This window comes from Sphingobacterium sp. 40-24 (assembly GCF_001899705.1).
Lineage (GTDB): Bacteria > Bacteroidota > Bacteroidia > Sphingobacteriales > Sphingobacteriaceae > Sphingobacterium > Sphingobacterium multivorum.
On sequence record NZ_MKWH01000014.1, the window covers coordinates 115,344 to 173,014 of the forward strand.

The 57,671-nt window shown below is 39.7% G+C and carries 45 protein-coding genes, 1 tRNA gene and 2 pseudogenes (2 of these 48 cut by a window edge); 31 read left to right on the top strand and 17 right to left on the bottom strand.

Annotation, left to right across the window (positions count from 1 at the left end):
- Both BGP15_RS05430 and BGP15_RS05435 read right to left on the bottom strand, forming a co-directional pair.
- Positions 1–779 carry the 5' end (the start) of a Tex family protein gene (locus tag BGP15_RS05430; protein WP_286768915.1) on the bottom strand. It extends 1,459 nt beyond the left edge of the window, so the window shows 779 of its 2,238 coding nt (coding positions 1–779); it begins with the start codon at positions 777–779; the stop codon falls past the left edge of the window.
- An 85-nt stretch (positions 780–864) separates the two neighbouring features.
- Positions 865–1,386 (bottom strand): Sec-independent protein translocase subunit TatA/TatB, encoded by a 522-nt coding sequence (locus tag BGP15_RS05435; RefSeq protein ID WP_286768916.1) that lies wholly within the window; start codon positions 1,384–1,386, stop codon positions 865–867.
- Between the two features lie 241 nt (positions 1,387–1,627).
- Between BGP15_RS05435 and BGP15_RS05440 the strand changes: the two genes are divergently transcribed.
- Positions 1,628–3,004: an MATE family efflux transporter gene (locus tag BGP15_RS05440; RefSeq protein WP_070564888.1), complete on the top strand. Its 1,377-nt coding sequence runs from the start codon at positions 1,628–1,630 to the stop codon at positions 3,002–3,004.
- A 63-nt stretch (positions 3,005–3,067) separates the two neighbouring features.
- Here BGP15_RS05440 and BGP15_RS05445 read toward each other — a convergent pair whose 3' ends face one another.
- The 3 genes from BGP15_RS05445 to BGP15_RS05455 all read right to left on the bottom strand — a co-directional run bounded on the left by BGP15_RS05445 (position 3,068) and on the right by BGP15_RS05455 (position 8,711).
- A complete protein-coding gene (locus tag BGP15_RS05445; RefSeq protein WP_286768917.1) occupies positions 3,068–4,429 on the bottom strand; it encodes a dihydrolipoamide acetyltransferase family protein in 1,362 nt (453 codons plus the stop codon).
- Between the two features lie 112 nt (positions 4,430–4,541).
- Entirely contained in the window at positions 4,542–5,801 is a 1,260-nt protein-coding gene (locus BGP15_RS05450; protein ID WP_286752433.1) for a competence/damage-inducible protein A, read from the bottom strand.
- Positions 5,802–6,077: 276 nt separating this feature from the next.
- Positions 6,078–8,711, bottom strand: a complete 2,634-nt coding sequence (locus BGP15_RS05455; RefSeq protein WP_286768918.1) for a putative LPS assembly protein LptD — start codon at positions 8,709–8,711, stop codon at positions 6,078–6,080.
- A 201-nt stretch (positions 8,712–8,912) separates the two neighbouring features.
- On the opposite strand from BGP15_RS05455, the gene BGP15_RS05460 reads away from it, so the two are divergent.
- Positions 8,913–9,713 (top strand): N-acetylmuramoyl-L-alanine amidase family protein, encoded by an 801-nt coding sequence (locus BGP15_RS05460; RefSeq protein ID WP_286768919.1) that lies wholly within the window; start codon positions 8,913–8,915, stop codon positions 9,711–9,713.
- 61 nt (positions 9,714–9,774) lie between these two features.
- On the top strand, positions 9,775–10,722 hold the full coding sequence (locus BGP15_RS05465; protein WP_046673953.1) for an MlaD family protein: 948 nt from the start codon (positions 9,775–9,777) through the stop codon (positions 10,720–10,722).
- Positions 10,723–10,890: 168 nt separating this feature from the next.
- Here BGP15_RS05465 and BGP15_RS05470 read toward each other — a convergent pair whose 3' ends face one another.
- The 5 genes from BGP15_RS05470 to BGP15_RS05490 form a co-directional block, all read right to left on the bottom strand.
- Positions 10,891–12,972 (bottom strand): S9 family peptidase, encoded by a 2,082-nt coding sequence (locus BGP15_RS05470; RefSeq protein ID WP_286768920.1) that lies wholly within the window; start codon positions 12,970–12,972, stop codon positions 10,891–10,893.
- A gap of 180 nt (positions 12,973–13,152) precedes the next feature.
- Positions 13,153–14,619, bottom strand: a complete 1,467-nt coding sequence (gene creD / locus BGP15_RS05475; protein WP_286768921.1) for a cell envelope integrity protein CreD — start codon at positions 14,617–14,619, stop codon at positions 13,153–13,155.
- Between the two features lie 4 nt (positions 14,620–14,623).
- Positions 14,624–15,115, bottom strand: a complete 492-nt coding sequence (locus BGP15_RS05480) for a hypothetical protein (RefSeq protein ID WP_286752437.1) — start codon at positions 15,113–15,115, stop codon at positions 14,624–14,626.
- 51 nt (positions 15,116–15,166) lie between these two features.
- The gene (locus tag BGP15_RS05485) at positions 15,167–15,469 is read right to left on the bottom strand and encodes a winged helix-turn-helix domain-containing protein (protein ID WP_046673956.1); all 303 of its coding nucleotides are present in this window, start codon (positions 15,467–15,469) and stop codon (positions 15,167–15,169) included.
- Complete coding sequence (locus BGP15_RS05490; RefSeq protein WP_286768922.1) at positions 15,466–16,077, bottom strand: hypothetical protein; 612 nt, start codon at positions 16,075–16,077, stop codon at positions 15,466–15,468. Before BGP15_RS05490 ends, BGP15_RS05485 begins: the two co-directional genes overlap by 4 nt.
- A gap of 149 nt (positions 16,078–16,226) precedes the next feature.
- Between BGP15_RS05490 and BGP15_RS05495 the strand changes: the two genes are divergently transcribed.
- From BGP15_RS05495 to BGP15_RS05505, 3 genes are all read left to right on the top strand, one after another.
- Positions 16,227–16,308: transfer RNA gene (locus BGP15_RS05495), tRNA-Leu, on the top strand.
- 68 nt (positions 16,309–16,376) lie between these two features.
- Positions 16,377–17,702, top strand: a complete 1,326-nt coding sequence (locus BGP15_RS05500; protein WP_286768923.1) for a trigger factor — start codon at positions 16,377–16,379, stop codon at positions 17,700–17,702.
- A 38-nt stretch (positions 17,703–17,740) separates the two neighbouring features.
- The gene (locus tag BGP15_RS05505; RefSeq protein WP_070564909.1) at positions 17,741–17,995 is read left to right on the top strand and encodes a hypothetical protein; all 255 of its coding nucleotides are present in this window, start codon (positions 17,741–17,743) and stop codon (positions 17,993–17,995) included.
- Here BGP15_RS05505 and BGP15_RS05510 read toward each other — a convergent pair.
- Positions 17,988–22,367 carry a translocation/assembly module TamB domain-containing protein gene (locus tag BGP15_RS05510; protein ID WP_286768924.1) on the bottom strand — a complete coding sequence of 1,460 codons (4,380 nt, stop codon included), beginning with the start codon at positions 22,365–22,367 and terminating at the stop codon, positions 17,988–17,990. The two genes, BGP15_RS05505 and BGP15_RS05510, sit on opposite strands and share 8 nt — an antisense overlap.
- Before the next feature lie 52 nt (positions 22,368–22,419).
- Between BGP15_RS05510 and tsaD the strand changes: the two genes are divergently transcribed.
- Positions 22,420–23,421, top strand: coding sequence for a tRNA (adenosine(37)-N6)-threonylcarbamoyltransferase complex transferase subunit TsaD (tsaD, locus tag BGP15_RS05515; RefSeq protein ID WP_046673959.1), 1,002 nt, complete (start codon positions 22,420–22,422; stop codon positions 23,419–23,421).
- Between the two features lie 67 nt (positions 23,422–23,488).
- Here tsaD and BGP15_RS05520 read toward each other — a convergent pair whose 3' ends face one another.
- Entirely contained in the window at positions 23,489–24,310 is an 822-nt protein-coding gene (locus BGP15_RS05520) for a hypothetical protein (protein WP_286752440.1), read from the bottom strand.
- 72 nt (positions 24,311–24,382) lie between these two features.
- Between BGP15_RS05520 and BGP15_RS05525 the strand changes: the two genes are divergently transcribed.
- Together BGP15_RS05525 and BGP15_RS05530 are read left to right on the top strand one after the other, a co-directional pair.
- A complete protein-coding gene (locus BGP15_RS05525) occupies positions 24,383–25,291 on the top strand; it encodes an energy transducer TonB (protein WP_286768925.1) in 909 nt (302 codons plus the stop codon).
- Positions 25,292–25,391: 100 nt separating this feature from the next.
- The gene (locus tag BGP15_RS05530; protein WP_286767028.1) at positions 25,392–25,928 is read left to right on the top strand and encodes a hypothetical protein; all 537 of its coding nucleotides are present in this window, start codon (positions 25,392–25,394) and stop codon (positions 25,926–25,928) included.
- Between the two features lie 83 nt (positions 25,929–26,011).
- Here the strand turns inward: BGP15_RS05530 and BGP15_RS05535 are convergent, their stop codons facing one another.
- Together BGP15_RS05535 and aspS are read right to left on the bottom strand one after the other, a co-directional pair.
- Positions 26,012–27,400: a LutB/LldF family L-lactate oxidation iron-sulfur protein gene (locus BGP15_RS05535; protein WP_286752444.1), complete on the bottom strand. Its 1,389-nt coding sequence runs from the start codon at positions 27,398–27,400 to the stop codon at positions 26,012–26,014.
- A gap of 97 nt (positions 27,401–27,497) precedes the next feature.
- On the bottom strand, positions 27,498–29,249 hold the full coding sequence (aspS, locus tag BGP15_RS05540) for an aspartate--tRNA ligase (RefSeq protein WP_286768926.1): 1,752 nt from the start codon (positions 29,247–29,249) through the stop codon (positions 27,498–27,500).
- A gap of 435 nt (positions 29,250–29,684) precedes the next feature.
- On the opposite strand from aspS, the gene mraZ reads away from it, so the two are divergent.
- From mraZ to BGP15_RS05610, 14 genes and pseudogenes are all read left to right on the top strand, one after another.
- Complete coding sequence (mraZ, locus tag BGP15_RS05545; RefSeq protein WP_070564930.1) at positions 29,685–30,146, top strand: division/cell wall cluster transcriptional repressor MraZ; 462 nt, start codon at positions 29,685–29,687, stop codon at positions 30,144–30,146.
- Between the two features lie 4 nt (positions 30,147–30,150).
- The gene (gene rsmH, locus BGP15_RS05550) at positions 30,151–31,065 is read left to right on the top strand and encodes a 16S rRNA (cytosine(1402)-N(4))-methyltransferase RsmH (protein ID WP_112374039.1); all 915 of its coding nucleotides are present in this window, start codon (positions 30,151–30,153) and stop codon (positions 31,063–31,065) included.
- A 15-nt stretch (positions 31,066–31,080) separates the two neighbouring features.
- Positions 31,081–31,494: an FtsL-like putative cell division protein gene (locus tag BGP15_RS05555; RefSeq protein WP_112373655.1), complete on the top strand. Its 414-nt coding sequence runs from the start codon at positions 31,081–31,083 to the stop codon at positions 31,492–31,494.
- Positions 31,495–31,502: 8 nt separating this feature from the next.
- Complete coding sequence (locus BGP15_RS05560; protein WP_112373654.1) at positions 31,503–33,620, top strand: PASTA domain-containing penicillin-binding protein; 2,118 nt, start codon at positions 31,503–31,505, stop codon at positions 33,618–33,620.
- Entirely contained in the window at positions 33,621–35,081 is a 1,461-nt protein-coding gene (locus tag BGP15_RS05565) for a UDP-N-acetylmuramoyl-L-alanyl-D-glutamate--2,6-diaminopimelate ligase (protein ID WP_286768927.1), read from the top strand.
- A gap of 4 nt (positions 35,082–35,085) precedes the next feature.
- Entirely contained in the window at positions 35,086–36,330 is a 1,245-nt protein-coding gene (gene mraY, locus BGP15_RS05570) for a phospho-N-acetylmuramoyl-pentapeptide-transferase (RefSeq protein WP_286768928.1), read from the top strand.
- A gap of 2 nt (positions 36,331–36,332) precedes the next feature.
- Positions 36,333–37,706 (top strand): UDP-N-acetylmuramoyl-L-alanine--D-glutamate ligase, encoded by a 1,374-nt coding sequence (murD, locus tag BGP15_RS05575; RefSeq protein WP_070564947.1) that lies wholly within the window; start codon positions 36,333–36,335, stop codon positions 37,704–37,706.
- A gap of 30 nt (positions 37,707–37,736) precedes the next feature.
- Positions 37,737–38,936: an FtsW/RodA/SpoVE family cell cycle protein gene (locus tag BGP15_RS05580; protein ID WP_046673971.1), complete on the top strand. Its 1,200-nt coding sequence runs from the start codon at positions 37,737–37,739 to the stop codon at positions 38,934–38,936.
- A 13-nt stretch (positions 38,937–38,949) separates the two neighbouring features.
- A pseudogene (murG, locus tag BGP15_RS27050) lies at positions 38,950–40,044 on the top strand (undecaprenyldiphospho-muramoylpentapeptide beta-N-acetylglucosaminyltransferase); the annotation flags it as partial.
- A 51-nt stretch (positions 40,045–40,095) separates the two neighbouring features.
- A pseudogene (murC, locus tag BGP15_RS27055) lies at positions 40,096–41,415 on the top strand (UDP-N-acetylmuramate--L-alanine ligase); the annotation flags it as partial.
- Positions 41,408–42,244 carry a cell division protein FtsQ/DivIB gene (locus BGP15_RS05595; protein ID WP_070564956.1) on the top strand — a complete coding sequence of 279 codons (837 nt, stop codon included), beginning with the start codon at positions 41,408–41,410 and terminating at the stop codon, positions 42,242–42,244. The pseudogene murC and the gene BGP15_RS05595, both read left to right, overlap by 8 nt.
- A gap of 25 nt (positions 42,245–42,269) precedes the next feature.
- Positions 42,270–43,646, top strand: a complete 1,377-nt coding sequence (ftsA, locus tag BGP15_RS05600) for a cell division protein FtsA (RefSeq protein WP_070564959.1) — start codon at positions 42,270–42,272, stop codon at positions 43,644–43,646.
- A gap of 140 nt (positions 43,647–43,786) precedes the next feature.
- Positions 43,787–45,484 carry a cell division protein FtsZ gene (ftsZ, locus tag BGP15_RS05605; protein WP_286727280.1) on the top strand — a complete coding sequence of 566 codons (1,698 nt, stop codon included), beginning with the start codon at positions 43,787–43,789 and terminating at the stop codon, positions 45,482–45,484.
- 88 nt (positions 45,485–45,572) lie between these two features.
- The gene (locus BGP15_RS05610; protein ID WP_070564965.1) at positions 45,573–46,715 is read left to right on the top strand and encodes a sugar phosphate isomerase/epimerase family protein; all 1,143 of its coding nucleotides are present in this window, start codon (positions 45,573–45,575) and stop codon (positions 46,713–46,715) included.
- Between the two features lie 29 nt (positions 46,716–46,744).
- Here the strand turns inward: BGP15_RS05610 and BGP15_RS05615 are convergent, their stop codons facing one another.
- Complete coding sequence (locus tag BGP15_RS05615; RefSeq protein ID WP_070564968.1) at positions 46,745–47,386, bottom strand: response regulator transcription factor; 642 nt, start codon at positions 47,384–47,386, stop codon at positions 46,745–46,747.
- A 278-nt stretch (positions 47,387–47,664) separates the two neighbouring features.
- On the opposite strand from BGP15_RS05615, the gene mscL reads away from it, so the two are divergent.
- The 5 genes from mscL to tsaB all read left to right on the top strand — a co-directional run bounded on the left by mscL (position 47,665) and on the right by tsaB (position 49,886).
- Complete coding sequence (mscL, locus tag BGP15_RS05620) at positions 47,665–48,072, top strand: large-conductance mechanosensitive channel protein MscL (protein WP_046673978.1); 408 nt, start codon at positions 47,665–47,667, stop codon at positions 48,070–48,072.
- Positions 48,073–48,311: 239 nt separating this feature from the next.
- Positions 48,312–48,470, top strand: a complete 159-nt coding sequence (gene rpmH, locus BGP15_RS05625; protein ID WP_075991291.1) for a 50S ribosomal protein L34 — start codon at positions 48,312–48,314, stop codon at positions 48,468–48,470.
- A gap of 60 nt (positions 48,471–48,530) precedes the next feature.
- Complete coding sequence (locus BGP15_RS05630) at positions 48,531–48,947, top strand: ribonuclease P protein component (RefSeq protein WP_070564971.1); 417 nt, start codon at positions 48,531–48,533, stop codon at positions 48,945–48,947.
- Positions 48,910–49,164: a membrane protein insertion efficiency factor YidD gene (yidD, locus tag BGP15_RS05635; RefSeq protein ID WP_083295891.1), complete on the top strand. Its 255-nt coding sequence runs from the start codon at positions 48,910–48,912 to the stop codon at positions 49,162–49,164. The genes BGP15_RS05630 and yidD overlap by 38 nt, the downstream gene beginning before the upstream one ends.
- A 14-nt stretch (positions 49,165–49,178) precedes the next feature.
- Positions 49,179–49,886 carry a tRNA (adenosine(37)-N6)-threonylcarbamoyltransferase complex dimerization subunit type 1 TsaB gene (gene tsaB / locus BGP15_RS05640; protein ID WP_286768929.1) on the top strand — a complete coding sequence of 236 codons (708 nt, stop codon included), beginning with the start codon at positions 49,179–49,181 and terminating at the stop codon, positions 49,884–49,886.
- Here tsaB and BGP15_RS05645 read toward each other — a convergent pair.
- A complete protein-coding gene (locus tag BGP15_RS05645; protein ID WP_046673980.1) occupies positions 49,881–50,786 on the bottom strand; it encodes a magnesium transporter CorA family protein in 906 nt (301 codons plus the stop codon). The genes tsaB and BGP15_RS05645 overlap by 6 nt on opposite strands.
- Positions 50,787–50,874: 88 nt before the next feature.
- The gene (locus BGP15_RS05650) at positions 50,875–51,492 is read right to left on the bottom strand and encodes an OmpH/Skp family outer membrane protein (RefSeq protein WP_286768930.1); all 618 of its coding nucleotides are present in this window, start codon (positions 51,490–51,492) and stop codon (positions 50,875–50,877) included.
- Between the two features lie 191 nt (positions 51,493–51,683).
- Between BGP15_RS05650 and gyrB the strand changes: the two genes are divergently transcribed.
- The 3 genes from gyrB to BGP15_RS05665 form a co-directional block, all read left to right on the top strand.
- The gene (gene gyrB, locus BGP15_RS05655) at positions 51,684–53,642 is read left to right on the top strand and encodes a DNA topoisomerase (ATP-hydrolyzing) subunit B (protein ID WP_286768931.1); all 1,959 of its coding nucleotides are present in this window, start codon (positions 51,684–51,686) and stop codon (positions 53,640–53,642) included.
- A 159-nt stretch (positions 53,643–53,801) separates the two neighbouring features.
- Positions 53,802–55,838, top strand: a complete 2,037-nt coding sequence (locus BGP15_RS05660) for a ComEA family DNA-binding protein (protein ID WP_286768932.1) — start codon at positions 53,802–53,804, stop codon at positions 55,836–55,838.
- Positions 55,835–57,671, top strand: partial view of a ComEC/Rec2 family competence protein gene (locus BGP15_RS05665; RefSeq protein ID WP_286768933.1) — the 5' portion only. The gene runs 248 nt beyond the window's last position; only the first 1,837 of its 2,085 coding nucleotides appear in the window; the start codon lies at positions 55,835–55,837; the stop codon falls past the right edge of the window. The genes BGP15_RS05660 and BGP15_RS05665 overlap by 4 nt, the downstream gene beginning before the upstream one ends.

Here is a 57,671-nt window from a genome sequence, read left to right on the forward strand (position 1 = left end):
TCGTTGGAACCCTTAATATAGATGGATTCGATACCTGGTAGAATTTCTTCTTCATTGATATCGATATCTAAATAGAGTAATTCCTCTTTTTCTCCGCGGCGCATGGCCAGCACACGATGTGAAGGTGCATTTTTCAACGGTTCAGACCATTCGTAATAATCTTTATACTTTAGTGCAGCTTCTTCCTTTCCAGGAACTACCCGTGAAACAAATGTGCTTTTTTCGAGGAATATCGCTCTCGCTTTGGCTCTCACTGTCGCATCTTCCGCAATGATCTCTGCGATGATATCGCGGGCACCTGCTAGTGCCTCCTCTGTATTCTTAACGCCTTTTTCTTCATCTATTAAACTGTCGGCAAGGGGGAGGAAATCTCCTATTTCTTGTGCTAAAATGAGATCCGCTAAAGGTTGCAGACCTTTTTCACGTGCCACACTGGCGCGAGTTTTACGCTTGGGTTTGTAAGGCAAATAGATATCTTCGAGACTGGCCATGGTTTCGGCACCCAAAAGCTGCTGCTCAAGCTCCGGTGTCAATTTTCCCTGATCGTTGATCGATTTAAGAACAGCTTCTTTACGTTTATCTAAATCACGCAGCTGCTGGAAACGATCTCTGATCGTGGTGATTTGAACTTCGTCCAAACTACCCGTCATTTCTTTACGGTAGCGTGAGATAAACGGAACGGTAGCACCTTCGTCTAATAGTGCTATAGTCGTGCGAACTTGTTTTTCGCTAATAGAAAGCTCATTAGCAATGGTAATTTCGTGTGTTGATAAGCTCATTGTCGGTTTAATCTTAAAAAGTAGAGCTGTTGAATGGTGATTCAACAGCTCTAAGTATATCTAATTATAAACTAAAGTAGTAAAATTAAGCAGGTTTACTGGTATTGTCCTGCTCAGGAACTTTTTTATCTTCTACCTCGTTGTTTTTCGTTTCAGCAAAATGATCGTTATACCCGTACGTGATGTGAGATGGCTCTTCGCCATAATCGGGTTGTTTATGTGGGTTATGTTCGACGACACCGGCAGGTGTTGTGAATTCATATTTTTTCTTTGGTTGATCTGTTTCTGAACCTTCTACGGCTTCCTGTGGCTTAGATCCTTCTTCGTGTGCTGCTTGAGCTTGCTCTTCAGCCAAACGAACATCATTAGGAACAGTTTCTTCTTTTACTTCTGTTTTAACGTCTATGTCTTTCTCGAAATTATTGATTTGATCTGAAATTTCACGTTTGATACCTTCTGATGCATCTTTGAACTCACGTATTCCTCTTCCTAAACCTCTCGCCAATTCAGGAAGTTTTTTACCTCCAAAAAGTAACAAGATTGCAAACACAATTAAGATCATCTCTTGTGTTCCGATGTTTAGAAATGCTATTACTGGATTGTACATACTCTTTTTCCTCTTCTTTTGATTACTAACTAGATGCTAAGGTACATTTATATTTCTATAGTTCTTAGACCCAAAAGTAAATTTAAGATAATTTTAAGGTATTTGAAACATAAAAATTACTTAACAAAGTGCGGTTATTTGATGGGTGTAAATTGTTATATTTTTGCTAAATATTTTTTAATATGACGATAGGGCGGAAATATCTTCGTATTTTTGTGGCTATTTTTTTGGGAAATCGATTATGTTGGGAAAATTTAAAACATTTAAACCGTATTACAAAAGTACGATGGTATTGGCGGGGCCAGTGGTGATCTCACAATTGGGACATACGCTGGTGCATACCGCAGATAGTGTGATTGTTGGACATTTTGCAGGAACCATTCCATTGGCGGCAGTTTCGTTGGTACATGCTGTTTTTATGGTTGTTATGGTCATTGGTTTGGGGATAGCGTATGGCATCACGCCGCTGATTGCGCAGGAGAATGGTCGTGATAATAAAAAAGAATGTGCCATTTTGTTGTCTAATAGCTTTTGGTTAAATATTATTGCGGGACTCTTGTTATTCGCATTGGTCTATTTTGGTTCAATGTTGGCGATCGATCACCTCAACCAAGATCCGGCTGTGGTGAAGGAGGCAAAGCCTTATTTGCTTATTCTGAGTTTATCGATGCTTCCATTAATGGTATTTAGCACCTTTAAGCAATTTGCTGAAGGCCTGGGGTTTACTAAGCAAGCGATGAATGTAACTATTTGGGGGAATGTACTGAACATTATTTTGGCGATCATCTTTGTCAAAGGGATGTTTGGCATCAGCCCAATGGGGGTCAAGGGAGTCGGATACAGTACATTGATCGATCGTGTGTTAATGATGTCTGTGATGATGACCTATGTCTTGCGATCGCAGAAATTTAAAGGATATATTCAATACTTTAAAGTGACATTGGTCGATCGGGAGCGATTGTTGAAGATCGTACGGATCGGGGCACCCGTGGCTATGCAATATGTCTTTGAAATTGGGGCTTTTGCAGGGGCATCCTTATTAGCGGGTACCATAAGTGCGACAGCGCAAGCTTCTCATCAAGTAGCCATACAGCTGGCCGCGATGACGTATATGATGGCGAGTGGTATTGCTGCTGCTGCAACAATCAAGGTGGGGAATAGTTATGGTAATCGAAATCTTTTTCGTCTCGAACGATTTGCCATCACGTCGTATCAATTGGTGTTGATTTTTATGGTGATTACAGCGTCTTTGTTCGCGCTATTGAATGATTATTTGCCTTATATCTTTACCTCAGATCATGCTGTGGTGATTATTGCTTCTCAGCTGTTGATTATTGCGGGCCTTTTCCAATTGTTTGATGGTACGCAAGTTGTCGGTCTGGGAGTGTTACGTGGGATGGGGGATGTGAATATACCAACCCTAATCACATTTATCGCTTATTGGATTATTGGGCTACCAAGCGGCTACCTCATGGGCGTCGTGTTTAACTGGGGTATCAAGGGGATTTGGTACGGGTTAACGCTGGGCCTGCTAAGCTCTTCGCTTTTACTGTACCTGCGGTTTCAATTGGTGATTAAGAAGAAAAAAATACAGTTCGAACAAAGTATGTTTAAGTAACAAAAAGTATATACTAAATAACAAAAAACGGCTCTGTTAAGAGCCGTTTTTTTATTCTGATTGCTAGATTACTCTATTGCTATCCCAGTTTTCCAGGTAGTCGGCCACACGTTTTAAGAAAGTACCTCCGAGGGCACCATCGATCGCACGGTGATCGTAAGAGAGTGACAGATACATCATATGTCTAATACCAATCATATCGCCATACTCTGTTTCTATGACCGCTGGTTTTTTCGTAATGGTACCGACAGCCAAGATTGCAGCTTGCGGTTGGTTAATGATAGGCGTTCCCATAATATTACCGAAAGCGCCGATATTGGTGAATGTAAATGTACCATCTTGGGTATCGTCAGGCTTCAATTTATTCGCCCGTGACCGTTGTGCGAGGTCGTTGACACTTTTACTCAACCCTACTAAGCTTAATTGATCAGCATTTTTGATGACCGGAACGATGAGATTGCCATTAGGCAATGCTGCAGCCATACCAATATTGATGTTTTTCTTCTTGATGATATTGTAACCGTCGATCGATATATTGACCAATGGAAAATCTTTGAGAGCCTTGCTAATAGCCTCGATAAACAAAGGGGTAAACGTGATGTTTTCTCCTTCGCGTTTTTTATAGGCATCTTTAACTTTATTGCGCCACAAAACTAAATTGGTGACATCTGCCTCAACAAAAGAACATACATGGGGAGAGGTCTGTACGCTTTTGACCATATGGTCTGCTATTAATCTCCGCATACGGTCCATTTCAATGATTTCATCACTGCCATTGGCAACGGTGTGAACATGCGACGGAGCGGCGGAGGTTATTTTTGGAGAATCCGTACCCATGCCCGTGCTAGTATTCGTGTGCTCTGCCGGAATGGCTTTTGTCGATTTTGAGGAGGAATCCCGATGCGATACATACGTTAAAATATCTTCCTTAGTCACTCTTCCCTCTGCTCCGGTACCCTGGATACGGTCAAGTTCATCCTGGGACAATCCTTCGTGGCGTGCTATATTTTTCACTAAAGGTGAATAAAAGCGAAGGGCATTTTCGTATGAAGAAGATGGAATTTCAGCTGTTACATTGGGCAGCTGGTCTACACCTGGGATGTTCAATGCTATGATCTCTTCGGGAGTTGCCGCTGAAGGAGCGATATTTTCTTGTGCTTGAATCGCAGGTTCTTCATTTTCGCCTTCAATTTCTATAATTGCAACGACTTCACCAACTTGGACAGTCTGGTCTACGGTATAGCACTGCTCTTTTAAAACACCTTTTACAGGGGAAGGTACCTCTGAATCAACTTTGTCAGTTGCAATTTCCAATAAAGTGTCATCTTCCTCAATCAGGTCACCAGGTTGTTTTAACCATTTTGTGATTGTTGCCTCGGATACACTTTCTCCCATTTTTGGGAGCAAGAGTTTATATAAAGCCATATTTTTTAGCAATCTCGTTATAGAAAAACGAAGTTAAATAAATTGTGGTTTACTTTCAACAATTTAAAATATTATTCCTTAAATAACGTGTTTTTTGAAATATTATTTTACTTTATTGTGTATCCTGTTCTTTTTCTTTTACAAGCAACTTCCATAGAAGTAATAAAGCATTCATACGGGTACGTTCGATGTTGATCAGTCTGTCGTTATCAAATTGAAACTTCTTGGTTAAAATTTCCTTTTTCCCGGCAACAGCCACCCAAATAGTGCCAACTGGTTTCTCAGCTGTTCCACCACCTGGCCCCGCTATTCCAGTTGTCGCAATAGCATAGTCGGAAGAAAATGCCTTTTTTGAACCGGAAGCCATTTCGATAGCAGTCTGCTCACTTACTGCTCCATATTGGATTAGTGTTTCTTCCTCGACGTTCAACAATTGTTGTTTTAACGCGTTGGAGTAGGGGATGGTACCACCAAGGAATATCGTGCTGCTTCCCGCTACCGCGGTTATTGAAGCGGCGAGGCTACCCCCGGTACAACTTTCTGCAGTAGTCAATGTAGCACCTCGGCGGCCAAGCTCTTTAATCAGATAGGGCTCGATGCTTGTGTCATAGTCCGCGATGACATAGTGTTGTAAACGATGGAGTAGCTTTGTTTTAAAAAGGGCAACCTGGAGCATAATGTCAGATTTATTCCTGCTTTTTCCAGAGAGTCTCAATCGGATAAAGGCCAAGGTTGGTAGATAGGCCAATTTTATGCTGGAAGGAAGTTCTGCTTCGATATCCTTTATTTCTTCTGCCAAATATGATTCTCCGATTCCGCCAACCAAAATGGTCTCGTGACAGATAAATAAGTCAGGATCCTGTTTGGCTAATAGGGGCAGCACATGTTTTTCCATCAGAAATTTCATCTCAAAGGGCACGCCAGGCATAAAAATAAACCTCTTTTGGTCCTGATGGACCAGCATGCCGGGCGCGGTGCCATAGTCGTTAAATAGGACCTCACAATTTGCTAAAACATCGGCCTGCTGTAGATTGATGTCGAGCATTGTTAGATTGCGCGATTCAAATATGTTGGTCACATGCCGAAGTACATGCTCATCGCGGATCAAGGTGGTTCCAAAATATGCTGCGGCCGTTTTTTTTGTCACATCATCTTTCGTCGGGCCCAGGCCTCCAGTGATTAAAATAAGATCTGCCCGCGTTGAAGCCTCTTTCAATGTCGTTGAAATAGCCTCTTCTGTATCAGGGATCGATGTCATTTGAACGATATCGACTTCGAATTGGAGCAGTTGTTTGGCAATCCAGCCTGAATTGGTATCAATAATCTGACCGATGAGAATCTCATCGCCTATGGTAATAATCTCTGCTTTCATCTTTAAAATAATTATGCGACACATCCCTACGGTGAAAAATACATATGTGGGTATGTATCGTGTTTGATTTTCTCAATCTTCTGGTGTTAAAATGTCCATGCGCTAGCGCCTAAAAAATGAAAATTCAATCCCAGAAGATTCAGTATATAAACTTACATAAAATTGCGGCTCAACGAAATGTTTAAGATGTATTTGATGGAAGAAGTTTTTTGAAAAGAAACTGAAAATTCTTTTTGGCCAATATGAATATAACATTTCAAAAAAAAAGCAGTTATTTTAAAAATAACTGCCTCCTGAACTGGCTCTTTTTGTGAGCTTAAGATCTTGTAAGATCGATGCCTTGGCACGAATGGTGACGTTGTAGCTTCGGAACCGCCCAAAAGGCATCCAGCCAAATGACATATCCCAACAATGCAGATCGCGATAGATATTGAAAGAGGTCATGACCACTTCCTTCTGTTTGAAATCGTACCCCGATTGAAAGGTGACTTTCCATTTTGGCGTAACACTGAAGTCGCCATGTAAATTCAATGTGCTTGTGATCTGGCTCTGCATTCTTCGTGTACTGGAGTTGAACGATTTTGCCATATTGAAACTGAACGATGCCGCAAGGTTCCATGGGATGTTAAAGTCCACAAATGCGTTTGGATCTGAGCTGATTCGAGCTAAGGCTTGTGCCTGTTCGGGAGTCATACCCGCTCCTGTCATTTCTTTTCTTAAAGAATCAATATTGTTATTACGTGATTTCGCAGCCTTAGGATTCAGACTATAGTCAAAGGAAAGACCAAAGTTTGTCAGGCGCGCAAGGCTACCGTCTTTAATGGCGTAGCGATTGACACGGACACCATTTTCGTTGACCGAATAAGGATCAAATGTACCGTTGAAGTTTACATTCATCTTTTGGTCGAAAAAAGCTGTACGGCCAGAGAAAGTAATTGGGGACAACTTTAGCGAGTCGGCAACAAAGTTGTAATTTCCACTGAACGTCAGACCTTGAAGAATAGGGATTTTCTTCATACCGCCATCCGTGGTGTCAGATTTACTTTTGACCTTTGCTTCGATATTATTGTCAATGGAAAAACCTATCCCCGCAGATTTTCCTGCGGAAGGGGAACCGTAGACACCCTGGCTAAAGATTGAGTATACATTTCTGTTTCCATATTGATCGTTATAATGCTGATAGAAACCATATTTTGGATCCGAAAAATCGGGTCTATAGTTCAGGTTGATTGACGGTGTAACAACGTGTCTGATCTGCTTAAGGTTACCTATTTTAGGGAAATAATTACCATAAACCTTGGTCGAAAGTCCGGTCGATACCGAGTAATCGTATGCACGATTGAATCCCTGAACGGTATCGATACGTTGTTTATAACCTGCAGCGGTATTGTCGATGCTTTGTCGCGTACTTTGTAAATACCAACGTTCGGTATAGTTTACACTGGTATTGAACTGGAAATATTTAAAAGCATTGAGTGATAGACTGATTGGAATATTGTGTTGGAAACCATTTTGGAATTTTTTGAAACCTCCTGGTTTAAACAACAATGTATCAATGGTACTGACCGAGTTTTGCGCTTGGAAACTATAACCGACATTGATGCGTTGATACCATTTTTGTTCACCGACACGGTCTTTGCTGTCAAATGGATTGAAAGAGGATACGTTTAAGCTGATATTTGGTAAACTCATCTGTATACTGCGCGTAGCCATATCCTGATTATGCGTTAAGCTGGCCGTGAGGTTTACCTTACCATCGGCAAATACTTTTCCATAACTGATGGACGATCCCATACGGTTACGGGCAAGATTTTCATAGGTATTTTGTGTACTTCCGGTTCCGGTATTTTGAAAGAAAGAACTTGTACCAAAGTTAACACTTGCAGAGAAAGATGTTCCTGGATTGGCTTCCTGCCGTTGGGTATGGTTCCATGTGACGTTAAAATCCTTATTGGAGCCGTAATTGGATGTTCCTTCAATACCTGTTTTGGTATTGGCGTAACGGATATTAAAACCACCGTTAAATTTGTAGTTGACGGTATAGCGCGTATTGATGGAAGCTTCCCACGAACCTTTAGAATACAAGGAACCTCTAATCTCACTGTCCCAGTAATCGTTGAAGGCCAAATACCAACCGATATCCCGCATGGAGAATCCTCTGGTATAATCTTCTCCAAAAGAAGGGAAGAGAAACCCGGATGCTCTTTTATCTGGTTTTGGGAAAAATGCAAATGGAAATGCCACGGGCATCGGTACACCCATCACGACAAGGTAGGCCGGACCAGAAATAATCTGGTTCTTAGTGACAATTCCTTTGGTGATATGAATTCCAAAATGGGTATGCGGATAGGGTAGATTACAGGTACTATATAATCCCTTGTAAATAGACATTTCGTCGTAGATATTCTTTCGAACAACATTGGCCTGGATAAATCCACCATCAACTTCGGTCATAATACCGTAGGTATTTCCCTCTTGCTTTTCGTAATCGTAGTAGAGTGAATCTACTGTTTTCGGTGATTCACCATTACCCATGATGACAATAGGACGCCCTACATATTTACCACTTTTGTCGTAGATCCCAGAAGCAAAAATCTTTTTCTTGTTTCGATCAAGACGGATATAATCGGCAGAAAGTTCAAAATCTTGGTACTTTACCTTTGCTCCGCGATAAAGGTGACTGATATTCTTGGCAACTTCAGATTTCTGCGAGTCAACCGCAATAATACTCACTTCGGCCTGCAAGCCACTTCCTTTTTTCTTGGTGGTATCGCTAACAGATTTGGTCGTATCTGCAGTTTTGGATTTACTCGTATCTTGCGATTTACTGGTCGCCGAAATAGGATCTTTACCTTGAAGTCCGTTCTGTTTTAATGGAATATTACTTTGAGCAAAGCTAGCATTGCTCATTGCAAGAATGATAAATAGTGTTAAAATGTTGATTAACGACTTCAAAATTAAAGACAAATGTTATTTTTGTGAAATAATGTTAAACTTCGAGAGACAAAATTAGTCAAAAAAGCAATAGAAAATATGTTAAATATCGTTATCTATTAAAGAAATAATATTGACGCATTTTGATTCGTTTATAGTAGAGCAAATAATTATTCAATGAAATCAGATTTAAGAATTAGAAAATGGTGTAGCGTTGTGTTTGCTACTTTGGGATTTTTTTTATTGAATTCTTTCAAATTAAACAATGGGCAAGCAGTGCCTCCAGACTACCAAATAAAAACGATTGTAATTGATGCGGGCCATGGCGGTAAAGATACCGGAGCACAAGGGCGGCGATCGTTGGAGAAAAATGTAGCCCTTGAAGTTGCGTTAAAATTGGGCAGGCAGATTCAGAAAGATATTCCGGGTATCAAGATCATCTACACGAGAACGACGGATGAATTTGTTGAGCTTTACAAACGTATTCGCTTGGCGAATGCCAATAAAGCAGATTTATTTATTTCAATACACTGTAATTCCAGTGGTGCTAGCGCACATGGTACCGAAACATTGGTCTCGGGTTCACATCGTTTGGGACAGCAAGATGCTGCAGTTCGTGAAAATGCGTCCTTGTTACTGGAATCAAACTATAAAGAAAATTATCAGGGATTTGATCCAAAAGACCCTGAAAGTGCTATCATCTTCTCCTTGATGAAAAACCGATTCCGTGAAAAAAGTATTCGTCTGGCGCAGATGATTGAAGGTGAGTATGTGAAGGCAGGGCGATATAGTAGAGGATTCTGGGAGAAAGGCTTAGCTGTATTGGCTGAAGCAGGTATGCCCGCTGTGCTTACAGAAATTGGCTTTATTAGTAATAGAGAAGAAGAGAGCTACCTATTGTCTGATGAAGGGCAACAGGAAATTGTCAATAATTTAGTTTCGGCTCTGAAAATTTATAAAAATTCTGTAGAACGCTAAACAGATTTGCTTTTATGCTGTTTTAAACTTAAATTAATGATCATTACTAAATAGATTATTTGTGAAAATTTCAAACGAGACAAAAGTCGGCATATTAGCAACAGTTGCGATAGTTTTATTATTTATTGGCTATAGCTTTCTAAAAGGAAATGATGTTTTTAGCAGCGACAACACATATTACACAACTTATGAAGCTGTCGATGGCCTAACTCCATCAAAACCTGTTTTAGTAAATGGTTATCAAATCGGTCGTGTATCAAAAATGATTCTCCTACCTGATGGCAAAATTAAGACAGAGTTCAAAATACACTCCCATTATGACGTTCCAAAGAATACAATTGCGCGGATTTCAAGCACAGATTTGTTGGGAAGTAAGGCCATTGTTTTCGAAATGGGCAACAGTAAGGAATTGGCAAAGGATGGGGACTTTTTAGCTTCAGGTGTCCAACCGAATATTATGGATAAGGTTGAACCCATTCAAAAACGGATCGAAACAATTACCATTAAACTGGATTCAACATTATCGGTTGTCAATAATGTCTTAGACAAACAGTTTCAGGATGACTTTAAAAGAAGTATTCATAGCATTTCCACTTCTTTGAAAAATGTAGAAGGCATCACCAAAGATGTCGAAGGTCTAGTGGGGGATGAAAAGGGGAGACTCAATCGAATCATGGCCAATCTCGAATCAATTACATCCAATTTTTCACAAAATGGCGAGAAAATCAATGCGATCATGTCTAATCTGAATAATATTACCGATAAGGCCGCCCGATTGGATTTTGAACATACCATGAACAAAGTAAATGCCGCAGTCAATGATTTTCAGGAGATCACGGGAAAAATCAATAGTGGTAAAGGATCTATTGGTTTATTGTTAAATGACGAAGCGTTATATAATAATCTCAATAATGCTTCAAAGGAAATGGATAATTTGATGAAGGATGTGAAAGAGAAACCTGGGAAATATATCAAACTTTCCATCTTTGGAAAAAAAGGCGAGAAATAGATTTAGCAATCAGATCAAATAGGATACATAAAAAAGCCTGCATATTGCAGGCTTTTTGTTTTTATATGTCCACTCCCTGAGTAACGCTTTTTGGAATTTAAACAGGTGAAGGCCGACTTTGTCAGTTGCGAAAATACCTGATTTTACAAGCGGATTTTGCACATCTCGTTATAAAGTTTCCTTAAGCCAGGTAAAGAATTCTCTTTGCCAAACTTGTGCGTTTTGTCCTGACAGTACCCAGTGATTTTCATCAGGTAGATAGACCAGGCGGCTCTTAATTTTTTTGAGTTGAGCCAATTGGAATGCCGCTAACCCTTGTCCGATTGGAACACGATAATCTTTTCCGCCTTGAAAGATTAAAATTGGCGTGTGCCAATTATTTGCTTTTTCAATGGGGTTGAATGCGGTATAGGATTTCTCATTTTTGCTATCCCAGTACGCCCCACCCAGTTCGTGGTTGGCAAAAAAGAGTTCTTCTGTGGTACCGTACCAGCTTCTCATGTCGAATAAACCATTGTGCGCAATGAAAGTTTTGAAACGGTTTTGATGCACGCCAGCTAGCTGATAAACCGAGTACCCACCATAACTAGCTCCAATCGCCGCACGACGAGTTGTATCTACATAGGATTCTTTGGAGATATCGTCTATCGCTGTCAAGTAATCCCGGATTGGCTGACCGCCCCAGTCCTGAGAAATGGCTTCATTCCATTTTACACCCCAGCCAGGCATACCCCTGCGGTTTGGAGCGATGACAATATAGCCTTGTGATGCGATCAATTGTAAATTCCAACGGAAGGAGTAAAATTGCGTCAGGGCAGATTGAGGGCCGCCTTCACAGTAAAGTATGGTTGGATATTTTTTTGCAGGGTCAAAGTTTGGCGGATAGATTACCCATGAAAACAGATCTGCTCCATCGGATGCCTTTGCGATACGTTTTTCAATTTTGTTTTCGCTGATGCTTGCATATTTTGCATCGTTGACTTTAGTGACCGGAGTTAAAGATTTGGTTTTTAGATCAAAGCTGAAGATTTCTGTTGCACGGGTAAACTTTGTCGAGCTAACGATTAATTTGTCAGCTACTTGGCCTACAATACCGGTGATGTCAAAGTCACCTTCTGAAATTTGATGTATTTTTGGTAAACTTTTAGCTTTGATATTGGTCGGTACTTCAAGTTCAAATAATTGAACTGTGCCTTTCGTTGCAGCTGTAAAATAGATTTTCCGGTTGTCGTTGCTCCAGATAAAACTATTGACGGTACCATCCCAATGTGCTGTTAGGTTAAGTCGAATCGAGCTATTCTTATCAAATAGCATGATGTCATTTTTGTCCGATTCATAACCATCGGTCTTCATGCTGAGCCACGTTAGGCTTTTCCCATCGGGAGAATAGGTTGGGGCTGTATCATACCCATTCATTCCTTCTGTCAGGTTAGACGTCGTTCCGCTAGCGAGATCATAGCGATAAATATCGGTATTGGTACTGACAGCATAATCTGTTCCGAATTTCTTTTTACAGACATAGAGCACTGCCTTGCTATCGGGAGACCAGGCAAAATCTTCTGCGCCACCAAATGGTGCCTGAGGGCTGTAGAAAGCTTGATCCTTTAATAGGTCTACCGGCTCGCCAACTTTACCATCAATATAACTCGCCACAAAAGGATGACTGAATTTGCCATCATTGAAGGTATCCCAATGTCTGTAGTCTAAGTTGTCATAGATATAAGCGTCCGACTTTGGTAGTTCGGGATATTTATCTGTGCTGTGGTATTTTTTTACGAGCACGGACTGGCTGAAGAGTATTTGTTTTCCATCAGGAGAAAACTTGACATTTTCTAAAGCAATATCGCCATTCGTCAATTGAACTGCTTCAGCCTTCGATAGGTTCTTCTTCCATAACTGCCCCTTTAACAAATAAATGACGTCGCCATTTGGTTCGATCTGAACGACTGTTTCACCACCTTTTTGGTCGGTGAACTGACTGCCAGTCCCGTTTGTGAGTGAAACTGTATAGAGATTTTTTTCACTTGAATTGCTCTCCAGATTATAATTGGAAACACCGTATACCAATGTTTTGCCGTCTGCAGAAAGTCCTTCGGCCGAAACACGACCAAGGTCCCAAAGTGTAGTTGGGTTGATCGGTTGTGGCGATTCCGACACTAATTTGGAGTTATTTTTTCCGTCTTTGCTTTCTTGCGCATTGCTTAGGTTACACGCCATAATCGCTAATGTAAGTATTGTAAGTTTTTTCATCTGTTTAAACATATCTATGCCGCTGAAAAATTTCTTCGCAAGTTACAGAATTTGGTCATAAATGCTAAGTCGAGTAAAAAAATAGCCATCTCTTTCATTTAGAAATGGCCTATTAGAATTGTAAATCCTTATTTTTTTAATAGTATCTGAATTAATACCCAATAAAGTTGAAGACGTTGTTTATTGATCCACATGGCTATTATCAAATTGATACCAGTTTATTTTTGTTGAAACGCGCATCAAAATCGCCAAAATGATAAAGATGCCAATTGTTCCAGCGATAAGGGAATAATCCCGAAGTTGCATGAGGATATAGATAAAAAGATAAAATAAAGCCAGAATAGAACTCAGCAATAGCGCCGATTTCTGGTCTTTGGTAATTGATTTAATGAAACTGCCAATCAACATAACTGTAGCGACTGAAGCCGTTAAGTAAGCTAGATTAAATCCAATATGCTCGGATAGCGCGAGCAGCAATGTATAGAAAAGAACCATCGCTGCTCCAATCAGAATATATTGGATGATATGGATCCGTTTTTTCTTGATCACCTCGGTGAATAGGAGCGAAGTAAAGGTCAGGATGATAACTAAAATACCATATTTGGCGACCCGTGTTGTTTTTTGATAGTTATTGATATCTGGTAGGAAGTTAATTGTAATCATGTCTGCGTTATCCAATAGGTTATTTGCAGAGGCAATTGTAGTGCTGACGGCTTGTGCTGGCTTTTGCTCATTGCCCTCATTTCCATTTTCGAGGTTGTTATCGAACTGAAAGATCGAACGGGCATCGCCTGTCCATTGTTGCGGCAGCTTCCGACTGAAAGAAGGGATTTCCCAGGAAGCCGAAAAATTGGAGGTTTCGGTATTACGTTTGCCCGGTAAGAATGCACCTGTGAAACTTGGATTAGCCCAGTTACCCTTAGCCTGGATGTTTGTCTGATCACCCAGCGGAAGAAAATTCAATGATTTGGATCCTTTTAGATTTAGTTTTATCTTAAAACGATTGTCTGTTTTCTGCGGATCCAAAGGTACAGGACAGACTAAATTTTGCGTAAATAATTTGAGATTATTAAAGTCTGGGTCGAAAGTCAATTCATTGCCATCCCAATTCAAGGATGGGCGCTTGCCTAAGCCTTTAAAATCCTGGATGCCGAAAATAAGCTTACTGCCTTTCCAGTCAATTTGCTCATTTGGGATCTCGAGTTTTTCTAGGGATATTTTGTCAAAAGAACCATCTAATGTGATGTTGCTGTTGTAAACTACGGCATTATAAATACCTCGAGAGAGATGCTGTGGCGTTATATCGGTTGTAATATTGGATGTTTTGGGTAAGACAAATATCCATTTCAGCTCCTCTCTAAGGTTCGATTTTTCGGCTTTTTCGGCAGAAAGTGGTATAGTCTCGCGATAGGGGATAGCCAACACAGGACTGGAAATAACCTGCTCCTTTCCCCAGTTTAATGCAATACCGCCAGAAACTTCCTGTTCCCTATTTTTCCGTTCTTCGATTAAATCGCTTATTAACGAAAGTGGAATGAGCAATATCAGGGAAAGAAAGAAAATGACAAATAACTTTAGGACAGTGGAATTACTGATTTTCTCAAAAAATGACGATTGCTCTATCGGTGATGAATTGTTGTAGTCCATGATTTTAGTTGTTTAAATCTATTTGAATATTTTTACTGTATAAGGCAATTTGAAGCTCCGTTAATTGCCAATGAAGGATTTCTTTAAATTCTAAATGATGGAAGTTTTGGAGCGATCGACCTTTCTGAAAATGTCTTTTGTAATAACCGAAATGCTCGGGAAATAAGATTCCGCCAATAAAAATCATTGCCATAAGATAGAGGCTGATCTTTCCATTACCAAGTAAGAGGAATTGCATGGCAATTTCATCTTGTATCTCTGTTCCGGTTTCAGTCAGGATATGAAATACATCGTGATTTTCCAGTTTGGGCATGACATCGAAACCTTTACTTTCATAAAAGAGCCCCAGATTATGGCCGATGCTTCCAACGGGGTAGGTCATAAAATCTGCCTTAGATATTCCCCAAGCTTTTTTGTTCCATTTAAAGATGTCTGCATATACTTTGGAAGACCAATTATAGAGGTGCAGCATCAGTTTTAATCGAATTCCTTTCATTTAATCATGTTTTAAAAGTACTTTGATTTTCAAAGTAAATGAATAAAAAAATTATTTGTATTGTTGCTTTATTAAATTTTCAAGTGCAATAAGGTGATTTTCAAAGGCTTTAAGTCCTTTTGTCGTTCTTTTGTATCGGGTGTTCGGCTTCCGGTCTACAAAGCTTTTTTCGACACTAATGTATTCCTCTTTTTCCAATGTTTTTAGGTTGGAAGCAAGGTTACCGTCGGTTACATCCAACAATTCTTTCAATGAATTAAAATCATATTCTTCATTGGCAGCGAGAACACTCATAATTTGGAGGCGAACTCTGTTTTCAAATATTTTGTCATATAAGGAAAGATCTAATTTCACGATTCGTACTTTTTGTAAACGATAAAACCATAGATGATGTGTAGCACACCAAATCCTAATCCCCACAATAATAAGCCGTTGTCCGGGAAGCATATACCAATCAAACCCAGGCAGATTTCCAGTATACCCAGGCCTTTTGCTTCGGCAAAGGTATATATGCTACCCGCAGCCAGTGCCAGTCCATAAAAGATCAGGAGCATAGCAGCAATCAGCTGGTAGTAGCCTTGGACAAAAAACAACAAGGAAATCATGCCACCCGTTAGTAAGGGGATTGAAACTGCAAATAAAAGAGATTTGCTTGTAATGTTCCAAATCGACTGCTTATTTTTTCTCGCTTTTTTACGTGCCATTAGCCAGCCGGTCACCAGGGATGATAAGAGGACGATGAGCGCAATCATTAAAAACAGTAGGGGCTTATTCAGATTTTCGCCCAAGAGTAGCGCGGTACTTTCGGGTTGCTGTAGAATATAGTATCCCAATAGTGTTCCCAGCAAAGCATAACAGCCCATGAGTACACCTGATAATCCGCTTATTGAAACAAATTTGGACGATTTTTCCATTAATGATCTGATCTGTCCAAGTTCTCTAAATAAATCTTTCTGTTCCATAAAAGTACTTTGATATTCAAAGTAAATGAATAATAATGAATTATGCAAGGGGTTGGGAGAATATTGAAAAAAAATAAAAAAAAGAGTAGAAAATACTTGCAGGATATAGGTTTGGTTTCTATCTTTGTGGCATCAAAAGAAATCCTAATGCGGAAGTGGCGTAATTGGTAGCCGCACCAGACTTAGGATCTGGCGCCGCAAGGCGTGGGGGTTCGAGTCCCTTCTTCCGCACTTGATGTCCTCCCGAACTTAAAACCTCGGGAGGATTTTTTTATGAATGCGATATAGCTAAAAAGAGTATGAATATTTCACACGAGAATGTAGATGCAATCAATGCGGTAGTCAACGTCGCATTAGCACCTGAAGATTATAATCCTCAAGTCGACAAAGAGATTAAAGCGCAAGCTAAAAAAGCAAAATTACCAGGTTTCCGTCCAGGTCAAGTTCCTGTGGGACATATCAGACGTACTTATGGTAAATCTATTTTATTTGACGAGATCAATAAATTAGTGAATGAGAAAATCACCAATTATATTGCTGAAAATAAATTAGAAGTTTTAGGTCAACCACTTCCTTTGGAAGATGATGCACAATACAGCTGGGATTATAAAGACAATTTCAACTTCAAATATGAAATTGGTCTTGCTCCTGCTTTTGAATTGCCTTTTACTGCTGAGACTGAATTTACTTCGTACGAAATCAAAGCTGATGAAGAGACATTGGCAGATCGTATCAAGAACTTGCGTCGTAGCTATGGAAAAATGACTAATCCAGAAGTATCTGAAGAAGGTGATGTATTATATGCAACATTGAAACAAGATAAAGAGGAAGGTCTAGAAAAAACAACTTCTATCCGCACAGATATCGTAGAAGATGCTAAGATCAAAAAATCATTAGTTGGTCTTAAAAAGGACGATGTTGTTAAGATTGATGTTAAAAAAGCATTCAAAACTGAAGATTTAGCACGTATCTTAGGTATCACTGAAGAGGAAGCAACTGCTTTAGACGTCACTAAATTTGAATTGACTGTTAAGAATATCAACCGTTTAGAGGAAGCTGATCTAAACCAAGAATTTTTCGATAAATTATTCGCAGAAGGTGAAGTAACAGAAGAAGCTCAATTCACAGAAAAAGTGAAAGAAGAAGTTGAGAACTTATTCAAACAAAATTCAGATCAAAGATTACGTAATGATATGTATACTTTTGGTATGGAGAAAGTTGATGTATCTTTCCCTGAAGAATTCTTGAAAAGATGGTTGAAAGCAACTAACCCAAGCATTTCTGAAGAAGAATTGAACAAAGGTTTTGCTGACTTCTTGAACAACTTGAAATGGACAATCATCGAAAACCGCGTTGTTACTGAAAATGGTCTTGAAGTTAAATATGATGAAGTTATCAATTTAGCAAAAGAACGTATTTACGCGCAAATCAAGATGTATAACATCAACGAAGAACCTTCTGATGAGCAGTTGAACCAATTTGCAATTCAATTGTTGCAAGATAGAGAGCAAGGTAATCGTTTGTTCGAAGAAGCTAAAGCTTTAAAAGTATTTGATCACTTGAAAGGTTTAGTGAAATTGAACGCTACGGACATTGAATACAAAGAATTCGAGAAATTAGCATAAGCGAATTTTTTAAATAAAAAAAGAGTCCTTCCATTTATTTGGAGGGACTTTTTTATTGCAGTCCGGTAGCGGACTATACACTATTCGTTTATAGTTGTTCAGCTCATCCACAGATCGCCTGTATAGGAAGTTATATGACGCTGGAAAAGGTCGACTGGTGGAATCGAGGCGGAGCTCAGAATAGGCGCAATGCGGTTGGGATTAAAGGTGGACTGCCAGAATTGAAAGAAGCCTACTGGAATGGCAAGAGACCTATTGAAATAGCAAAGGGATTATTCAGCAAGCTTAATTGACCTTGCTTTTCTTTGTTTCAACAGGAGCTGTTGTAATCGTCTTCTTACCAAAAGGGAATAGCCTTTTCAAGAACTCCGAGAAGGTGTTGAATTCTTGCCGATAGAGTAGTCCGAAAGCACTAATATATTCGCCGTCATTGGGGCTAAGAAGAAAGTTGCGTGTATTTAGGCGATTGGAAGCACGTAGGACCAAGCGTCCATCCTTTCTTAAATAAAACATAGCCTCGGCATCGGTTGATACCCGATCCGAAAACACATTCAAATCTGTTAGCGCCTGACTTCTACGGTCGGAGATACCGCCTGTCAAAACAAGTCTGTCGTTGAATAAACGTAGTGAGGCAGATGCGTCATTTAAAGATTTGATATTAATATCAAAGAAATTGATGTTTAGCGATTGGGCTATGATGTTGTTGATTTGGTTGAATGCTATTTCAGTTCCTGCAGATAGCAAAGTGTTATTGACTTCTTTACCAAAGTCTGTCTGTGTGCCAGGTGTAAAACTTCGTCTCACGATTAGACTAAGCGCCTGTTGATTGACATTGTTGGCATCTGAAAAGTATCCCTGCAGTTCATCCTTAACTCCGGGGTTTTGTGGAAAGTTGATGTCAAACGTGATTTCCGGCTGACTTAACTGCCCTTTTAGGATCATATCGGCCTGTGCCAATACACGTTCAGGGTTTTCTTCCCGGCCTGCAGCATTATACAACGGTGCTAAGCTTGTTCTTTGTTGGTAGATGGCATTGATATTAATGTTCGCTTCAGTTGGGTTTCCCGCCCATCGTACTGTTCCGCCTTCTTTGAGATCAAAAATCTTGTTGATATAATCTTGAGCGGTGAAATTGAATTTTCCGCTGTTTATAATAAAATCCCCAAACATTTCAAAATCTCCCAATGAAGATATCCGCATGTTGAGATTGCTATTTCCCCTTCCTGATAACTCGCCCATACTGGAGAATAGATTTATTTCTGCATTCGGGTTGATCAAGAGGTCCATATTCATCGTCAGACCGTTGAAATCTCGTTTCTTAACGTTTTTCTTCGTTTTGGTCGAGTCTTTCTCAATAAAGTAGATAAAGTCCGTATCTGATATTGTACTGGCACTATTAAAGGGAATGTTAATAACGGTGTTTTCTTCGGATTTAGCCCGTATATTGATATTCATGGCAGACGTTAGTCCTTTAAACTGAAAAGTGCCCGAAGCGTAAGCAGTACCATAATATACATTATTGTCCTTTATTGTGGTATTTAATACCAGGAAATTCTTCGTCTCTGCAGTTACATCGATATCGGGATCACTCAGTTTGTTGAGATCTACAACGCCATCAATGGTTGCTATATTGTTTTTGGGATCGTATACTTTTAGCCCTGTGAGAAAAATTCGGTTATTGGTAACCGCAATTTCGTCAGAAAGTCGGTAGGGTGTTTTGAGGTAATTGATAACCATCGAAGCATTATCCAATTTTCCGGAACCTGTAATTTTGGGGTTCAGGATATCGCCTTCGATATCGAGGTCTGCATTGACCTTGCCCTGAATATTGGATACCAGGCTTCGTAAAAAGGGCTGGAAAACAAACACATCTGTGTTTACGAGTTTAGCTTTGAGATTAAGCTTATTGTTTTCACTTAAATGGTTATAGGAACCTTGTAACTGAATTAATTTATTTCCTTCCTCTATCTTGCTGTCTAGTTTTACCAGTTGATTCTCGGGGTCGTAGTTGGCACTCAGGGCTAGTGAGCCGATGGGAATATTGTTATAGAGGATAGGTGAAGTTTTTATATTGGCTACAACAAATGGAGCTTTGAATACAGAATTAACTTCAATATTTCCGTTTAAGTTGCCGGAGAGATTGATACCATGGGGCTTGGTAATACCGTTTAAGGATGTAAGATTAAAGTCCTGAAATTTGAGATTGATCTGATCACTGACTTCGTTTGACAGGATGCCATCGATATGAACTTTTTGTTCGTCATGACTCAGCGTCAGTTTTTCAAAGTACCATTTTCCTTTCGATATTTTCAATTGCGCATCATTATTGACAAGCCACCGCTCTCTATTGATTAAGATATTCGATGGATAGAAATTGATATAAGCAGGTTTGGCATTGGCAAAGCGTATGACGCCATTAAGATCCAGACTATTGCTTGCTTCAAGTTCCGACATTTTGATGTTAAATTGTAAACTGTCGTTTGCCAAGGTATTTGAAATATTGACGTTTTTAATATAGGTACTGTCGGTGAAATTGATGCGATCGATGGAGGTCTGCAATTCCATATTTTTCAAATTGGCATTTTGATCCACAATCAGGTGAGTTAGTCGAATACCATTGTATTTGAATTCGGGTGCGTAAAAATTAAAACTGGCCGTTTGTTTTTCACTTTCAAATTTTGCATTGAGTGTAGCGCCGCTGTCTAAAGCAATGTCCTTTCGGAAGAATGTTGCGATTGGTTTAAAAGAAGTTATATTAATATTCAGGTCAAAGTCCTGGCGATTAAAAATGTTGTTTTCAAACCCGATTGCCGGAGCGTATCGCATGGCTAAAGCTTTAAAATAAGGAACGATTGTATTGAGGTCTATTCTTCCTTTGAGATCAATGTGTCCGATAGCCGACTGCAAGGTAAGGGAGCGTGCATTTTCATCTCCTTCGGCAAGGAAATTGATATCGCGGATGACGAATTGACCCTTAGAGGAAGTGAAATTGACACTGTCTGATTTAAATTCACCGGTAATATTATTGATGTTGTCCCCAATTAAACTGGTGTGGAATTTCGTGTTAATAATATTGATGGAATCCCCCTGAAAGAAGTTGAGTTTTTTTAGATTAGCTTGTTGGATATCAGCATCCAGGTGATAGTTGGGTTTGAAAGACCAATCGATATCTGTGGTAAACTGTAGTTTTAAATTTGGATCATATATTTGCCCTGAAGCAAGAACTAACTGTTTAGCTGTATTTCCTTCAATTTGTATATATTGATAGCTGTAATTCTTGAAATTGAAATTGCTGAGATCTCCTTTTATCTTTAAGCTCAGTTTCTTGGGGTCGGTACCTGTTCCGTCAACCTGTAGGTTGAAGCCTGTAGTTCCCAGATCTTTTAGTTTTGTTATCCTACCTACATCGAACTTTTTAGATTGAAAATTTCCCGCATATTTTATTTCCTTCTGGATATCCAATAAGGCGTCCGCCTCAACATTACCGATTGCAGTCGTGAATACTCCCTTGGTCTTAAATTTATTGTATAGGCCATTTAGGCTACCTTTGAATGAAAATTTGTCGAATATCTGGACAATTTCAGGGAGTTTAAAATTTTTTAGATTTCCGAGATCGCTAATAACGTCATTTAAGTCTTTGTGCTCAGATGAAATTACTACACTGGGAACAATAAATTTAGTTTTGTCAATATCAGGTAGACCGATAATCTGAAGCTTACCTGCCAAACTGGTTTTTTTTCCAATTGTTAAATCGACCTGTGATGCGTTGATGGAAGATACCGTTCCTTCTAAATTTGCGCGCTTGATATTCACGTCAAATTTGACTTGGTGCATAGGAGAGGAAAAGAAAGCAATATCCTCGGAGTGAATACGGGAGTCCCGAGCACGAAGTTTTACATGAACTTTATTGATGAAGTCCGAAAAATCGTCAAAGCTGTTGTAGCTAAGCTTGATGTAATTTTTGAATGTAGAACGGTTGGTGGCTAGCATAAGCTCGCTGAGTTCAATGCTTGTCTTGCTTACTGTCGTTTGTCCAAGAAGACCTTTGATCACTAGACCTTTCTTTTCGCGCAGATTGAATGTCTTTATGTTCGCCGAAATTTGATTGGAATCTATTTTTATCTTATCAAAATGGGCGTTAAGTTTGGAAATACCTAAATCTCCAAAATCGACCACTTTATTGTAATGCTTACGTCTATGGTTAACATAGCTAAATGTATTGTTCTTAATAATCAGTTCCTTTATATCGAAGATGATTTTTTTTGAACTTTTCTTTTTTTCTTTTTTAGGTGGGTTAAAGTAACGGATTAAAAATGAGATATTGGAGCTGTCCTGAAATTGCTCAAAAGTGGCTTCGGTATCTTCAATGGTTAGTTTGTTGATCACAATTTTGTTCAATTCAATGAATTGAGAAAGGTTGACGTTGGCTTCTAACCTTCCTGATTTTAATATTTCTTTTCCTTGTGGACTATAGAGTTGAAAATCTTCTACTACAATAGATTTAAAAGGTTTGAAATAGATGCTTTTGAGGCTTATTTTGGTGTTTAGTTCGTTGGATAAATAGTCGACAGCTTTTTGGGCAACATAATTTTGTACCGGTTTCAACTGTAGTGATAACGCCAATGCAAGCAGTATAATGAATATACTACCAAGGACTATTGACACTATTTTAATTATTTTTTTGATACTTTTGTATTAAAATTTATTACCTCAAGCTATGGCTATTATTTTAGGGATTGAATCCTCTTGTGATGAAACCTCCGCTTCTATCTGTATTAACGGTGAAATTCATTCAAATGTTATTGCAACTCAGGCAATCCACGCAAAATATGGTGGAGTGATTCCCGAGCTTGCTTCACGTGCTCATCAACAAAATATTATTCCAACAGTGGAAGAAGCCATTCGCCAAGCAAAAGTAAGCAAAAATCAAATAGATGCAGTGAGTTTTACGCGGGGGCCTGGATTATTAGGTGCACTTTTGGTTGGAACATCATTTGCAAAATCATTTGCACTTGCACAGAATATCCCTTTAATTGACATAAATCATATGCAGGCGCATATCCTGGCTCATTTTATTGAGGATCCGAAGCCGAATTTTCCGTTTTTATGTCTTACTGTTTCTGGGGGTCATACGCAAATTGTATTGGTGAAAGATTATTTTGAAATGGAACTTTTGGGAGAAACATTGGATGACGCGGCAGGGGAGGCTTTTGATAAAACAGCTAAAATCCTGAATCTACCTTATCCCGGTGGACCGCTTATCGATAAATTTGCAAGAGAAGGTAATTCAGCCGCTTATAAGCTGCCCGAACCACAGATTCCAGGTCTTAATTTTAGTTTTTCAGGATTGAAAACTGCGATATTGTATTTGGTTCAAGATCAATTGAAGCAGAACCCAGATTTTCTGACACACCATATGGCCGACTTATGTGCTAGTGTACAATCGCGTATTGTATCAATCCTACTGAATAAATTAAAGAAGGCAGCAAAGGAAACTGGTGTTAAGGATATTGCCATCGCGGGTGGCGTTTCGGCGAACTCTGGCCTGAGGCAAAGCTTAATTGAAATGGGCGAGAAATACAATTGGAGGGTGTTTATTCCAAAATTTGAATATTGTACCGATAATGCAGCGATGATTGCTATTGCAGGTTATCACAAGTTTTTAAAGAAAGATTTCGTTGGTCAGGACGTTGCTCCTATGGCTAGGATGCATCTGTAGTTAATACGGGTATATGAGTTTCCCCGCACACTGTCCTTCGGTGCCGGGGAAACTTAAACTTGTTTATTTATAAGGGGGAACTGTACCCATAAGCTTGTGCCGCAGAGGTAAATAAATTTTTCTTTGGCTGGTAAAAGTTCAGTTCATAACCCTCAGCACCCCAAAAAATGCTGATAAAACTAATTCCTTGCTCAGAACGCAATACGGTTAGTATCTGAAAAGCCTCGTTGTCAAACTGACCGCCATCATCAACACGCCAAGTGCTGATATCATCGTATAAAGCCGGGAAATCCAAATTGATCAGCTGTTCGTCCTTTGCGTAGGAAAATACAGCTAAAGCAGAGTCTTGTTGATTTTCAAACACCGTAAGATTAAACTCGGACTGATCACTGAGGATCGCAACTGTAGTACTTTTATTAATCTTCCTATTGTATTTCTTTTCAAGCTGCTCCTTAATCTCTGGAGAAGTTTCTTTTTGAACTTTTGTAAATTTCTCAATTTTATACTGATCTATAAAAGCTTTGTTGACAAGCATACCAAATTCGCCAGACTTGATCGCATCGCTAATTTTAAACAATGACCCTTCGCTATTCGCAAAGTTCTGGGCGGTCTGTCTTCCGTTACTCTCTTTGTTGTCCATTTTATTCTGAACAAATTCAAGCGGGCTTACCTGATTTTCCACAATCACATAGTTATATTTTTCAGGTCCTTCCATCGCTTGATCCATAGGTAAAGCGATAAGCGAATCTTTTTGTTGGTTTAAAAAACCAAAATATGGCGAAATAGTCTTTTCCTTGTTTTCGTGCTTGATTGCAGTTTTGGATTGATTTTGATTGTTCCCGCAAGCATACAATGTAAGTAGAAAAATAGCTGAAAAAAGTGACTTCATAAGTATTTTGAATTTTTTTGTGAAATATAAGGCTTTCGCTCATCATAATGAAAAGATTTAAACTTTAATGTTATGATGAACTCTAAATTGAATATCTACCGCAAAGAATGGCTGGACGTTATTTTTGCTGGTCGCAACAAAATGTACGGTGCTTACGAGTTGCGAAATCTCTCTGATAGAGCAACAAATATGGGGTTAGGAATTGTTGTTTCTTTTGCAGTTTTGCTGATTGCAGGATCCTATACATATAATAAATATTTTAAGCAAACTGTTCCAACCGTGATTTATGAAGTACAAGATATTGGACCCGACATGCTGGAAGAAATTCAAAAGAAGGTGGAGGAAAAAGAGGACGTTCCTGAAGAACCTGTTATGATGCAGGAAAAAGCTCCGCAGCAGGTTGCCCAAGATGTATCCAAATTTGATTTGGTTCGGATGCCCGATATAAAAGTGACCGCAGCGAGCAGAGTTACCGAAGAGCTTGTGAGTCAGGATGAGTTGAAAAACCCCAATACAATGACCTCAAGGATCACATTGAAAGCAAGTCCATCGGGGACATATATTGCGCGCGGTGAATTTGGTTCTTCAAAAAGAGATGGTGATATTACTGGTTATAAAGATGGTTCATTATCGGGAGGCGGAACTGATGATAATGCTAACAATACATTTACATCAGTAGAAATTATGCCAACACCTGTGGGGGGACTGCCTGCTTTTATGAAGTGGATCGCCGAGAATTACAACTTTCCACAACAGGCCTTAGACCAAGGAGTTTCGGGTGTTATAGAGGTTTCTTTTGTCGTTGAGAAAGATGGATCACTGACAGATATTGCTGTTAAACGTGATATGAAATTTGGTACGGGAGATGCTGCTATAAACTTATTGAAGAAAGCGAAAAAATGGAAACCAGGAGTGCAAAATGGGCTTAAAGTACGTGTAGCGTATACTTTACCGATCCGTTTAAGTGCTGTCTCCCAATAAATGCTTCTTAACTTTATTTAACAGATCATCAATTAAACTTTCGATAGCCGAGACGACTCTTACTGATAAATAAGTTGAAAATGAGTACTTATTAAAAAGAATGATTGTTGGTTTTATAAAAAATAAAGAAATGAAAAAGTTGATGTTAAGTTTGGCGCTATCTGGATTGATGTTAGCCGGTTTCGCTCAAGAAAAAAAAGATGTTAAACCAGAAATGAAAGAAGTGCAAGCTTCTATGCATAAACATAAAACAGGAAGAATGCACGATAGTTTTAAAAATAAAACTCCAGAGGAAGTTGCTAAAATGAAAACTGATCGCATGGATCAAAAGTTGAAATTTACAGATAAACAGCGTAAAGATATCTATGCTTTTAATTTGAAGCAAGCAAAGGACCATCAGAAATTAGCTGCTGAACGCAAAGAATATCGAGCAAAAGTGAAAAAACAACGTGTGGCAGAACATGAAAAAATGATGGGAATGTTAACTCCAGAGCAACAAAAAACGTTAAAGGATTCCTATGCTGAAAATCGTAAAATGCACAAAGAACATTGGAAAAGAGACAGACAGCTGAAAAGAAAGGACTTTAGAAAAGGAGAAGTGAATAAAACAAATGATGCTGAAGTAAAAGCTTCATAACAATTAAACAAGGATAGTTTTCATATTAAATAGTGGTGAGTGTTAGTAGAGGAGGGAACCATTGGTTCCCTCTTTCTTTTTTGTTATTCTTTATTTTTTTGATGTTCTTTCCATTGTTTAGAGAAAGATTTGTCTGCCAATTTTGGTAGCTCCCGTTGATCTCCCCAGGTTTTCTGAAAGAATTTCTTGAGGAAGAAATTCTTGAGTTTTCCGCCAAAGAAATCAATCAGTTTTCTTCGCATTATCCCGTAGGTGAACCACTGCCAGACTTTTTGTTCCGTTTTTGTTGCCAGACCCTGATCAACTGAATCTTTTCTGTTAACGAGAAGCATGCGCTGTATGTCAATACCCACGGGGCAGACCTCGGTGCATTTTCCGCAGAGTGTGGAGGCGTAGCTCAGGTGTTTGAATTCCTTCATGCCATTTAAATGTGGCGATATGAGCGATCCAATTGGGCCCTGATAAGTCGTTTCATAGGTATGTCCACCGATGTTCTGGTAGATTGGACATACATTCAGACAGGCGCCACAACGTATGCAGTACAAACCCTGACGTTGTTCTTTCTGCGCTAAGAGCTTACTGCGGCCATTGTCAAGCAGTATAACATACATTTCTTCGGGCCCATCTGATTCATAAGGCTGTTTTGGCCCAGTGAGTAGCGTATTGTATACTGTTAGATTTTGACCCGTGCCATGTGTGGACAGGAGTGGCCAAAAGACTTCTAAATCTTGTACATTGGGAATGATTTTTTCTATTCCAACGACGGCGATATGTGTTTTGGGGAAGGTCGATGTCAATCGGGCGTTTCCTTCATTTTCGGTAATTGCTATACTTCCAGTTTCGGCAATTAAGAAATTGGCTCCTGTAATCCCAATTTCTGCCGATAGGTAACGATCTCGAAGTAATTCACGGGCCTTCATTGTAAGTTGCTCTGCAGATGCATCTAGTGGTGTGTCAAATTTCTCGTGAAAAAGCTTGGCAATATCTTCCAGGCTCAAATGCATGGCCGGTGTAACAAAATGATAGGGCTTTTGATCCAGCAGCTGAATGATATACTCGCCAAGATCAGTTTCTATGGCTTCAATATTTTTGGAAGCCAGAAAATGATTAAGCTCAATCTCTTCTGTCGCCATCGATTTTGACTTTACGACAGATTTTGCTTTTTTACGTGCAATGATCGAATAGATTTCGTCCAAGGCTTCCGTAGCATCATTGGCCCAGATTACTTTTCCGCCTCGAGCCGTGAAGTTTGCTTCAAATTGCAACAAATAGCGATCGAGATTTTCCATGACCTTCCATTTGATCAGGTTCGCTTTTATCTTACTATTTTCAAGGTCCGCAAATTTGCTCTTGCCTTTTTCGAAAGCCATGCTGTATTTGTCGATATTGTAATTGATAATATCGCGGTGTTTGGTGTCAAATGCTTTTTGCGCACTTTCCTTAATAAACGTATTAGCGGTACTCTCTGCCATCTAATCTGCTAATTTTTCACAAAAAAAAGTTGGTAAAAATTACCAACTTTTAAATATACTGTTAATAAATTGTTTCTCGAAAATCGAGTTAAATAATTTATGCTTTTATCGCAATATTTAAGCTTAGCTCGTCCAGTTGCTCTTGGTGAATGGTTGACGGTGCGTCAATCATAACATCTCTTCCCGAGTTGTTTTTTGGGAAGGCAATCACGTCGCGGATGGAATCTAAACCTGCCAATAAGGATACGAGTCGGTCAAAGCCAAAAGCCAATCCGCCGTGTGGGGGAGCCCCATAGGTAAAGGCTTCCATCAGGAATCCAAATTGTTTTTTTGCTTCTTCAGGGCTGAATCCCAAATGTTTGAACATGAGCGATTGAAGGTCTCTGTCGTGGATACGGATTGATCCACCGCCTACTTCTACACCGTTTAAAACAAAGTCATAGGCATTTGCCCTTACTTCTCCAGGATTGGTATCTAAAAGTGGGATGTCTTCCGGTTTTGGTGAAGTGAATGGATGATGCATGGCATGGTAACGGCCATTTTCTTCGTCCCATTCCAATAGTGGAAAATCAACAACCCATAATGGAGCAAAGGTTTCTTTGTTGCGGAAACCAAGTTGTGACGCAACTTCAAGGCGTAATTCATTGAGTTGTTTGCGAACTTTGTCTGTTCCACCAGCCATAATTAACAATAGGTCGCCAGGTTTCGCGTGGAACGCTTCTGCAATTGCCGACAGTTGTTCTGGTGTGAAAAATTTATCAACGGACGACTTCACTGAACCGTCTTCATTCACACGCGCATATACCAAGCCTGTTGCGCCAATCTGTGGACGCTTGATAAAATCTGTCAATGCATCCAGTTGTTTCCTGGTGTAATGCGCGCAATTTTCTGCGTTGATACCAACCACTAGCTCCGCTGCATCAAATACAGGGAAACCTTTTCCTTTGGCAACGTCGTTTAGTTCGACAAACTGCATTCCAAAACGGATATCTGGTTTGTCTGATCCATATAGGCGCATCGCATCTGCGTAAGTCATACGTGGAACGGTACCTAGGTCAATTCCCTTGATTGTTTTGAAGATATGTTTTGCAAGACCTTCAAAGATATTTAACACATCTTCCTGTTCTACAAAAGACATTTCACAGTCTATTTGCGTGAACTCTGGTTGACGGTCTGCACGCAAATCTTCATCACGGAAACATTTTACAATTTGGAAATAACGATCAAAACCTGAAACCATCAATAATTGTTTGAAGGTTTGTGGGGATTGTGGTAACGCATAAAATTCTCCAGGATTCATACGGGAAGGTACGACAAAGTCGCGTGCTCCCTCTGGAGTTGATTTGATCAGATAGGGGGTTTCTACTTCCAGGAAGTTTTGGGAGTCAAGATAACGGCGTACCTCTTGAGAGGTCTTATGACGTAAAATTAGGTTCTCACGTACAGGATTACGACGTAAATCCAGGTATCTGAACTTCATTCTGATATCATCACCACCATCTGTTTCATCTTCTATTGTAAAAGGAGGTAATTTAGCGGCATTTAATATTTCAAGATTTGAAACCTTGATTTCAATATCTCCAGTGGAGATTTTAGCATTTTTATTAGAGCGTTCGATAACTTCTCCAGTTACCTTGATGACATATTCTCTTCCGAGCTCACGGGCACTTGCGCGCAAGGACGCATCATCATCTGCATTGAACGTTAATTGTGTGATACCATATCGGTCTCTAACATCGATGAAAGTCATACCGCCCAAATCGCGCGATTTTTGAACCCATCCACTTAGGGTAACCGTTTTCCCTAAGTCAGCTAGTGTTAATTCTCCACAAGTGTGTGTTCTGTGCATATCGTTATGAAAATTATATTTGACGCAAAATTATTGGTTTTACTCGACAATAACGAATTCTGTTCAGGTTATTTGAGGAGCCTTCTCCCACTTTCTGCCACATCTTTTGTTTCTGTTTTTGACTCCTCCCACTTTGCCCCCTTTTGCGACAAAAATTGGCTAAAATTAAATTTCTAAAGAGGAAATTTTTACAATTCATTGCTGATTTTGATAAAAAAAAGAGCAAAAAATCACTTCTGGCGTAATAGCTTATTTTTCAGGAAAATTGGCTTTTAACTGCTTGTAAATAAGGTTTTACATGTGTTTTTTTTGAAGTCGACTTCTGTTTGTTGTAGCGATTTGTTGATGTGGAAAACTTTTTTATGTTATAAAGTGGGGGAAAGTGGGAGAAAGTGTATACTTTTACATTTAAATTAGAATAGGATAATTGACGACATGACTCAGTTGATCGGAGAATTCGAATGCAAGTTAGACGCCAAAGGAAGAATGGTGTTACCGGCTGCGCTCAAGAGGCAAATGCCTCATGTAGAGCGGGATGGTCTTGTGGTGAATCGCGGTTTTGAGAAACATCTTGTATTTTATCCAAGAGAAGAGTGGGATTTGATGACGGCTAAACTGGCGAAATTGAATCAATTCGATCCTAAAGTTCGGGCGTTTGTCCGTGCTTTTACGCGTGGCGCTACGGAATTGACATTGGATGCTGCGGGTCGTGTTTTGTTACCCAAAAGTTTGCTGGAATTTGCAGGAATAAGCACTGAGCTGGTTTTGGCTTGTCAGTTTAATAAGATTGAGGTTTGGTCAAAAGAAGGGTATGAGGAATTGATGGGTGATGGCGGTGTAGAGGATATATCATCTTTGGCTGCGGAGGTAATGGGAGATATTAATTTTGGACTATAAGCGTATGGAGAATGTATATCATGTTCCGGTAATGTTACAAGAATGCATGGATGCTTTGGCTATTAAGCCGGATGGTATTTATGTGGATGTGACTTTTGGTGGTGGTGGCCATTCTCGAGAGATTCTGAAGAGATTAGGGCCGAAGGGGAAGTTGTTTGCTTTTGATCAGGATCCGGATGCATTGGAAAATGCAGTTGACGATCCTCGTTTTACGTTGATACACCAAAACTTTAGGTTTCTAAAGAATAGCCTTCGTTTGGAAGGTGTACGTTCTGTAGATGGTATTTTAGCAGATCTAGGTGTTTCTTCGCATCAATTCGATGCTGCAGATCGTGGCTTTTCTATTCGCTTTGATGCAGACTTGGATATGCGTATGGATCAGGTGGGCGATTTGGATGCAAAGTCGCTTTTGGCAACCTATTCGGAGGAGGATCTGCATCGTATTTTTGGTATGTATGGTGAAATCATGAACGCTAAATCGCTTGCGAAAACAATTGTTACTGCGCGTTTGTCACAGCCGATCCAGACTGTTGCTGAATTGAAAGAGGTGATTCAACGTATGGTTCCAAAGGGTAAAGAACATAAGTACCATGCGCAGGTATTTCAGGCTCTTCGTATCGAAGTGAATCGCGAGTTGGAGGCGTTGCAGGAATTTTTGTTGCAGACAGTTGATGTACTCCGTGTTGAGGGCCGATTGGCTGTGATGTCCTATCACTCTTTGGAGGACCGTTTGGTTAAGAATTTTATGGCCAAAGGTAAGTTTAAAGGGGAAGTTGAAAAGGATTTTTTTGGAAATGAAATTAAGCCATTTCATGTGTTGAGCCGTAAAGCAATTACGGCATCTGCACAAGAGTTGGCGATAAATAATAGATCGCGCAGTGCGAAACTGCGTATTGCTGAAAAGTTGAATTTGTCTTAAAAATGGAGCGAGAGGATGAGCAGAAATACGATAAGACAGAAAGAATTGAGTGAAGAAGTTCAGGAGGAACTGCAAGAAACTGTCGAGGAAAAGGCGGAAGAAACAGAAGCGTTTATTAAAACGCTTTTTACCGTTGGAGACCTTTCGTTAAATAAAATATTGCATTATTTGCCTTTCGGAGCTTTTATTGCCTTTCTGATGTTACTGTATATTTCCAATCGTCATTTTGCAGAGCGAACTATTCGGAGTATCGATAAAGTGAGTAAAGAGGTAAAGGAATTGGGCTGGGATCATAAGTCTCTCTCTGCCGAACTGATGAAAATGTCTACACAGACAGAAATTGCCAAACGTGTCGATTCTTTGGGGTTGAAAGAGCGTGTGGAACCACCGATCAAGGTTGAAGTTATAGAGAATAAAGAAGATAAATAGGAAGAGTTATGAGTATCAGAAATACGATTCTTGTGCGTGTCTATTTTGCTTTTGGGCTTATCGTACTACTTGCGTTTTTGGTATTTGGAAAAATGGCCAAGTTGCAGTATGTCGATGGAGAGCATTGGAAAGCTTTAGCGGATAGCCTTTCTATTCAGGAACGGGAGGTGGAAGCTGCTCGTGGTAATATTTATTCAAATGACGGAAGCTTATTGGCTACTTCGGTGCCTGAATATGAGCTTCGTTTTGATGCAATGGCGATTCCCGAAGAAGATGAAGAGTATTTCAATTTGAAAGTTGACTCCTTGGCTATTAAACTTGCTGATTTTTTTAAAGATAAATCATCTCGGCAGTATTTGACATTATTAAAACAGGCACGGAATAAAAAGCAGCGCTACTTGTTGCTCAAACGTAATGTGTCACACCAAGATTTAAAGCGGGTAAAACAATTCCCTTTACTTAAATCTGCACGTGTCAATAAAGAACGTTTTCCAAGTTGTTTGATTACAGATAGGCAGAATAAGCGTATTTTACCTTTTGTCAATCTCGCTGCGAGAACCATCGGTTATAAAAATGTGAAAGAAAATATTCATGTTGGTTTGGAAGGGGCATATGGCGAATATATCGACGGAAGAAGCGGAAAGAGGTTAATGCAGCGTATTGCTGGTGGGGTATGGATTCCTGTTAACAAAGATATTGAGGTTGCCCCGGTTGATGGGTCTGATATTATCTCTACTATTGATGTGAATATGCAGGATATGGCGCAAAGGGCTCTGGAGAAGCAGATGATTACGAGTAATGCGGATGAGGGCTGTGTCGTGATGATGGAGGTGAAAACAGGCGAGGTGCGTGCGGTGGCTAATTTTATGCGCGATAAAGACGGAGTCTACCGTGAAAAGTTCAATCTTGCAATAGCACAAAGTGCAGATCCAGGTTCAACATTTAAGTTGGCTTCTTATCTGGCTTTGATCGATGATAAGAAAATAGACTCGAGTACAACTGTCAATATTGGTAATGGTAACTGGCCAATTTATAAGCATACGATTCGTGATTCACATGCGCCTAAGAAGTCTATAATTTCAGCGAAAAGGGCTTTTGAGGAGTCGTCGAATGTGGGTGTTACGAAGTTTGTATATCAAGCCTATAAAGATAACCCGGATCAGTTTACATCAAAGCTACATTCTTTTGGTTTTGGTAAGACGCTCGATCTACAGATTCCCGGGGAAGGTGTGCCTTTGGTGAAAACGTCGAAAAGCAAAAGCTGGAGTGGGTTATCGTTGGTACAGATGGCTTACGGCTATGAAATGAAAATTACACCATTGCAAACGTTGACATTTTATAATGCTGTCGCAAATAACGGAAAGTTGATAGCGCCGCTATTTGTTAAGGAAATTCGGCATTTAGGAAATACAATTCAAACGTTTCAAGCGAAAGTGATTAACGAAAAGATCGCTTCGGATCATGCTTTAGCAGAGGTGAGGGGAATGATGGAAGGTGTTATGACTGAAGGAACAGGTAGAAGTGTTGCTAGTCCGTTATATAGCTCTGGTGGTAAAACAGGTACAGCACAGATGGCTGATGGTTCGAGGGGGTACGGTGCCAGACGATATCAATCTTCATTCGCGGGGTATTTTCCTGCGGAAGATCCAAAATATTCCATTATTGTGGTAATCCGTAACCCGAGAAATGGATACTATGGTGCATCGATTGCAGGGCCCGTGTTTAAAGAACTTGCAGACATGGTATATGCAAACGATATGGAAATGGAGGGGAAAAAGACGTTTAAAGCGGTCAATGTAGGCGGAAGAATGCCATTGACTTTGCAGGGTTCGAAGGAAGCTAGTAAAAAAGTGTACGATAGGTTGGGAATTAATACCGTGAATTGGGATACAATTGCCCGGGGAGAGGTGGATACCTCTACACGAGGCGTGCCATTTATGGATTTAAAATATAAAGAAGGAATTGTTCCGAATGTGGTTGGCATGGGTTTGATGGATGCTTTATATGTTGTGGAGAATGCCGGATTTAAGGCGCACGTGACGGGAAAAGGAAGAGTTGGAATACAGTCGTTAGCCGCGGGGCAAAAACTGCCTTTTGGAACGGCGATAAATTTAGAACTTAAGTAAATGATGGATTTAAAAAAAGTATTGCATGCTATCCCTGTACAGCAGGTTGTAGGGAACCTCGAAGAGGTTGATGTGCACTCTTTGTGCTTTGATTCCAGAAAAGTGGAGTTGGGAAGTTTGTTTATCGCAGTGCGGGGTGTTCAAACAGATGGTCACTTGTTTGTAGACAAGGCAATTACCTCGGGAGCAAGAGCCGTTATTGTAGAGGAGTTGCCCAAAGAGACGTTAGACTCTGTCGCTTATATCTTGGTGGCTGATTCTGCTTATGCTTTAGGGGTTGCTGCGGCTAATTTCTACGAAAATCCTGCTGAGCAGTTGAAACTTGTTGGGGTGACCGGTACGAATGGTAAAACGACAGTAGCCACATTGTTGTTTCAGCTGTTTACTGAGCTAGGCTACCACGTAGGCTTATTATCTACGGTGCAAAACCAAATTGGAACAAAGATTATACCAGCAACGCATACAACACCAGACCCTATTCAATTGAATAAATTGTTACGGGATATGGTTGATGATGGCTGTGATTATGCGTTTATGGAGGTTAGTTCGCATGCTGTCGTTCAGGAACGTATTGCAGGCTTGGTGTTTGCGGGTGCAATATTCACGAACATTACGCATGATCACCTGGATTTCCATAAAACTTTTGATAACTATATTAAAGCGAAAAAGAAGTTTTTTGACGATCTGGATGCGAATGCTTTTGCTTTGACGAATGCTGACGATAGAAATGGTCAGGTCATGCTTCAAAATACAGTGGCACATCGGAAAAGCTATGGCTTACGTTCTGGAGCGGATTTTAAAGCAAAGGTGATCGAAAGCCATTTCGATGGTATGTTGATGAGTGTTGATGGACAGGAAGTATGGGTAAAATTGATCGGCGATTTCAACGCATATAACCTTTTGGCGGTTTATGGTGCCGCTATCTTGCTTGAGCAGGAAACGGTGAAAGTATTGACCGCACTCAGTACCTTGAAGGGGGCAGAGGGACGGTTTGAAACGATGAAATCGACTTCTGGTGTTTTTGGAATTGTGGACTATGCGCATACTCCTGACGCAGTTGAAAATGTATTGAAGACCATAAGTTCATTGCGACGTCCAGAACAAAAAATTATTACCGTATTGGGATGCGGAGGCGATCGGGACAAAACTAAACGACCTGAAATGGCTGAAGCGGCTCTGCGTTATAGTGATCGATTTTTGATTACGTCCGACAATCCGCGTACAGAAGATCCTTATCAGATTATTAAAGATATTGAAGCCGGTGTGGCAGCAGACCAAAAAGCGAAGACGCTTTCTATAGCTGATCGTAAGGAAGCGATAAGGACAGCATATCAGCTGGCTAATCCTGGGGATATTATCCTAGTTGCAGGAAAAGGGCATGAGAAATATCAAGATATAAATGGTGTAAAACATCATTTTGATGATAAAGAAGTTTTAGAGAATACATTTAACGAACAATAGAAATATGTTGTACCATCTTTTTACGTGGCTTAGCGAATATATTCATATACCTGGAGGGGGTTTGTTTCAATACATCTCTTTTAGGACATCTATGGCTGTAATCTCTTCATTGATTATTACCACGGTTTTTGGGGGAAAATTGATTCAATTCTTGCATAATAAGCAAGTTGGAGAGACAATTCGTGATTTGGGGCTTGAAGGAGAAAAAAAGAAAGCTGGTACGCCGACAATGGGTGGGATCATCATTATTGCAGGTATTCTTATCCCTACCTTGTTATTTGCTAAATTGACGAATATCTATGTGATTATCATGATTGTGACAACACTTTGGATGGGCGCAATTGGATTTTTAGATGATTATATCAAGGTCTTTCGACATAATAAAGAAGGCTTAGCTGGTAAGTTTAAAGTTGTTGGACAAGTTGGCTTGGGAGCAATAATTGCTTGTACGATGTACTTTCATCCAGATATCGTAGTTCGAAAAGGGGTCGATAAACCAACCTCTACCAAGCCTGTTGAAGTGGTTATCAATGAAGGTACAGGTGAGAAGACCTACGCTGAAAACGTAAAATCATCGAAGACGAATATTCCGTTTTATAAAAATAATGAGTTTGATTATGCCAAGGTGTTTAAAATATTTGGACTACAGAGCGATTATCTGACTTTTATCGTCTTTTTAGTTGTTGTTATTTTTATCGTTACGGCAGTTTCAAACGGCGCAAATATTACGGACGGTATCGATGGTTTAGCCACGAGTACATCCGCTATCATTGGTGTTACTTTAGCCATTTTAGCGTACGTGTCGGGTAACGTGATCTTTTCAGATTACCTCAATATTATGTATATCCCCAATTCCGGAGAACTCGTGATTTTCGCTGGGGCATTTGTTGGCGCTTGCGTAGGTTTCTTATGGTATAATACGTATCCTGCTCAAGTTTTTATGGGTGATACGGGAAGTTTAGCGATCGGCGGTATTATTGCTGCCTTTGCCATTTTGATCCGGAAAGAATTATTGATCCCAATTTTGTGTGGTGTGTTTCTGTTGGAAAACCTTTCGGTTATTCTTCAGGTGTCGTATTTCAAATACACGAAGAAGAAATATGGTGAGGGTAGACGGATCTTTTTGATGTCACCATTGCACCATCACTTTCAGAAGAGGGGGTATCATGAAGCGAAAATTGTAACACGTTTTGTTATTGTAGGAATCATATTGGCCATTCTTACTATTGTAACATTGAAAATTAGATAATGATGTCAAATATTGCAACAACATATTATCCTCAATCTGGAAGTTTGGTCATTTTAGGCGCAGGCGAAAGCGGTGTTGGAACGGCGATTCTTGGGAAAGAAAAGGGATTTGATGTATTTGTGTCAGATAAAGGGCTTATTGCAGACCACTATAAGGAACAACTAAAAGCGGAGGGAATAGCTTTCGAAGAAGGTCAACATGACGAAGGCCGTATCTTGAATGCTGCACTGGTTGTAAAAAGCCCTGGTATTCCAGCGACCGTACCATTGGTCGTTGCATTGAGAGCAAAGAATATACCTGTGATTGCAGAAATTGAATTTGCGGCGCAATATACGGATGCAAAATTAATCTGTATTACAGGGTCAAACGGAAAGTCTACGACGACGATGTTGACTTATGAAATGCTTAAGCATGGCGGTTTAAACGTCGGATTGGCAGGTAATATCGGGAAAAGCTTTGCATTGCAGGTGGCTAAAGAACAGTTCGATTGCTATGTATTGGAAATATCGAGCTTTATGCTGGACGATATGTACCATTTTAGAGCAGATGTTGCTGTTATACTGAATATTACTCCTGATCATTTGGATCGCTATGACCATAAAATGGAAAATTATGTGGATTCAAAATTCAGAATGATTCAGAATCAAACGGAGAAGGATTATTTTATATACTGCCTGGACGATCCGGAAACAGTTAAAGGATTGGAAAGACATCATAGTAAAGGGACCTATTTGCCTTTTACACAAGAACAACTTGTTGAATTGGGGGCTTATTTAAATGCCAACAAAACAATAATTATTAATACACCAAATAACGATACATTCACTATGAGAGCTGAGGAATTGTCATTGCAGGGGAAGCATAATATTTATAATAGCATGGCTTCTGGGTTAATTGCGAAAGTGCAGGAATTGAGAAATCAAGTGATGAAAGAAAGTATGGGATCGTATGTGAATATTCCACATCGCCTTGAACATGTAGCCTGTATCGGCGGTGTAAATTACATTAACGATTCAAAGGCGACGAATGTAAATTCGGTATGGTATGCTTTGGAAAGTTTCTCTACACCAATCGTGTTGTTGTTGGGTGGCGTGGATAAAGGAAACGATTACAGTATGCTTGCTGATTTGGTCAAAGACAAGGTGCGCGCTATCGTTTGTTTAGGAAAAGATACGGCTGCAATTCATAAAGCATTTGAACAAGATGTGGAGATTATTGTCAACAGTACCTCCATGCAAGATGCCGTGGTATTGTCGTCCCACTTAGCTCAAAAAGGTGATACCGTCTTATTGTCTCCTGCTTGCGCTAGTTTTGATTGGTTTAAGAATTATGAAGATCGTGGCGATAAATTTAAGGCTGCTGTAATGGAATTATAAATGGTGTAACCCAATAAGAGGAGGAAGGATATGCTACAGAATATAATGTCTAAATTGAAGGGTGATCGATGGATATGGATCATTGTGATTATCTTATCGGGATGGTCACTTTTGGCTGTATACAGTTCGGTGGGTACCTTGGCTTATAAAGAAGGGAAAGGGACTGAAATGTATCTGTTAAAGCATTTCTCTATCATTGCCATAGGCTTTGTCCTGATGTATCTTTCTCACAAGTTAGATTATCGGTATTATGCGGGTATATCCAAAATAATGATGGGTATTACAATCCCTTTATTGTTGTTTACGCTGTTGTTCGGAAGTAAAGTTAATGAAGCTAGTCGTTGGTTGACTATCCCTGGTATAGGTTTGACCTTTCAAACATCGGATTTAGCAAAGTTGTCACTTATCGTCTTTCTTGCAAGGATGTTATCCCGGAAGCAGGAAGAGATCAAAGATGTGAAAAAATCGTTCTTACCCATTATGGGGTCGGTGTGTGGTGTGTTTATTCTGATTGCCTTGGCCAATCTATCTACCGCATTGATGCTGTTTGGCGTGAGTGTTTTATTGCTCTTGATCGGACGGATTAGTTTTAAGCAGATTGCCATTGTTTGTTGTGGCGGAGGGGTGCTCCTTATGATGGTTATCTTCTTTGGTCCCCGTAGAACGACTTATATCAGCCGGGTAAAATCTTTTTTTCATACTGAAAAAGTGGATAAAACGGTATCCTTCCAGGATGATAAAAATTATCAGGCAAACAATGCGAAAATTGCTATAGCAACTGGTGGGCTTTTTGGAAAAGGACCGGGAAATAGTGTGCAACGTAATGTGTTGCCGCACCCTTATTCCGATTTTATTTACGCGATTATCATTGAAGAATATGGAACAGTCGGGGGGGTGATTCTGCTATTTCTGTATTTGGCATTTATGTATCGATGTATACGTATTGTCACGATGAGTCCCAAAGCTTTTGGTACTTTTCTGGCTGCGGGTTTGGGATTTAGTTTGACAATTCAGGCTTTGGCCAATATGGCTGTTGCCGTCGGATTGGGACCAGTAACGGGGGTTCCGCTTCCACTAGTGAGTATGGGAGGAACCTCGATTTTATTTACGAGTGTCGCCTTGGGAATCATCCTGAGTGTGAGTAGAAATATTGAAGAATTAAAAGGTAAAGAAGAGCTGGATGAAAAGCCTAAACCGAAAAAAGTGGTTATAGGATCTATTCCTGCATAATAATAAATTAAGCATGGCAATTCGCGTAATTATCAGTGGTGGTGGAACCGGAGGACATATCTTTCCGGCGATTTCAATTGCAAATGCGTTGAAGGCAATGGATCCTGCAAATGAAATTCTATTTGTGGGTGCCAATGGCCGGATGGAAATGGATAAAGTGCCCGCAGCAGGATATAAGATTGTTGGACTCGACATTCAGGGAATCAATAGAAAGCAGCTGTGGAAGAATATCTTTTTGCCGTTTAAGCTTATGAAAAGTTTAAATAAAGCAAAAAGCATAATTAAGGATTTTAGACCGGATGTGGCTGTAGGGGTAGGTGGTTTTGCTTCAGGTCCATTGCTAATGATGGCCAATAAGCTGGAGGTGCCAACAGTCGTGCAAGAACAGAATTCCTATGCTGGTGTAACCAACAAAAAAGTTGGTGCTAAGGCTGCAAAAATATGTGTGGCTTATGAGGGGATGGAGCAATTCTTTCCTGCGGACAAAGTATTGCTCACCGGCAATCCAATAAGACGCGAGTCTATTGCGATAGCGGGAAAAAGAGAGGAGGCCTTAGCGTTCTTTGCGTTAGATCCACACAAAAAAACAATTTTGGTACTCGGCGGTAGTTTGGGGGCTAAAACATTAAATGAAAGTGTTGTTGCTTACCTGAATGAGCTAAAGGAGGAAGAAGTGCAGCTGATTTGGCAATGCGGTAGTTTCTATGTTGAAAACCTACAGGCGGAGTTGACAGGTAAACTTCCAGGTAATATCAAGATGCTGGCCTTTCTTCAGCGCATGGATTATGCTTATGCTGCGGCAGATTTGATTATTAGCCGTGCTGGAGCCGGTACCATCTCTGAGCTCTGTGTGGTTGGAAAACCTGTTATCCTTGTGCCTTCACCCAATGTGGCCGAAGATCATCAGACCAAAAATGCAATGGCATTGGTCAATAAAGGCGCTGCATTACTGGTGAAGGATAGTGATGCACAAAGAGACTTAATACCTGCTGCTTTAACTTTATTAAAAGACGCAGATCATGTCGCACAATTAAGTGGGAATATTAAAAAACTCGGTAAGTTGAATGCTGACGTGCAGATTGCCGAGGAGGTGTATAAATTGGTTAAAAAAAATAGACGAAGTATGAATCTAGATGCAATAAAACAAGTTTACTTGATCGGAATAGGTGGTATAGGCATGAGTGGCCTTGCACGCTATTTTAAGCATTTGGGCTGTGAGGTGAATGGATATGACCGTACAGAAACTGAGCTGACTAAAACCTTAGTCAAGGAAGGGATCGCGATCTCCTATCAGGATGATATTAACACGATTGATGCTATTTTTAACGTACCTACGACGGAGACATTAGTCATTTTTACACCGGCTATTCCTAAAGATTCGAAGATTAAAGCTTTTTTGGAATCACAAGGACATACGCTCTATAAACGATCTCAAGTTTTGGGGATCATTAGTGAAAGTAGATTTACAGTAGCGGTTGCTGGTACACATGGTAAAACGACAACTTCTACAATGGTGGCACATGTATTGAAAGATTCGGGCTACGACTGTTCGGCCTTTTTGGGTGGAATCAGTTCTAACTACGGTACCAATGTGCTTTATGGAAATAATAATACAGTTGTGGTTGAGGCTGATGAGTTTGATCGTTCATTCCTGACACTTCACCCCAATATCGCAATAGTAACTTCTTCTGATGCGGATCATCTGGACATTTATGGCGATCGGAGCCATTTGCTTGAATCGTTCCAAATGTTCTTGGATAAAGTTGTTGAAGGAGGTACACGTATTATAAAAAAAGGCCTCGAGTTTGAGGGGCAAATCAGTTATTCAGGCCATGAAATCGCTGATGCATATGCTTCCAATGTGCATGTACGCGATGGAGAGTTCTTTTTTGATTACCAAGATACCAACGGACGAATAGATGATATTCATTTAGGTATCCCTGGTATCCACAATGTTGAAAACGCGGTAGCTGCGATTGCGGTAGCCCGTTTACTTGGGATTGCAGACCAAGCTATTAAGAAAGCGTTGACGACATTTAAAGGCGTGAAAAGAAGGTTTGAATATATTGTCCGTAAACCTGGAGCGGTGTATATTGATGATTATGCGCACCATCCAGAGGAACTGCGTGCATTTTTAACTTCGATGCGGAAATTGTATCCTACGAAAAAGTTAAATGTGGTCTTTCAGCCGCATTTATTTACGCGTACGCGGGATTTTGTGGATGGTTTCGCCGAGGTATTGTCCATGGCTGACAAGCTGTTGTTAATGGAAATCTATCCTGCACGGGAGCTTCCTATTGAAGGGATCAATTCGAGTTGGTTATTGGATAAAATTACGGCAGCGGAAAAACAGCTTGTAACTGCAGAAGAAGTCTTGGAATTTGCACGCGATGAAAAGCCGGAACTGATTGTTACAGTTGGGGCAGGTGATATTGACAAATTGGTTAAACCGTTACAGGCAATTTTAGAGCATGCTTAAAAAATTACGTAACATACAATGGAATCGTGTCCTCTACTTTACACTATTTTTTATAGGTGTAATTGTTGTCGTCGTGATTATGACTATTGTGGGGAAACGTGATGAGCAGCAAGTTTGTAAAGATATTAAGATTGTCATTGAAGGTACAGAAGCCTTTATTGATCAGGCGGATATCTCTAAGTTAATAGAACATAACTATGGTAGTTTCGTGGGAAAGAAAGTCAATGGAATTCCCTTTCAGAAAGTTGAAAAAACCTTACGTAAATTACCTTATGTGTCCGATGCCAGTATACATGCCGATATGGATGGTACGATCAGAATTAATATTAATCAGCGCGAGGCTGTCATGCGGATCATCAACAAAAATGGAAAGGAGTTTTATGTTGACCCCAAAGGATTGAAGATACCGACAACGTTGAAGTATATACCGCACATCATGGTTGCAACAGGGAATATCGCAGAAGGATATAATGAAGCACTGGATACCATAGCAACACCATTGGTTAAAGATTTGGTTAAGGTCGTTGAATTTATCAAAAATGACGAATTATGGAGTAATCAGGTTGTGCAGATATATGTGAACTCGGATAAGGATATTGAACTTGTACCTCGTGTAGGGACACAGCAATTAATTGTTGGATCGGCAGATTCATTGGAACAAAAATTTGAATTATTAAAGACCTTTTATACGCAGATCATGCCAAAGGTAGGTATAAATGCTTACGGTGTTGTCAATGTGAAATATGGAGGTCAGATCATCTGTGAAAAACGAGGAAACTGGAGTTTTTCAGGCGATCAAACAAAAAAAGTAGCAAATAATACATTATAGTAATACAGCAACAATACAGGAAATTATGAACTCAAAGGCAGCAGAAATTGAAAGAGAAAACCCAATTATCGTGGGACTCGATATTGGTACTACCAAAATTTGTGTTACGGTTGGGAGACGTAGCTCAGGAAACAAAATTGAATTATTAGGTGTGGGGAAAGCGGACTCTGCCGGTGTAAGCCGCGGAGTAGTTGCTAATATCCAGAAAACTGTGGGAAGTATTTTAGAGGCTGTTGAGATAGCCGAAGCACAGTCCAATGTGGATATTAAAGTGGTGAATGTGGGAATTGCTGGCCAACACATCAAAAGTATTCAACACCGTGGAATATTTACCAAAACCGATGGTGACGACGAAATCATTCGACGCGATATCGAACGACTGATTTCGGATATGTATAAACTGGTACTGCCTCCAGGAGAAGAAATTATACATGTTTTACCACAGGAATTTACGGTAGATAACGAGCCGGGGATTCGCGAACCTATCGGTATGGCGGGGCGTCGTATTGAAGCAAATTTCCATATTATATCGGGACGTGTAACTGATATTAAAAACATCAAAAAATGTATTGATAATTCCAATCTGGAAGTTGCTGAATTGATTCTCGAGCCTTTAGCGTCTTCAGAAGCTGTATTGGATGAAGACGAAAAAAATGCTGGTGTTGTATTAGTAGATATCGGTGGTGGAACCACAGATGTTGCCATCTTCCATGAAGGAATTATTCGTCACACAGCCGTGATTCCTTTAGGCGGTAATATCGTCACAGAAGATATCCGTCAGGGATGTTCTGTTTTGCGTTCCCAAGCTGAATTGTTGAAAACTCGCTTTGGATCAGCTTTAGCTGATGAAAACAAAGAAAATGAGGTGATTTGCGTGCCCGGATTAAAAGGTCGTGAACCAAAAGAAATTTCTGTTAAAAACCTAGCTTATATCATCCAAGCTAGAATGGAGGAAATTATTGAGCACGTGTATTATGAAATCAAATCTTCTGGATATGAAAATAAACTGATCGGTGGTATTGTGATTACCGGTGGTGGTGCTCAATTAAAACATTTGGTACAACTTGTTGAATATATTACTGGAATAGATTGTCGTATCGGATTTCCGAATGAATATCTTTCTAAGAACGAGGTTTTACCAAAACCGTTGTTTGAAGAATTGAAAAGTCCGTTGTATGCAACAAGTATCGGCTTGTTGATCAAGGGAATCCAGTCGCACGAGGAAGAGGAAGATAGCCGGAGAGAAATGCACGCCCCATCTAAAAAAGTGCAGGCCGCTACGGTGACAACAAAAGAAGTTTCTGAACAGCAACAAAAGGAGCAAGGATTATTGTCATGGTTCAAACGTTTTATCAAAGACGGTAATGAAATCGATGACGCAAGTTTTTTAGATAAGAAGTAAGTTTTCCACAATAGTTGAAGTTTTCCACAATTTAACAAATGTGGAAAACTTTTGTTGAAATTATATTATTATTACATTACATATAGTGGGTTTGATTCGTTTTGATATCATCTTCATTGTAAGTTAAATAGGGATAAGTTATGTCAATACAGTTTGAAATGTTAAAAGAACAATCTTCAATAATCAAGGTTATTGGGGTTGGTGGTGGTGGCGGCAATGCCGTAAACCACATGTATAAACAAGGAATTAGTGGGGTAGATTTTATCGTGTGTAATACTGATGCGCAAGCATTGGAATTGAGCCCGATCCCAAATAAAGTTCAATTGGGGATAAGTCTGACCGAAGGAATGGGAGCAGGAGCAGATCCTGATGTAGGTGAAAATTCAGCGATCGAAAGTATTGAAGATATCAAACGTATGTTGGGTACCAATACCAAGATGTTGTTTATTACAGCTGGTATGGGCGGTGGTACTGGTACCGGTGCTAGTCCTGTATTAGCGAAAGCTGCCAAAGAATTGGGTATTTTAACTGTTGCGATTGTAACTACGCCCTTTACGTTTGAAGGTAAACGCCGTCGTTCACAAGCGGAGGAAGGACTTTCGGAATTACGTAAATATGTAGACTCTTATCTTGTGATCTCAAATGACCGCCTTCGTGAGATCTTTGGTAATTTGACGATGACTGCGGCTTTTGCAAAAGCAGATGATATATTGACTACCGCGGCAAAAGGTATCGCCGAAATAATAACTATCCCTGGTTATGTAAACGTCGATTTTAAAGATGTTCGCACTGTTATGAACGATAGTGGTGTTGCCATAATGGGAAATGCTGTTGCCGAAGGTGAAGATCGTGCATTACGTGCAGTGGAAGGTGCCTTAGCTTCTCCATTGTTGAAAGACAATGAGATTGAAGGTGCTCGCTATATTTTATTGAATATTACTTCTGGAACGAAAGAAGTAACTATGGATGAAGTTGCGATCATTACGGATTACATTCAGGAAAAAGCTGGTTTGTCAGCAGATTTGATCTGGGGTAACTGTATTGATGAGAATTTTGAAGACGAATTGTCAGTAACAATTATTGCCACTGGTTTTCAAACATCTGAAGAACGTGATAAAGAACGTGAAAATACAAAGGTGTCTATGCCCTTAACTGCTGAACCGGCTAATTCTTTTATCAAACCTGTTTCTCAGGTAGCACCAAGAGAAGTTCCAGCTACGAATAGTTTCGTAACTCCGGTTCAACGTGTGGATACACCAGCACCTTCTACAAATACTTCTACTCCAAATAATTTGCAATCTGACTTGTTCACTTCTCCCAGAAATGCGGTACAACAACAGGTAGCTGTTGAGGAACCACAGGTAATACGTCATGATTTGGGTTTTGATGGTGGTTATGAAGAGGAAACTACATTTGGAGATAGTGATTTTCAGTTGAAAACCTCACCGTCAGTGTTTCAATTCCAGATGCCAACAGTGTTTGATTCTTACACAGCTCCTTCTGCGTCAGGATATGAGGAAAAACCTACATTTTCATCAAGTACAACAAATGAGCAAGTAGAAGTCCCTCAGGTAGAAGAAGAGCAAGTTTCGTTTGAAGATCAGCTGGTTCGTACAAAAGAACGCATCTTGCGTCTTAAAGAATTGAGCATGAAACTAAAATCTTCTAATGGTCTACATGAGTTGGAAAACGAGCCTGCTTATAAGCGGAAACAAATGTCATTGGAAGATACACCGCATTCTTCACAATCTCAGGTGTCTCGTTTTACACTTTCCTTTGAAGACGGAAATACTGAAATTAGACCGAACAATTCTTTCCTACATGATAATGTAGACTAATTGATTCACCATAAAATAACAAAAAGCCATCCAATCGGATGGCTTTTTTAGTATCTTTAAATACCGAAATAAGACAATTATACAAGCTATGACGACAAAATTAAATAACCCTGTATGGGTAATGAGTTCTGCATTTGATAAATTATCCTTACCAGAGTTGATTCAGACGACCAAAAGAATCGGAGCAGGGGGGATAGACCTTTGTGTGTTTAGAAAAGATGGTACCCGTGAAGATCATACCGCAACGCATTTGGATTATGATGATTTTACTCCTGCAAAAGCGAGGGAAATCATTGAGCTATTCAATCAGGCTGATTTAAAACTTTCGCTTGGTGCTTTTGAAAATATGATTGGCGGAGATCCTGAGCAACGAGTGAAGAATCAAAATCATTTATTGAAATTGATCCGTATTGCACATTTGCTGGGAGGTGATGCAAATAACGTTAAGGTAGGGACATTTGTGGGCTACAATCATGAATTGGGCAATCAAATTGATGGATTTCAGAAAAATCTTGAAGAATACAAGCGTGTATTTGCGCCCATTGTTAATTATGCAGAGAGTTTAGGTGTAACGATCCTTTATGAGAACTGCCCAATGGAAGGATGGCGCTCATCACGTTATAGCTCTACCTATAACAATCTTCCAGCAGTGCTTGCTGCTCGTAAATTAATGTATGCGATGATACCAAGTAAGGCTCATGGTGAGATCTATGATCCTTCACATGATGTCTGGCAAAATACAAACCCAATAGACGTTATTCGTAATACGGACATCACGCGCTTACAACGTATACATGTGAAGACTACGCGTAATCTACAGACTGCTGCACGTATTGATTGGGGCGGGATGTATCCCATGCAGCATGTTGACGCCGAATTGGCTAAAAAAGCGAATGTAAGTATACCGGGCCACGACTGGGATAGACATCATTACGAAGCTATGTTGCCAGGCTTTGGCGGATCTGACAGTATGGATTGGCGCGGGTTTGTTGACTTATTGCAAGAGCGTGGTTTCAGTGGTCCCTTTGAGATCGAAAATGAAGCTAAAAACTCGAAAGACACGGGTGATTTTTCTGCAACGGTTCAAGGTTTTACAACCTGTCTTAACTTTTTGGCACCGATGCTATGGGATTTAGAAGCAGAGGTGGGGTATTCTTATAAGAAATCTCAACCTTTAAAAGATCTGAACGTAAAAGATGTTCCTGTTGTTACGATGGATGAGTTAATTTAGTATGATAAAAATACACTCCAACAAAATGACTAGTTGTTGGAGTGTATTCTGAACAGTTCGATAAGTTCAGGAATATTAGAAACATTGAGTTTTTCAAAGATTCTGCTTTTATACGTGCTCACTGTTGAAGGGCTTAAGTCCAACAAGCTAGATACTTCAATAATCCCCAGTCCCTTTATCAATTGTTTAGCAACGTCCACCTCTCTATTTGACAAACGTGCCAACGGATTTAGTTTTGTCAGCTCAGACTTACTCTGCGTCAATTTCTGAATGTATAGGTCCTGTACGTTGCTCGACATATACTTTCCTCTATCCTGAATAGCCAAAATAGCATTGGAAAGTTCAGCCATAGCTGTTGTTTTGTTTAGGTAGCCTACTGCTCCGGCTTCGATATAACGTAAAGCATAAAGTGATTCGTCATAAGATGAGAAAATCAAAATTTTAATGCTTGGCCGAATTTGAAGGATTTCCTCAACGACACGTATATTATTTCCTCCCGGCATATTAATGTCCAATAATAATAGGTCGAAATCCTCTACCTTTATTTTTTCAAGAACCTCGTCAAAGGTTTCAGCTTGGAATATTTCTGCTTTTTGAAGAGTTTCTTTAATAATAACGGAGGCTCCTAATCGTACAATGCCGTGGTCGTCTGCTATAAGAATCTTTTTCATAGATATGCTATCTGATGCTGGGCTTTAATTACTGTATGAAATAAAGTACTAACAATATACAATATATCTTGATATTTTACTAGTTAACGGGCAAATATAAGAAATTAAAGTTAATAAAAATTAGTGGGGTGCGGCGTACATGTCTTTTTTATAAAATAGGACATGGGTTAGAAAATATAGCACAATATGAGTTTAACGATAAAAAATTAGCATATTTTAATTAGATTTATGTGACAATTATTAGTTTTGTCATAATTCATAGACTAAAAAATTTAAATATGGGATTTTTAAAAGAGTTTAAAGAGTTTGCAATGCGTGGCAGCGTAGTAGATCTAGCTGTCGGTGTTGTCATTGGTGGAGCTTTTGGTAAAATTGTTACCTCATTGGTTGATGATATTATCATGCCACCCATTGGTTATTTAACTGGGGGTGTTGATTTTTCATCCAAAAAATTGATTTTGAAAGCTGCTGATGAAGCGACTAAACAAGCTGAAGTATCTATTAATTATGGAAACTTTATTAATGTGGTTATTCAATTTTTAATTGTAGCATTCTGTATTTTTTGTGTTATTAAGGCTTTAAATTCGTTGAAACGTAAAGAGGAAGCAGCTCCGGCGGCCCCTGCAGCACCGACAAAAGAAGAAACGCTTTTGACTGAGATCAGAGATATTCTGAAAAATAAATAGGGCAGGGTTTATACTTCATTTATAAAAATCAGCACAGTCAAACTGTGCTGATTTTTATTTTACGGTAGTTGAAAAATTGTTTTTTGAAGCTGTAGCTGAATAAATTAGCTTATCCGTTTTACATTAACTTTAAATGTTCGTAATATTGTTTGTTTTTGTCTAAAATAAACTTTACTTTTGCATTCCTCTTGGGGAGTTTTGTATTAATTGAAGTAAGAACAAATTAGCATAATAGCGTCATGAAAAGAACATTTCAGCCATCGCAAAGAAAAAGAAGAAACAAACACGGTTTTAGAGAGCGCATGAGCTCTGCAAACGGTAGAAGAGTATTAGCTTCACGTAGAGCTAAAGGTAGAAAACGTCTTACAGTGTCTGACGAATACCGTCACAAAGGTTAATCTTTGACAAGGATCGGTGGCCGCTTATAAGAGCTTTTTCTAATAAGATTAAGTCATCGTATGAAAAATACATTTACAAAAGAAGAACGGTTATGTGCGAAAAGGCGTATTGATACGCTTTTTAAAAGCGGTTCTTCTTTTGTCTTGTATCCATTTAGAATTGTTTTTATCTTCGAGAAAAACAATGAGGCTGACGATATTCCCTCCAGTCAGTCTATTATTTCCGTATCCAAACGTAGGTTCAAAAGAGCAGTTGATCGCAATTCGATTAAACGAATGATGCGTGAGAGTTACCGTTTACAAAAATCGAATGATTTGATTCCGTTTTTGTTGAAACATAATGTAACTTTGTATCTAGCTATTCAATATGTAGGCAAGCAGATCTTAGCGTATGATGTGTTTAGCACCGCAATGAATAAAATGCTGAAAAAATTGCAGGATGAATGTGCTGAAGTTTATTTGGAAAAAGGGGATTAGACCCTTGTTTAGTTTTATTTTCTTGGCTATTATTCGTTTCTACCAAGTTTTTATCTCACCGTTTTTAGGCGCTAATTGTAGATATACACCTACCTGTTCTCAGTACGGTAAGGAAGCGATTCTGAAATATGGTCCTTTCAAAGGTGGGTGGATGGCTTTGAAACGAATTGCACGTTGCAATCCCTGGGGCGGCCACGGGCATGATCCTGTACCTTGATTTCTATAATGACGATGAATAATTTAATTTTACAAATTGATACTTCAACCACGATTTGCTCGGTTGCTTTGAGTGAAAATGGTCAAACGTTACAGGTTCTCGATCTCGATGAACCTAATGCTCATGCAGCTAAATTGACTATTTTGATCGCCGAAGTCCTTAAACAGACTAACCGAACGATACAGGATTTAAGTGCTGTGGCGGTGAGCATGGGGCCGGGCTCTTATACAGGTTTACGTATAGGGGTATCTACGGCCAAAGGTCTCTGTTATGCGTTAGATATACCTTTAATCGCTATTAATACGTTAGAAGCTTTGTTTCTTGGGTATAAGGAGCAGTTTGGTTTAACAGCAGGTGATGCTTATCTTCCCATGATCGATGCCCGTCGTATGGAAGTGTATACGGCTGTTTATGACCATAATGCTGCATTGGTGAAAGCAACATCAGCAGAAATTATCGATTTCGATTATTTCAATGAATTATTGCTGAACTACAATCGTGTCCATTTATTTGGTTCGGGTGCCGATAAATTTGAAGAATTGTTCAACGTAACGGATCGAGTGGATGTATTGAGCGGATTTGATGATTCCGCGGCTTTTCTGTCTACGTTGGCCTTTGATAAATTTCAGCGGAAAGAGTTTGAGGATGTTGCTTATTTCGAGCCATTCTATCTTAAAGATTTTTTGGTTACTACGGCAAAGAAAAAGGTTGGCTTATCATAGCCAACCTTTTCTTTTGAACCACAGATAAATGGCAAGGGATATGGCCACCATGATCCCCATGGCTACTGGATATCCATAGTACCATTCAAGTTCGGGCATATTTTTGAAATTCATTCCATAAATTCCTGCCACAAAAGTGATGGGCATAAAAAATACGGAGAAAATTGTCAGGATACGCATAATCTCATTGGTGTGATTAGATGAGATGTTGAAATACACATTAAGCAGTTGAGCTACATTTTCTGATAAGTTTTCGTACAAGGTTGATGTCCGGACCTGCAGATCTTTTAAATCCCGGGTATAGACATCTTTTTTTGACGAAGAATGAAAATGCTCGACGACCTCCCTGTAGAGAAAGATGACCTTTCGCGCAACATCAATCTGCCTTTTGATAAAATAAAGATTTTTCAGTATCGGCTGTTGTTTCATGCGTTTGAGGAATATCAATTCTTCGTAAGCATCGATTCGTGTGGAAAGTTGCTCTAACGTTTGGCTAAAGGTAAATACAGCTGCAGTCGTGATAAATACAGCCAGTTTACGGCTATTTTTTGTCTTGATGGACGTGAATTCAATATTTTTAAGTTTTTCTAAAAACTCGATGCGACGTTTGTGTACCGTAATCACAAAATCACTTCCATAGAAGATGGTCAGGCGATCGGTGATTTCTCCGATACTGTCTGAATTTTCTTTGAAATTGTCCGACATGACACGAAGAATGACAAAAGTATAATTCTCAAATTCTTCAATTTTAGGTAGATGTTCTGGTTCTTTGGAATCCTTGATCGAAGCTTCATTCAAATTGAAGCGCTCTTTGATGAAGGCGAAGTCTTCTGAAGTTGGCTCAGCTATATCTATCCATTCGTAGTTTGCGATTTCTTTTTCAACAATCGTTCTGACCATAAATCTAATTTTAGTAAGGACAAGATAAGAAAGAAAATAAAAAAAGCCATCAACTTAGTCGATGGCTTTCCTTAATTGTGATGATCTTCTATTTGTTTGAAGATTTATATTCTTCGTTCAACTGTTTGATTACCTCATTCGTGATTTCCAAAGATGGGTCGGCATACAATACAGTTGGGTTGGTCTTCGAATAAGTCAGCACCAACTTGTAGCCATTTTCTGCAGCATGCTTTTTCAGGAATTCAGTAATTTTATTATAGACATTGTTGAATTCTTCAGACTCGTCTTTTGCAATGGAAGAAGAAGCTGTTTGGTCTAAACGTGCAAGCTCATCTTGTTTACGTGCCAGTTTTTGTTCCGTAGCTTGTCTATCAGGAGCAGACATTGTAGCGGCATTTTTTTGATATTCGGCAACTTCCCGTTGGAACGCAGTACTTTTGGATTGCAGATCTGTTTGTGCTTTCTTTACTTTGTTTTCAAGCTTTGATTTAATGTCTTTAAAATATTGATATTTTTCAGAAAGTGAATCCGAATTTAAATAGACGATTTTATCTTTGTTACTTCCCTGGCTCTCCTTGCTTACCGTATTGGAATCATTTTTTGCAGGTTCGTTTGCTGTTTTTGCACCTTGTTTACATGATGCAATAGTTCCAACCAATAAAAGGCCAAAGGAAACTTTCGATACAATTGAAAATATAGTGTTCATTTTTTTGTTATTTGCAAATTATTACTGAAAACAAACCTAACATAAAAAAATCGAAATTCTAGTTTTTAGTAATAAAAAAGTAAAATTATCCCTGGTATTATAATTCGGAATATAGGCTCAATACTTCCTTATGGACTTGATAAATCGGCCAAAATTTCGTATTTTTGAATATTACATTTAAGAGGTTTTCAATGAGCGAAGAAAATAAAAATGCATCCACCTATTCGGCCGATAATATTCAGGTATTAGAGGGTTTAGAGGCGGTTCGTAAGCGTCCATCCATGTATATTGGTGACACCGGTGTAAAAGGATTGCACCATTTGGTATACGAGGTAGTTGACAATTCAATCGATGAAGCTGTAGCGGGATATTGTACAGATATCTTCGTTACTATCCATAAAGATAATTCGATTTCTGTCCGGGATAACGGTCGTGGTATCCCTACAGGCATCAACAAAAAAGAGAATAAATCAGCTCTAGAGCTTGTAATGACCGTATTGCACGCCGGAGGTAAATTTGATAAAGATACATACAAGGTTTCTGGTGGTCTGCACGGTGTCGGTGTTTCCTGTGTGAATGCGCTGTCTACTCTTTTGAAGGCCGAGGTTCATCGCGATGGAAAGATTTTCCAGCAAGAATACCAAATAGGTAAACCCTTATATGATGTGAAGGAAGTTGGTGTTTCGGATAAGACGGGTACTATTGTAACATTCCATCCAGATGCGACGATTTTCACGCAGACAACGGTTTATAATTACGATACATTGGCCAATCGTCTTCGTGAACTTGCCTTTTTAAATAAAGGTGTGAGTTTGACGTTGAATGATGAGCGTGAAGAAAATGAAGACGGTTCTGAAAAGAAAGAGACATTCTATTCAGAGGGCGGTCTGAAAGAGTTTGTGAAGTTGTTGGATGGTAACCGTCAGTCGTTGATTCCAGAACCAATTTATGTTGAAGGCGTAAAACAAGGTATCCCTGTTGAACTGGCTTTACAGTATAACGATACCTATTCGGAGAATGTCCATTCTTATGTGAATAACATCAATACAATTGAAGGTGGCTCACATGTTGCAGGTTTCCGTCGTGGTTTGACTCGTACCTTGAAAGCGTATGCGGACAAGTCAGGCTTGCTTAAGAACTTAAAAGTAGAAATTACAGGTGATGACTTCCGTGAGGGATTGACAGCAGTAATTTCAGTGAAGGTTGCAGAACCTCAATTCGAAGGGCAAACCAAAACAAAATTAGGTAACTCTGAAGTCATGGGGGCTGTAGATGTTGCCGTAGGTGAGATCTTAGGCGTTTATCTGGAAGAGAATCCACGTGAGGCAAAATCTATCGTTCAAAAGGTTGTCATTGCGGCTCAAGCACGTGCTGCTGCACGTAAAGCCCGTGATTTGGTACAACGTAAAACCGTTATGGGAGGCTCCGGACTTCCTGGTAAATTGGCCGATTGCCAAGACAATGATCCTACAAAATGTGAGATCTATTTTGTCGAGGGGGATTCTGCGGGTGGTACTGCCAAGTCTGGTCGTGATAGAAAACATCAGGCGATCATGCCTTTACGTGGTAAGATCCTGAACGTCGAAAAAGCAATGGAACATAAGATCTACGAAAATGAGGAGATCAAAAACATGTTTACAGCTTTAGGCGTCAGTGTGGGTACAGCCGAAGATGCTAAGGCGCTGAATCTTGAAAAGTTACGTTATCACCGCATCATCATCATGACCGATGCCGATGTGGATGGGTCCCACATTACAACTTTGATCCTGACATTCTATTTCAGATACATGAAGGAATTGATCGAAAGAGGATATGTATATATCGCTACACCGCCGCTATACTTGGTGAAAAAAGGGAAAGAGCATGAGTACGCTTGGAATGAAGACCAACGTATCAATGCGATTCAACGTTTGAAAGGATCAGGTAAAGAAGATAGTGTACACGTACAACGTTATAAAGGTCTTGGAGAGATGAATGCTGAGCAGTTATGGGATACAACCATGAATCCTGAAACGCGTACCTTAAGACAGGTGACAATTGAAAATGCAGCTGAATGTGACCGTATCTTCTCGATGTTGATGGGTGACGAAGTTGCCCCGCGTCGTGAATTTATCGAGAAAAATGCACGTTATGCGAAAATTGATATTTAATTGATCTGATCATAAAAGAATAAAAAAAGCCTGATGAAATTTTTTCATCAGGCTTTTTTTATTCTTTTATATTTCCTAATTTCATAGGAGTGAATCGTTTTTCTGCCGGGATAAAGGGTTCATCGCCTAGCATTTAGCCAATATTAATTAAAACCTATTATGAAATATTGTAGCAAAATTTTGCTCTTTATAGGTTGTTTTATTGGAATAACCTGTTTGGCGCAAACAAATGAAAAAATCGATCTCCAAGATTTATTTGAAAGCTTATCGGATGAGCTCGCAGCAGATGCTGATTTGAGTGAATTCACTGAAAAGTGGTATCATTATCTCAAACACCCGATCGATCTCAACAAAACGGATGGAAGAGAACTTACGGAATTACAGTTTTTGGACCCTTTATTGATCGAGCGTCTACTGGAGCATAGGACCATTTCAGGAAATTTTATTGACGTACTCGAATTACAGGCTATTGAAGGATTTAATGATCGCATAATCAGTTTATTGTTACCTTTTGTGAGGGTAGGCCCCGGATCTCCTCTTGAAACCCTGAAATCGAGAAATTTTAAACAGGAATTTACGGTACGATATGCCCGGACACTCGAAAAAGCAAAAGGGTACCGTATTGTCGATACGACGAAATCCCATTATCTCGGCGATGCCAATCGCTATGCTTTTAGGTATAGAGCCCAATTGAACGCTGTGGTTCAATTAGCGGTCAATATGGAGAAAGATGCCGGGGAGCCCTTTTTTAGGGATAAACAAAAAATGGGATTTGATTTCTATAGCCTAAGTGTATCGATAAAGAATTTTGGCCGTTTCAGGAATATCGTAATCGGCGACTATGCTTTGCAATTCGGACAAGGGCTCAGTATGTGGAACGGTTTGAATTTTGGAAAAGGGGGATTGGTACAGCATACAGCAAGACAAGGGATTGGAGTAAAGTCATATACTTCCTTAAATGAGGCAAATTTTATGCGGGGCATTGCCGGGACATTACAGATCGGTCAATTTGAGGTTACACCCTATGTCTCCTATCGATCCATTGATGGAAAAGTTAACCGTATCGCTTCTCCTGCTACGATTTCAACAATCGCGAGTACCGGACTGCATCGGACAGCAACCGAACAGCAATACCGTCATGCCGCATCTCAACTAGCCTATGGACTGAATCTATTGTGGCGCTATAAACGGATCAAAATGGGTATTCATTTCAATCAGACTCAATTGAATGCCTTTAAAACAAAAGGCAATGCTATACGGCAAGAGGCGGACTTTGAAGGTGATTTGCTCCGAAATATAAGTTTATATGTAAACTATACGATTCGAAATACGTATTTATTTGGTGAATATGCCAATAGTATCGATGGCGGTTCAGCATTATTGACAGGAGCTATCATAAGTTTACATCCACGTTTATCATCGGTTATATTGCTTCGGGACTACAAGAAGAATTTTCATACTTTTTATGGACAAGGATTTGGTGAATCGGATAACAGCTCCAACGAACAGGGTGCTTATTTGGGACTTACCTATCAACTGGGAAGAAAATTGCTCTGGTCGAATTATGCCGATGTATTTCGTTTTCCAGGAGCAAAGTATCAGGCTGATACGCTATCTACAGGCGCCGATTTCTTTAGCCAGCTGAGTTACATGTGGTACAAAAAAGGCCAACTTTCGTTGCGCTATCGCAACCGATTGAAACAAGTGAACTACCAGGGAGAGGGGCAAACCGAGCATGGGCTTGTGAATACCGGCAAACAGCAGTTCAGGATAGAATTTCAATACCGCCTAAGTTCAATATGGACTATTCGCTCCCGGGTAGAAGCCAATTTATTCCAAAAAGAGTATCAGGAAAATAGTTTCGGATATATGTATTATCAGGATATACTTTGGAAGTCTACCACTGGAAAATTGCAGTCGAATATGCGGATTGCGTATTTCGATGCGGCAAGTTATGACAATCGGATCTATGCTTATGAGCGAGACGTATTATATGCATCTGGGTTTGGAATGTACAATACAAGGGGATGGAGAATGTATTTCAACCTACAGTATCGATTAAGTCGCCATCTTCAGGTATGGACCAAATATGGGGTCTATTATTATCCGGGACGAGAGCATATCGGGACTGGATTAGACCAGATTGAGGGCAATAGAAAATCCGAGGTTAAGGTACAGTTGCGGTGGCAGTTATGAAAGAGCTGAGTTTTACACAAAGATTAGAGCGGCTGCCAATTCTTAAAATAGCTATTTTATATATTGCGACACTTCTTTTCGCTCCTAAAATACCGATTTCGCGCCCTATTTTTCAATATATACAGCAGGTATTGGTTGTGATGACTCTGTTAACGATAATTAGTTATTTTTTTAATGGTACAATTCGCAAATACGGGTATACCTGCGGGTATTATGTATCTATTGTATTATTTGGGATCTTCCAATTTTGGCGCGAGGACCCTTTGGTTGCAATCGGTCATTTCTCCGATATAATGACAGATCGTTATGTGGTCAAAGTTATTGAAGAGCCCAAAGTGAAGCGTGGTATCATTCGGTTTTCGGCAGAGGTAATAGGGGCTTACCAAAAAGGTGAATTTATAGAAACGACAGGTAGACTCATGTTATCGCTAAAATCCAGCCATAAGAATACGCTGCAGTTTGGTGACCTATTGTGGTTAAAAGGTCAGCCCCGGGAAATAGCTCCGCCATTCAATCCAATGGAGTTTGATTATAGGGCGTATTTGAAAAGGCAGCATGTCTATCATGAACTTTTCGCAGTCTCTGGTCAGTACAAGCTGATCAGCCGGCAAGAAACAACGACTTTTTCGTTGATTGCGCTCGCTTTACAAATGAGAAGATATTTTTTGCTCAAGCTTCGACCCCATATTAAAGGGGATGAGAACTTTGCTATTGTGTCAGCTTTATTATATGGTTCGCGGAGCGATATCAGTGCCGAAAGCATACAGGCCTTCACCAATACGGGAACGATACATGTGTTAAGTGTATCGGGAATGCATGTTGCTGTTTTATTCGGGTTTTTATCCCTTATTTTCAAACAAATTGCCTGGCCTTCCTGTCTCAGATGGCTGCCCCTAATTTTATTATGGAGTATGATCTGGATATATGCTTTTATTGCAGGGCTTGATCCGCCCATTACGCGGGCGGCTATTATGATTAGTTTTGTACTCTGTGCACAGCATTTTAAACGAGGCTTTTCAACGCTCAATTCGCTTATTACTGCCGCAGTATTGATTCTGTTGATCGTTCCAAGGGCGGTTGCTGATGTGGGTTTTCAGCTGTCCTTTTTAGCTGTTTTGGGTATGACGATATGCTCGCCGCTTGTCGAAGCATTCCTTCCGGTCAAAAGACCGATATTGCGGCTTTTGAGAGATACATTGGCTGTTTCTGTTGCTGCGCAAATACTGACAACACCACTGAGTCTTTATTATTTTGGGCAATTCCCAACTTATTTTCTGGTAGCCAACTTATTAGTCGATTTTCCTTCAACCCTAGCGATGTATCTCGGTTTTATCATGACAATTAATCCAATGGAGGGGATTAACGATTTAATGGGTTTGCTCTTGGAGCATCTCATTGCTTTCATCTTATACGGTTTGAAATGTATTGACCGTTGGGCTTTTTCAACAATAAAAGTTGATCCTATGGGGCTTGAGCTCCTATTTTTGACCTATTTTGCACTGTTTTCTTGTTTATATGCTTTTCAGTGGAAAGATAAAAAATACGTTTGGTTAGGGGGATGCTGTGCAATTGGAATGCTATTGATCACTGTGCAAAAACGCTTAGAAAATAAAGATGCAGAACGATTTCGGGTCTATAATACGAAACAAGAGTTGACGATCGGTTATTTCAAAGGTGGGCGCGGTATCATTTACAGCACATTTGATTCTTTGCAAGCCCGGGGCTTGCAATATGCATGTGGAAGAGAAATTCAATTATTGACGAAAGAAGAAGTTCAGTTTGTGGCTTTGCATGGCCAGGAGCGTAAAAACTATCTTGTTACGCTGCCCTCGG

What these genes read in the sequence shown, in the direction of transcription:
- BGP15_RS05565 (WP_286768927.1), top strand. Translation starts at nt 33,621, where the DNA reads ATGATGGATTTAAAAAAAGTATTGCATGCTATCCCTGTACAGCAGGTT.
- mscL (WP_046673978.1), top strand. Translation starts at nt 47,665, where the DNA reads ATGGGATTTTTAAAAGAGTTTAAAGAGTTTGCAATGCGTGGCAGCGTA.
- BGP15_RS05560 (WP_112373654.1), top strand. Translation starts at nt 31,503, where the DNA reads ATGAGTATCAGAAATACGATTCTTGTGCGTGTCTATTTTGCTTTTGGG.
- BGP15_RS05470 (WP_286768920.1), bottom strand. Translation starts at nt 12,972, where the DNA reads ATGAAAAAACTTACAATACTTACATTAGCGATTATGGCGTGTAACCTA.
- BGP15_RS05660 (WP_286768932.1), top strand. Translation starts at nt 53,802, where the DNA reads ATGAAATATTGTAGCAAAATTTTGCTCTTTATAGGTTGTTTTATTGGA.
- BGP15_RS05440 (WP_070564888.1), top strand. Translation starts at nt 1,628, where the DNA reads ATGTTGGGAAAATTTAAAACATTTAAACCGTATTACAAAAGTACGATG.
- BGP15_RS05630 (WP_070564971.1), top strand. Translation starts at nt 48,531, where the DNA reads ATGAAAAATACATTTACAAAAGAAGAACGGTTATGTGCGAAAAGGCGT.
- BGP15_RS05645 (WP_046673980.1), bottom strand. Translation starts at nt 50,786, where the DNA reads ATGGTCAGAACGATTGTTGAAAAAGAAATCGCAAACTACGAATGGATA.
- tsaB (WP_286768929.1), top strand. Translation starts at nt 49,179, where the DNA reads ATGAATAATTTAATTTTACAAATTGATACTTCAACCACGATTTGCTCG.
- BGP15_RS05580 (WP_046673971.1), top strand. Translation starts at nt 37,737, where the DNA reads ATGCTACAGAATATAATGTCTAAATTGAAGGGTGATCGATGGATATGG.
- yidD (WP_083295891.1), top strand. Translation starts at nt 48,910, where the DNA reads ATGAATGTGCTGAAGTTTATTTGGAAAAAGGGGATTAGACCCTTGTTT.
- BGP15_RS05520 (WP_286752440.1), bottom strand. Translation starts at nt 24,310, where the DNA reads ATGAAGTCACTTTTTTCAGCTATTTTTCTACTTACATTGTATGCTTGC.
- BGP15_RS05595 (WP_070564956.1), top strand. Translation starts at nt 41,408, where the DNA reads ATGCTTAAAAAATTACGTAACATACAATGGAATCGTGTCCTCTACTTT.
- BGP15_RS05460 (WP_286768919.1), top strand. Translation starts at nt 8,913, where the DNA reads ATGAAATCAGATTTAAGAATTAGAAAATGGTGTAGCGTTGTGTTTGCT.
- BGP15_RS05530 (WP_286767028.1), top strand. Translation starts at nt 25,392, where the DNA reads ATGATTGTTGGTTTTATAAAAAATAAAGAAATGAAAAAGTTGATGTTA.
- BGP15_RS05450 (WP_286752433.1), bottom strand. Translation starts at nt 5,801, where the DNA reads ATGAAAGCAGAGATTATTACCATAGGCGATGAGATTCTCATCGGTCAG.
- ftsZ (WP_286727280.1), top strand. Translation starts at nt 43,787, where the DNA reads ATGTCAATACAGTTTGAAATGTTAAAAGAACAATCTTCAATAATCAAG.
- BGP15_RS05500 (WP_286768923.1), top strand. Translation starts at nt 16,377, where the DNA reads ATGAATATTTCACACGAGAATGTAGATGCAATCAATGCGGTAGTCAAC.
- rpmH (WP_075991291.1), top strand. Translation starts at nt 48,312, where the DNA reads ATGAAAAGAACATTTCAGCCATCGCAAAGAAAAAGAAGAAACAAACAC.
- mraY (WP_286768928.1), top strand. Translation starts at nt 35,086, where the DNA reads ATGTTGTACCATCTTTTTACGTGGCTTAGCGAATATATTCATATACCT.
- murD (WP_070564947.1), top strand. Translation starts at nt 36,333, where the DNA reads ATGTCAAATATTGCAACAACATATTATCCTCAATCTGGAAGTTTGGTC.
- gyrB (WP_286768931.1), top strand. Translation starts at nt 51,684, where the DNA reads ATGAGCGAAGAAAATAAAAATGCATCCACCTATTCGGCCGATAATATT.
- BGP15_RS05445 (WP_286768917.1), bottom strand. Translation starts at nt 4,429, where the DNA reads ATGGCTTTATATAAACTCTTGCTCCCAAAAATGGGAGAAAGTGTATCC.
- BGP15_RS05455 (WP_286768918.1), bottom strand. Translation starts at nt 8,711, where the DNA reads ATGAGCAATGCTAGCTTTGCTCAAAGTAATATTCCATTAAAACAGAAC.
- BGP15_RS05435 (WP_286768916.1), bottom strand. Translation starts at nt 1,386, where the DNA reads ATGTACAATCCAGTAATAGCATTTCTAAACATCGGAACACAAGAGATG.
- BGP15_RS05490 (WP_286768922.1), bottom strand. Translation starts at nt 16,077, where the DNA reads ATGGAACAGAAAGATTTATTTAGAGAACTTGGACAGATCAGATCATTA.
- aspS (WP_286768926.1), bottom strand. Translation starts at nt 29,249, where the DNA reads ATGCACAGAACACACACTTGTGGAGAATTAACACTAGCTGACTTAGGG.
- mraZ (WP_070564930.1), top strand. Translation starts at nt 29,685, where the DNA reads ATGACTCAGTTGATCGGAGAATTCGAATGCAAGTTAGACGCCAAAGGA.
- BGP15_RS05555 (WP_112373655.1), top strand. Translation starts at nt 31,081, where the DNA reads ATGAGCAGAAATACGATAAGACAGAAAGAATTGAGTGAAGAAGTTCAG.
- BGP15_RS05650 (WP_286768930.1), bottom strand. Translation starts at nt 51,492, where the DNA reads ATGAACACTATATTTTCAATTGTATCGAAAGTTTCCTTTGGCCTTTTA.
- creD (WP_286768921.1), bottom strand. Translation starts at nt 14,619, where the DNA reads ATGGACTACAACAATTCATCACCGATAGAGCAATCGTCATTTTTTGAG.
- BGP15_RS05535 (WP_286752444.1), bottom strand. Translation starts at nt 27,400, where the DNA reads ATGGCAGAGAGTACCGCTAATACGTTTATTAAGGAAAGTGCGCAAAAA.
- rsmH (WP_112374039.1), top strand. Translation starts at nt 30,151, where the DNA reads ATGGAGAATGTATATCATGTTCCGGTAATGTTACAAGAATGCATGGAT.
- tsaD (WP_046673959.1), top strand. Translation starts at nt 22,420, where the DNA reads ATGGCTATTATTTTAGGGATTGAATCCTCTTGTGATGAAACCTCCGCT.
- BGP15_RS05525 (WP_286768925.1), top strand. Translation starts at nt 24,383, where the DNA reads ATGATGAACTCTAAATTGAATATCTACCGCAAAGAATGGCTGGACGTT.
- BGP15_RS05610 (WP_070564965.1), top strand. Translation starts at nt 45,573, where the DNA reads ATGACGACAAAATTAAATAACCCTGTATGGGTAATGAGTTCTGCATTT.
- ftsA (WP_070564959.1), top strand. Translation starts at nt 42,270, where the DNA reads ATGAACTCAAAGGCAGCAGAAATTGAAAGAGAAAACCCAATTATCGTG.
- BGP15_RS05615 (WP_070564968.1), bottom strand. Translation starts at nt 47,386, where the DNA reads ATGAAAAAGATTCTTATAGCAGACGACCACGGCATTGTACGATTAGGA.
- BGP15_RS05480 (WP_286752437.1), bottom strand. Translation starts at nt 15,115, where the DNA reads ATGAAAGGAATTCGATTAAAACTGATGCTGCACCTCTATAATTGGTCT.